The sequence below is a fragment of the Planctomycetota bacterium genome, assembly GCA_035574235.1.
Classification (GTDB): Bacteria; Planctomycetota; MHYJ01; order MHYJ01; family JACPRB01; genus DATLZA01.
On record DATLZA010000051.1, the window covers coordinates 1 to 46,702 of the forward strand.

Annotated in this window: 47 protein-coding genes; 13 read left to right on the forward strand and 34 right to left on the reverse strand. The window is 69.8% G+C overall.

Annotated features, from left to right (window positions below; genetic code table 11):
- The coding region (locus VNO22_03840) for a PVC-type heme-binding CxxCH protein (protein HXG60484.1) at positions 1–1,291 on the reverse strand (1,291 nt) is incomplete at its 3' end.
- Between the two features lie 74 nt (positions 1,292–1,365).
- Between VNO22_03840 and VNO22_03845 the strand changes: the two genes are divergently transcribed.
- On the forward strand, positions 1,366–2,343 hold the full coding sequence (locus VNO22_03845; protein HXG60485.1) for a DUF3500 domain-containing protein: 978 nt from the start codon (positions 1,366–1,368) through the stop codon (positions 2,341–2,343).
- Positions 2,344–2,350: 7 nt separating this feature from the next.
- Here VNO22_03845 and VNO22_03850 read toward each other — a convergent pair whose 3' ends face one another.
- The 7 genes from VNO22_03850 to VNO22_03880 are packed head-to-tail and all read right to left on the reverse strand — an operon-like array spanning position 2,351 to position 8,901.
- Positions 2,351–3,301 (reverse strand): aryldialkylphosphatase, encoded by a 951-nt coding sequence (locus VNO22_03850; protein ID HXG60486.1) that lies wholly within the window; start codon positions 3,299–3,301, stop codon positions 2,351–2,353.
- Positions 3,298–4,266 (reverse strand): ROK family protein, encoded by a 969-nt coding sequence (locus tag VNO22_03855; protein ID HXG60487.1) that lies wholly within the window; start codon positions 4,264–4,266, stop codon positions 3,298–3,300. The genes VNO22_03850 and VNO22_03855 overlap by 4 nt, the downstream gene beginning before the upstream one ends.
- Entirely contained in the window at positions 4,263–5,582 is a 1,320-nt protein-coding gene (locus tag VNO22_03860; GenBank protein HXG60488.1) for an FAD-dependent oxidoreductase, read from the reverse strand. Before VNO22_03860 ends, VNO22_03855 begins: the two co-directional genes overlap by 4 nt.
- Positions 5,579–6,367 (reverse strand): SDR family oxidoreductase, encoded by a 789-nt coding sequence (locus tag VNO22_03865; protein ID HXG60489.1) that lies wholly within the window; start codon positions 6,365–6,367, stop codon positions 5,579–5,581. The genes VNO22_03860 and VNO22_03865 overlap by 4 nt, the downstream gene beginning before the upstream one ends.
- Complete coding sequence (locus tag VNO22_03870; protein HXG60490.1) at positions 6,346–7,386, reverse strand: Gfo/Idh/MocA family oxidoreductase; 1,041 nt, start codon at positions 7,384–7,386, stop codon at positions 6,346–6,348. Before VNO22_03870 ends, VNO22_03865 begins: the two co-directional genes overlap by 22 nt.
- Positions 7,387–7,399: 13 nt before the next feature.
- Positions 7,400–8,173 carry an SIS domain-containing protein gene (locus tag VNO22_03875; protein HXG60491.1) on the reverse strand — a complete coding sequence of 258 codons (774 nt, stop codon included), beginning with the start codon at positions 8,171–8,173 and terminating at the stop codon, positions 7,400–7,402.
- Complete coding sequence (locus VNO22_03880; protein HXG60492.1) at positions 8,170–8,901, reverse strand: GntR family transcriptional regulator; 732 nt, start codon at positions 8,899–8,901, stop codon at positions 8,170–8,172. Before VNO22_03880 ends, VNO22_03875 begins: the two co-directional genes overlap by 4 nt.
- A gap of 127 nt (positions 8,902–9,028) precedes the next feature.
- On the opposite strand from VNO22_03880, the gene VNO22_03885 reads away from it, so the two are divergent.
- Positions 9,029–9,223 carry a hypothetical protein gene (locus VNO22_03885; protein HXG60493.1) on the forward strand — a complete coding sequence of 65 codons (195 nt, stop codon included), beginning with the start codon at positions 9,029–9,031 and terminating at the stop codon, positions 9,221–9,223.
- Positions 9,224–9,601: 378 nt separating this feature from the next.
- Here the strand turns inward: VNO22_03885 and VNO22_03890 are convergent, their stop codons facing one another.
- The 3 genes from VNO22_03890 to VNO22_03900 form a co-directional block, all read right to left on the reverse strand.
- Positions 9,602–11,734 (reverse strand): ATP-binding protein, encoded by a 2,133-nt coding sequence (locus tag VNO22_03890; GenBank protein HXG60494.1) that lies wholly within the window; start codon positions 11,732–11,734, stop codon positions 9,602–9,604.
- A gap of 102 nt (positions 11,735–11,836) precedes the next feature.
- Entirely contained in the window at positions 11,837–13,144 is a 1,308-nt protein-coding gene (locus tag VNO22_03895) for an L-fuconate dehydratase (GenBank protein HXG60495.1), read from the reverse strand.
- Between the two features lie 8 nt (positions 13,145–13,152).
- Complete coding sequence (locus tag VNO22_03900) at positions 13,153–14,499, reverse strand: Nramp family divalent metal transporter (protein ID HXG60496.1); 1,347 nt, start codon at positions 14,497–14,499, stop codon at positions 13,153–13,155.
- A 107-nt stretch (positions 14,500–14,606) separates the two neighbouring features.
- Between VNO22_03900 and VNO22_03905 the strand changes: the two genes are divergently transcribed.
- From VNO22_03905 to VNO22_03920, 4 genes are all read left to right on the forward strand, one after another.
- Positions 14,607–15,302 carry a carboxypeptidase regulatory-like domain-containing protein gene (locus tag VNO22_03905; GenBank protein ID HXG60497.1) on the forward strand — a complete coding sequence of 232 codons (696 nt, stop codon included), beginning with the start codon at positions 14,607–14,609 and terminating at the stop codon, positions 15,300–15,302.
- Positions 15,303–15,328: 26 nt separating this feature from the next.
- Positions 15,329–16,900, forward strand: a complete 1,572-nt coding sequence (locus tag VNO22_03910; protein ID HXG60498.1) for an adenylate/guanylate cyclase domain-containing protein — start codon at positions 15,329–15,331, stop codon at positions 16,898–16,900.
- A complete protein-coding gene (locus tag VNO22_03915; GenBank protein ID HXG60499.1) occupies positions 16,897–18,144 on the forward strand; it encodes a hypothetical protein in 1,248 nt (415 codons plus the stop codon). The genes VNO22_03910 and VNO22_03915 overlap by 4 nt, the downstream gene beginning before the upstream one ends.
- Positions 18,145–18,212: 68 nt before the next feature.
- A complete protein-coding gene (locus tag VNO22_03920; GenBank protein HXG60500.1) occupies positions 18,213–19,235 on the forward strand; it encodes an exopolyphosphatase in 1,023 nt (340 codons plus the stop codon).
- Here the strand turns inward: VNO22_03920 and VNO22_03925 are convergent.
- On the reverse strand, positions 19,226–20,422 hold the full coding sequence (locus tag VNO22_03925; GenBank protein ID HXG60501.1) for a DUF1343 domain-containing protein: 1,197 nt from the start codon (positions 20,420–20,422) through the stop codon (positions 19,226–19,228). The two genes, VNO22_03920 and VNO22_03925, sit on opposite strands and share 10 nt — an antisense overlap.
- An 8-nt stretch (positions 20,423–20,430) precedes the next feature.
- Positions 20,431–21,042, reverse strand: a complete 612-nt coding sequence (locus VNO22_03930; GenBank protein HXG60502.1) for a GNAT family N-acetyltransferase — start codon at positions 21,040–21,042, stop codon at positions 20,431–20,433.
- Between the two features lie 90 nt (positions 21,043–21,132).
- On the opposite strand from VNO22_03930, the gene proB reads away from it, so the two are divergent.
- The 3 genes from proB to hutI all read left to right on the forward strand — a co-directional run bounded on the left by proB (position 21,133) and on the right by hutI (position 24,944).
- Positions 21,133–22,227 carry a glutamate 5-kinase gene (gene proB, locus VNO22_03935; GenBank protein ID HXG60503.1) on the forward strand — a complete coding sequence of 365 codons (1,095 nt, stop codon included), beginning with the start codon at positions 21,133–21,135 and terminating at the stop codon, positions 22,225–22,227.
- A gap of 29 nt (positions 22,228–22,256) precedes the next feature.
- On the forward strand, positions 22,257–23,504 hold the full coding sequence (locus tag VNO22_03940; GenBank protein HXG60504.1) for a glutamate-5-semialdehyde dehydrogenase: 1,248 nt from the start codon (positions 22,257–22,259) through the stop codon (positions 23,502–23,504).
- 195 nt (positions 23,505–23,699) lie between these two features.
- On the forward strand, positions 23,700–24,944 hold the full coding sequence (gene hutI, locus VNO22_03945) for an imidazolonepropionase (protein HXG60505.1): 1,245 nt from the start codon (positions 23,700–23,702) through the stop codon (positions 24,942–24,944).
- A 31-nt stretch (positions 24,945–24,975) separates the two neighbouring features.
- On the opposite strand, the gene VNO22_03950 is transcribed toward hutI, so the two are convergent.
- From VNO22_03950 to VNO22_04010, 13 genes are all read right to left on the reverse strand, one after another.
- Entirely contained in the window at positions 24,976–25,209 is a 234-nt protein-coding gene (locus VNO22_03950) for a hypothetical protein (GenBank protein HXG60506.1), read from the reverse strand.
- A 95-nt stretch (positions 25,210–25,304) separates the two neighbouring features.
- Positions 25,305–25,709, reverse strand: coding sequence for an ATP synthase F1 subunit epsilon (gene atpC / locus VNO22_03955; protein ID HXG60507.1), 405 nt, complete (start codon positions 25,707–25,709; stop codon positions 25,305–25,307).
- Complete coding sequence (locus VNO22_03960; protein HXG60508.1) at positions 25,672–25,866, reverse strand: hypothetical protein; 195 nt, start codon at positions 25,864–25,866, stop codon at positions 25,672–25,674. Before VNO22_03960 ends, atpC begins: the two co-directional genes overlap by 38 nt.
- Positions 25,867–25,881: 15 nt before the next feature.
- The gene (gene atpD / locus VNO22_03965) at positions 25,882–27,312 is read right to left on the reverse strand and encodes a F0F1 ATP synthase subunit beta (protein ID HXG60509.1); all 1,431 of its coding nucleotides are present in this window, start codon (positions 27,310–27,312) and stop codon (positions 25,882–25,884) included.
- 9 nt (positions 27,313–27,321) lie between these two features.
- Positions 27,322–28,185: an ATP synthase F1 subunit gamma gene (gene atpG, locus VNO22_03970; GenBank protein HXG60510.1), complete on the reverse strand. Its 864-nt coding sequence runs from the start codon at positions 28,183–28,185 to the stop codon at positions 27,322–27,324.
- Between the two features lie 6 nt (positions 28,186–28,191).
- Complete coding sequence (gene atpA / locus VNO22_03975) at positions 28,192–29,715, reverse strand: F0F1 ATP synthase subunit alpha (protein ID HXG60511.1); 1,524 nt, start codon at positions 29,713–29,715, stop codon at positions 28,192–28,194.
- 6 nt (positions 29,716–29,721) lie between these two features.
- The gene (gene atpH / locus VNO22_03980) at positions 29,722–30,270 is read right to left on the reverse strand and encodes an ATP synthase F1 subunit delta (protein ID HXG60512.1); all 549 of its coding nucleotides are present in this window, start codon (positions 30,268–30,270) and stop codon (positions 29,722–29,724) included.
- Entirely contained in the window at positions 30,267–30,776 is a 510-nt protein-coding gene (locus VNO22_03985) for an ATP synthase F0 subunit B (GenBank protein ID HXG60513.1), read from the reverse strand. Before VNO22_03985 ends, atpH begins: the two co-directional genes overlap by 4 nt.
- Before the next feature lies 1 nt (position 30,777).
- Positions 30,778–31,305, reverse strand: coding sequence for an ATP synthase F0 subunit B (locus VNO22_03990; GenBank protein HXG60514.1), 528 nt, complete (start codon positions 31,303–31,305; stop codon positions 30,778–30,780).
- A 10-nt stretch (positions 31,306–31,315) separates the two neighbouring features.
- Positions 31,316–31,672 carry an ATP synthase F0 subunit C gene (locus VNO22_03995; GenBank protein HXG60515.1) on the reverse strand — a complete coding sequence of 119 codons (357 nt, stop codon included), beginning with the start codon at positions 31,670–31,672 and terminating at the stop codon, positions 31,316–31,318.
- Positions 31,673–32,512, reverse strand: a complete 840-nt coding sequence (gene atpB / locus VNO22_04000) for a F0F1 ATP synthase subunit A (protein HXG60516.1) — start codon at positions 32,510–32,512, stop codon at positions 31,673–31,675.
- A 1-nt stretch (position 32,513) separates the two neighbouring features.
- Positions 32,514–32,891 (reverse strand): hypothetical protein, encoded by a 378-nt coding sequence (locus VNO22_04005; protein ID HXG60517.1) that lies wholly within the window; start codon positions 32,889–32,891, stop codon positions 32,514–32,516.
- Positions 32,888–33,100, reverse strand: a complete 213-nt coding sequence (locus VNO22_04010) for an AtpZ/AtpI family protein (GenBank protein HXG60518.1) — start codon at positions 33,098–33,100, stop codon at positions 32,888–32,890. Before VNO22_04010 ends, VNO22_04005 begins: the two co-directional genes overlap by 4 nt.
- Before the next feature lie 150 nt (positions 33,101–33,250).
- Here VNO22_04010 and VNO22_04015 point away from each other — a divergent pair, with 150 nt between their 5' ends.
- Together VNO22_04015 and VNO22_04020 are read left to right on the forward strand one after the other, a co-directional pair.
- Entirely contained in the window at positions 33,251–33,862 is a 612-nt protein-coding gene (locus VNO22_04015) for an RNA polymerase sigma factor (protein ID HXG60519.1), read from the forward strand.
- Entirely contained in the window at positions 33,859–34,092 is a 234-nt protein-coding gene (locus tag VNO22_04020) for a hypothetical protein (protein HXG60520.1), read from the forward strand. Before VNO22_04015 ends, VNO22_04020 begins: the two co-directional genes overlap by 4 nt.
- Before the next feature lie 204 nt (positions 34,093–34,296).
- On the opposite strand, the gene argS is transcribed toward VNO22_04020, so the two are convergent.
- The 8 genes from argS to VNO22_04060 form a co-directional block, all read right to left on the reverse strand.
- A complete protein-coding gene (gene argS / locus VNO22_04025) occupies positions 34,297–36,009 on the reverse strand; it encodes an arginine--tRNA ligase (GenBank protein ID HXG60521.1) in 1,713 nt (570 codons plus the stop codon).
- 28 nt (positions 36,010–36,037) lie between these two features.
- Positions 36,038–36,382 (reverse strand): ribosome silencing factor, encoded by a 345-nt coding sequence (gene rsfS, locus VNO22_04030; GenBank protein ID HXG60522.1) that lies wholly within the window; start codon positions 36,380–36,382, stop codon positions 36,038–36,040.
- A gap of 87 nt (positions 36,383–36,469) precedes the next feature.
- Positions 36,470–37,819: a sodium:proton antiporter gene (locus VNO22_04035; GenBank protein HXG60523.1), complete on the reverse strand. Its 1,350-nt coding sequence runs from the start codon at positions 37,817–37,819 to the stop codon at positions 36,470–36,472.
- Positions 37,820–37,891: 72 nt separating this feature from the next.
- Entirely contained in the window at positions 37,892–39,349 is a 1,458-nt protein-coding gene (locus tag VNO22_04040) for a hypothetical protein (protein HXG60524.1), read from the reverse strand.
- A gap of 3 nt (positions 39,350–39,352) precedes the next feature.
- The gene (locus tag VNO22_04045; GenBank protein HXG60525.1) at positions 39,353–40,645 is read right to left on the reverse strand and encodes a hypothetical protein; all 1,293 of its coding nucleotides are present in this window, start codon (positions 40,643–40,645) and stop codon (positions 39,353–39,355) included.
- Positions 40,642–41,553, reverse strand: a complete 912-nt coding sequence (locus VNO22_04050; protein HXG60526.1) for an ABC transporter ATP-binding protein — start codon at positions 41,551–41,553, stop codon at positions 40,642–40,644. The genes VNO22_04045 and VNO22_04050 overlap by 4 nt, the downstream gene beginning before the upstream one ends.
- A gap of 73 nt (positions 41,554–41,626) precedes the next feature.
- A complete protein-coding gene (rpsU, locus tag VNO22_04055) occupies positions 41,627–41,809 on the reverse strand; it encodes a 30S ribosomal protein S21 (protein HXG60527.1) in 183 nt (60 codons plus the stop codon).
- A gap of 79 nt (positions 41,810–41,888) precedes the next feature.
- Positions 41,889–45,410: a hypothetical protein gene (locus VNO22_04060; protein HXG60528.1), complete on the reverse strand. Its 3,522-nt coding sequence runs from the start codon at positions 45,408–45,410 to the stop codon at positions 41,889–41,891.
- Between the two features lie 165 nt (positions 45,411–45,575).
- On the opposite strand from VNO22_04060, the gene VNO22_04065 reads away from it, so the two are divergent.
- Positions 45,576–46,433, forward strand: coding sequence for a hypothetical protein (locus VNO22_04065; protein ID HXG60529.1), 858 nt, complete (start codon positions 45,576–45,578; stop codon positions 46,431–46,433).
- A 49-nt stretch (positions 46,434–46,482) separates the two neighbouring features.
- Positions 46,483–46,702 (forward strand): small basic protein (locus VNO22_04070; GenBank protein ID HXG60530.1); only part of this gene is annotated, 220 nt, incomplete at its 3' end.

The window sequence follows — 46,702 nt, forward strand, 5'->3', positions numbered from 1 at the left end:
CGGGCGATTCGAGGATGGCCGCCAGGCGCGGCGCCGCCCGGCGTTCGCCCCGGCGGGCCAGCGCGCGGGCGGCCGCCGGATCGGGCAGGAGACGGAGCAAATCTTCGAGGGATCGATCCAGAGGCAGCGTCGCCGAGGGCGCCGGCCGTCCGCCCGGCGGAGGGCCCGTCCAGCGCACCCGGTAGAGGCCGCCGCGGGCGGCCGTGTCGCGGATGCTCCCCGTCGGGCAGTGGTGGACATACCAGCTTCCCGTGTCCACGACGAGGAGACTTCCGTCGGGGGCCTCCAGGACGTCCGAGGGGTGAAAGTCCGGATCCTCGGTGGTTACGAAGTCCGATTCGCTGGAGCGATAGGTCGAACCCTCGCGGCGGAGGGCGTGGGCCACGACCTTTCGAGCGTTGTGTTGGGCGGAGAAGAGCCGACCGCGGAATTCTTCGGGAAAGGCGGCGCCCTCGTAGCGGGCGAGTCCGCTCAGGGCCACCGCGGGAAAAAGGGCCAGCGCGGGAAGGGGATCTCCCGTCACGGGGTACGGGGTTCCGGTGTCCGGAGCGTAGGGGTAAAGGCCCCCTTCCACGATGTGGACGAGCGCGTCGCGCATGCCCCCGGCGGGTTCCTGAAACCAGTTGAGGGTGCCCACGACATCTCCGCCGGGAAGGAAGACGACTTCAATGAGGTTGACGAAGCCGCGGGCCACGACTTCGGGGTCCGATCCGTCGGGGCGGCAGCGGAAGAGAATGCCGCTCGTGCCGGTCAGCGTCGTTCCGTCCCGGCGGCGCAGCGCGTAGCCGTCGGGGGTGCCCATCGTTCCGTAAAGCCGGCCGTCCGGTCCGAAGACGAGTCCGTGGAGGCTTCCGTTGTCCTTGTGGCCGAATCCGGTTTGAAGGACGGTGCGGCGGTCGGCCCGGCCGTCGCCGTCGGTGTCCTCGAGCGCGACCAGATCCGGCGGGTCGGCGGCGTAGAGTCTTCCGTCCCGCCAGGCCAGACCCATCGAAGGGCTCAGCCCCTCCGCGAAGAGACGGGACGTTTCGTAGCGCCCGTCGCCGTCCCGGTCTTCGAGCACCCGGATGCGGCAGCGGCGCCGGAGTTCCTGGAGCTCGCGGTAGAGATCCTCGCCCGACGACTCGGTGACGTAGAGGCGCCCGCGGTCGTCGAAGCAGGCGAACATAGGAAAGGTCACGTCCGGAGGCGAGACCTTTTCGATCGAAAAACCCGGCGGGACCCGGGGCGGTTCCTGGGGAGACGCCCCGGCCAGGACCAGAGCCAGGAGAGCCGGAGGGACGCGCCGGATCATCGACTTCTTATACGGTTCCGAAACGTAGAATAGATACACGACGATTGCTCGGTCGAGAGACCAGGAGGAAGGAGATGGGTCCGAAGCCCCGCATCTGCCCGGACTGCGGACCGACGGTGACGCGGAGGGACTTTCTCCGGACCGCCGCCGGGGCGGCCGCGGCGGTGGCCGTTCCCGTGCCGCGCCCGGCGCCGTCGGACGCGTCGCCCGAGGAGCTCGTCAAGCGGCTCTATCAGAGCCTTTCGGCCAAGCAGCGCGAGGCGGTCTGCCTGCCCTGGGACCATCCGAACCGCACGCGCGTCGGCAACAACTGGGCGGTCGTGAAGCCCTCGATCGGCGGTTTCTTCACCGCCGAGCAGCAGCAGATTCTGCGGGATCTTTTCCGCGGGCTCGTGACCGAGGACGGATACGAGCGCTTCCGGAAACAGATGCAGGACGACTACGGCGGCTTCGAGAGCTACCACGTCGCGATCTTCGGCGATCCGACGTCCGGCCGCTTCAACTGGGTCATGACGGGGCGGCACCTGACGATCCGGTGCGACGGAAATTCCACGGAGGGGGCCGGCTTCGGCGGTCCGATCTTCTACGGCCACGCGGTCGAGTTCAACGAACGGCCGGACCATCCGGGCAACGTCTTCTGGCATCAGGCCCGGCTGGCCAACAAGGTGTTCGAGTCGTTCGACGGCCGCCAGAGGGAAAAGGCGCTCGTCCAGAAGTCGCCGCCGGACGACGCCAAGAGCATCGCGCTTCGCCCGCCGGGCCCGGAGGACGGAATCTGCGCGGCGGAGCTTTCGCGCGATCAAAAGGACCTGGTCGAGAAGGTCCTCAAGGAGCTTCTGGCGCCGTATCGTCCCTCGGACGTCGAGGAGGCGCTGGGCATCATCCGCGACGCCGGAGGCGTGGACAAGCTCCACCTGGCCTTCTACCGGGAGGGCAACCTCGGGGACGACGAGATCTGGGACCGCTGGATGCTCCGGGGACCCTCGATGGCCTGGTATTTCCGCGGCTCGCCCCACGTGCACACGTGGGTGAACATCGCGCGGACGGCCTGAGGGGCGGTCAGGTTCGGAACGCGAACGCGCGCGCGGGGTTGTCCACGAAGGCCTTTTGGAGGTGCTCTTCGGACGCCCCGAGCCTCCGCGCGCGCTCCCGGAATTCCCCGAGGAGATAGTCCAGCCCCGGCCGGCCGCCGTAGCTTCGCCAATAGGCCGGCCGGGCGGCGTCGGTGCCCAGAAGGATCCGGTCCGGGAATTCGCGGGCCATCGCGACGAACAGCCCGAGCGTGGGGTTCGTGTCATCGAGGGGACCGCGGAACACCCGATCGTATTCGAGGAAGACGCCCCGGCGAAGAAGACACCGGTGATACTCCGGGTCCGGATGCCGGTCGGTATGGGACAGAATGACGTGCGAGGGGTCCACGCCCCGCGATTCGAGGAAGTCGATCTGTTCCGGGCCGCGGCCGGCTTCGCAGTGGGTGAGGACGGGGACGCCGGTCCGCCGATGCGCCGCCGCGCCGGCTTCGAAGGCCGCGCGTTCCGCGTCCGAGAGCTCCGGCCCGTCGGAGGCGAGCTTCACGAGGCCCGCCCGATGAGAGGCGCGCCGCGGCGCGGGGCCGCCCGCGTCCAGGGCGTCGATTCCCTGTTCGATCTCCGCGACGAAGGTTTCCGCCAGCTCCTCGACCGTGAGGCGGTAGCGCCAGTGGCCCTCGGGGTAGTAGCGGGTGCGGTGGAGCCCCGTGGCGGCGACGACGTGAAGGCCGCTTCGCCGGGAGATCTCGGCGAGCTTGAGAACGTTGCGGCCGGCGTCGCAGGGCATGCAATCCACGACCGCACGGCCGCCGGCGGCCTTCACCCCGGCCAGTTCCCGAACGGCGTTCTCGACCGAGGGGAGCCGCAGGTCCGGCGAGAGCTGGGTCACATAGCTCGGATCGATGATGAGGTGCTCGTGGGAAAGGCACGCCCCGAGAGCCTCCGGGGGGATGTCCCCGAGGACGGTCCGGATGAAGCTCATGGCGCGACCTCCCAGGCCAGGGCGGCCGCGCCGAGGACGCCCGCGTGGTCGGGGAGGCGGGAGACGCGGAGGGGGACGGGTTCCCCGGGCGGCCAGCGGTAGACATGGCGGCGCAGGTGGGCCCGGAGGGGACCCAGGAAGGCGCGCGCCCCGCGGGCGGCGCCGCCGCCGAGGATGACGATTTCCGGCGCGTACACGTGAATCGCCGAGACGAGGAACCATCCGAGGTTGGCCGTCCAGACGGCCAGCTCGTCCCGGCAGAGCGGGTCTCCCTGCGCGGCGGCGCGGAGGACCGCCTCGAAATCCACCGCGTGCGGATCGCGGCGGTAGAGCTCGGAGAGCTTCGAGGGAATCCCGCGGGCCAGGCCGTCGCGCACCTGCTGGGCGAGCGCGGTGGCGGAGCAGAGCATCTCGGCGGTGCCGCGGGAGCCGGTCAGGCAGCGGCGGCCGCCGGCGGCCTGGATCGTGATGTGGGACATCTGGGTGCCGAACTGGAGGTGCGGGTCCCGCAGGATCCGGCCGTCGAGGAGGACGCCGCTTCCCACTCCGGTGCCGATCGTGACCGTGAGCGCCCAGCGGCGGCCGCGCGCCCATCCGTACTTCCATTCGGCGATCATGGCCGAGCGGGCGTCGTTGTCGGCGACGACGGGAACGTCCCCCGCGGCCCGCCGGAGCCGCGGGACGAGCGGGAAGCCCTCCAGATCCCGCAGGCGTCCCGGAAGAAGAACGACGCCCCGGTCCGGCCGGACGGCGCCCGGCAGAGCCAGGCCCACGGCGCGCGGGGGGGTTCCGAGGCGGCGGTGGAACGCGCGGACTTCGGCGGCCAGGCGCGCCAGCAGGAACCGCGGTCCGCGGTGGGCTTCGGAGGGGGCCACCCGGCGGGCCAGCCAGCGGCCGGAGCGGGAGACGGCGCCGGCCTTGAGCCGGGTTCCCCCGACGTCGAATCCGACGACGTAGTCGGTCATGGCGGTGTCTCCAGGACGGCGCCGAGGTCGCGCAATCGGTCGCGCAGGAGCGGGAAGGGCACGTCGCGCACGGCGCCACCGCGCGGGACGGCCAGGGCCGCGGCGGTTCCGGCCGCCTGGCCCATGGCCATGCACTGCGCCATGGACCGGACGCTCGCGTGCGCGTCGTGCGTGGCGGAGAAACAGCGGCCGGCGACGAGGAGGTTTTCGACGCTCCGGGGCAGAAGCGTGCGGAAGGGAATGCCCACGCAGCGGCCTTCGGGGAGGTACTGCCAGCGCGTGTCGGCCCCGCCGTGATGGTCCTCGATCGGGGCTCCGCAGAGGCCGATCTGGTCTTCGAAGGCGCGGGCGGAAAGAACGTCCTCCCGGGTGAGGCGGTATTCTCCGTACACGCGGCGGGTTTCGCGCACGCCGATCTGGACGCTCAGGGAGGCCAGGTGGGCGCGCTCGTAGCCGGGGACGCAGTCGCGCAGGAACCGGACGTATTCGAGGGCCTGCCGGCGCCCCTCGATTTCCGCGGCCGTGAGAAATTCGGGATCCGTGGCGTTGACGACGCGGTCGCCGCGGCGCTCGAAGGACTGCACGCGGGTCATGACGGTGGCGGTCATGCCGGGGACCGGCGTGGGATGGTCGCTTCCCTCGCGGCGGGGCAGATCGTAGCGGCCTCCGGCGGCGGCCTCGGCCATGAGGCGGTGGAATTCGGCCTTGGAAACCGTCTTGCGCCGTTCGAGGTCCACGTTGGCCATCTTGAAGGTGGTCGTGAGCGTCTGGGCGGGTTCGAACTCGCCGGCGGTTTCGAACGGCGCGCCCGCGAAGGCGCAGACGTCGGCGTCTCCGGAGGCGTCGACGACGACGCGCGCGGAGACGCGGACGAGCCCTTTTTTTGTGGCGACCAGGACTCCGGTCAGCCGGCCGCCGGAGGTTTCGACATCCTGGACCCACGCGTGAAGGAGGGGGCGCGCGCCGGCGCGGCGGGCCAGGGTTTCCCAGACGACTTTGAGGTATTCGGGATGGTAGGTGACGCCGGTTCCGGCTCCGTAGGTGTTGGGGCGCTCGAAGCAGGCGCCGAGGCGGCGGAGTTCGGAGACGACCTCGTCGGGGATGCCGCCGACGACTTTCTTGGCGCGGGCGCCGGGGGTGTAGAAGCCGTAGAACGTTTCCAGGACGGCGGTGCTCGTCCCTCCGAGGAAGCCGTAGCGTTCGAGGAGGAGCGTTCGAGCTCCGGCGCGGGCGGCGGCGATGGCGGCCGTGGCGCCCGCGGAGCCGGCGCCCACGACGAGGACGTCCGTTTCGGCGAGCGTTTCCAGCGGTCTCATCCGCTCACCCCCCAGCCGCCGTCGACGACGAGCGTGTCTCCGGTGACCGCGCGGGCGTCGGGTCCGAGGAGGAAGATCGCGGCGCGGGCGACGTCCGCGGCTTCGAGGAGGTCTTCGGAGAGCGGCTGTTTGGTCTTCATGAGGGCGAGGATCTGGGGGTCGGCCTGGGCGCGGGCGCTCATGGGGGTGCGCACGAGGCCGGGGGCGACGGCGTTGACGCGGATCTTGTGGGGCGCGTAGGTGGCGGCCATGGCGCGGGAGAGGGCGAGGATGGCGCCCTTGGAGGCGGCGTAGGCGTGGGTGGCGAAGTGGCGGCCCTGGGGGGAGAAGGCCAGGACGCTGGCCATGTTGAGGATGGATCCGCGCAGTCCGTCGGGCCCCGGGTCCTGAAGGAGCATCCGGCGCACGGCGGCGCGGCACATGAGAAAGACGCTTCGGGCGTTGGCCTGGAGGGTGGCGTCCCATCCCTCGTCGGTGCATTCGTGGACGGGGCCGTCGCCCCACGGGCGGCCGCTGACGCCGGCGACGTTGAAGAGGGCGTCCAGCCGTCCCCAGCGGGCGACGCACGCGTCGACGGCCCGCTCGGCGGAGTCGGCCCGGGTGAGGTCGGCGGCGAGGAAGGCCCCTCCGATCCGGCGGGCGAGGGACTCGGCGTGCTCGGGGGTGCGGCTGACGACGAAGACCCGTGCGCCTTCGGCGGCGGCGAGCTCCGCGGCGGCCGCGGCGATGCCGGTGGAGCCGGTGACGAGGAGGACCCGGTCTTTCAGTAGGTCACGCGAACCCATTTCTTCGTCCTCATCGAGCGGTATCCGGCGTCCAGGACGCAGTTGACGATATAGCCGTCCTCGTAGGTTTCGCGCGGGGTGCGGCCTTCGCGGACGCATTCGACGAAGTGCTTCATTTCGGCCTGATACCCGTAGGCGAAGGCTTCCTCGGGGAGGGGGCGGGTCCAGCCGAAGTCGATTTCCGCCTTTTCGATGACGTAGCCGGCGGGGCGGGAGGTGAAGGCGACGATCGGGGTGGAGCGGGTGACGTCGGTGAAGATGGAGCCTTCGGATCCGTGGATCTCGTTGCGCAGGTCGAGGCCGCCTTGGGTGGTCCAGGAAAGCTCGCAGTGGCCGATGCCGCCGGAGGAGAATTTGAGGACGAGGAGGGCGTTGTCCTCGCCACGGGTTTTGCCGTGATGGACGAGGCGGTCGCCCCAGGCCAGGACTTCGACGATCCGGTCTTCTTTCCCGAAGGCGTAGCGGGCCAGCTCGATGCAGTGGCAGGCCAGGTCGTTCATGGCGCCGCCGCCGGTGCGGGAAACGTCCCAGAAGTGGGGGCTGTGGGGGCCGCCGTGGGATTCGCGGGAGCGCACCCAGAGGACGCGCCCGATGCCGCCGGACTCGATGATCCGGCGGGCCTTGACGACGGCGGGGGAGAAGACTTCCGTTTCGGCGTAGCCGTGGAGGGCGCCGGAGGCGCGGGCGGCGCGGAACATGTCGCGGGCCTCCCGCGCGTTGCGGGCGAGGGGCTTGGTGCAGACCTGGTGGCGGCGGGCGCGGGAGAGCCGCAGGGAGACGGGCCGGTGGGCCTCGTTGGGGAGCGCGATGATGAAGAGATCGACGTCCTTCCGGGCGATCGCGGCGTCGAGATCGGTGGTGGAGGCGGGGATCTTCCACTTTTCGGCGAAGGCGCGGGCGCGCCGGGGGGAGCGGGAGTAGTTGAGGACGACGTCCTGGCCGTTCACGTCGGCCAGTCCCTGCATGTAGAAGTCGGCCACGAACCCGGAGCCGAGCATGCCGATGCGGACGGTTTTCATGGATCCCTCTCCTTCACGTGTACAGGTGCGCGAGGCTTCGGCGGTAGGCTTCGTAAAAGCGTTCGAGCTGTTCGGCGGCGCGGGCGTTGCCGGGGGTCTGGTGGCTGGGGAGAAGCACGGGGGGCTGTCCGCGTTCGACGAGGAGTTCGGCGACCCGGCAGCGGATCATGTTCATGATGACGGCGCCGGCGACGGTCGAGGCGGGGCCGGTTTTCCATTCGAGGCCCGGCAGGGCGAGCACGCAGTCGCCGGGGGGGCAGTGGTTGTCGATGACGACGTCGGCGAGATCGGCGAGCTTTTTTCCGGAGGAGTGGGCGGCGGGGGTCTGAGCCGAGTGGGCGGCGGAGAGGACCGCGATGACGGGGAGTCCGCGGCGGCGGGCGCCGAAGGCCGCCTCGACGACGACGGGGCGGATGCCGCTGGTGGAGACGATGATGAAGGCGTCGTCGGGTCCGAAGCGGAAGCTCTTGAGGATTTCCTCGGCGTAGCCTTCGACTTTTTCCAGGAAGAGGGGGCCGCGCAGGCCGTTGGCGCCGACGACGGCGGCGTGGTGGGAGAGGGCGAGTTCCACGAGGGCGACGAACCCGGGGAAGGCGCCCTGCCGGGGCATCATTTCCTCGCACATCATGCGCGAGTGGCCGGCGCCGAAGAGGAAGACGAGGCCGCCGCGGGCGATCCGGTCGGCGCAGATGCGGGCGGCCTTTTCGACGTGGGGCATTTCGGAGCGGCGGATGTCCTGAAGCAGGGCGAGGGTCGTCTCGAAGTAGGCGGAAGCGGCGTCGGTCACGGGGTCCTCCGGATGTCCACGCGGTAGCGGTATCGGTCGGCGGGGGCGATCATTTCGGCGGCCTCCAGGGGCCGCCCGTCGCGAAGGAACGTATGGCGGCGGACGACCAGGACGATGGGCACGCGGCCGCCGAGGGCGCGGGCCTCGTCGGGGGAAGGGCGCCGGGCCTCGACTTCCTCGTCGGCGCGGGAGGGAACCAGCCCGTAGCGGCGGCGAAGCCACGCGTAGAGCGATTCCTCGGGGAGTCCGGTGCGGGGCAGGTCCGGGACGAGGGCCAGGGGAAGCTCGTTGCGCATGAGGCAGAGGGGCTCGCCGTCGAGGGTCCGAAGGCGCTCCAGGAGCACGGTCCGCTCGCGGGCGCGCAATCCGAGGAGGCGGGCCACGTCGGGGGGAGGGACGCGCAGGGAGGTCCGGGCCCAGGCGGTGCGGGGCTGGCGGCCCAGTCCGGTCATGGTGTCGGTCCAGCTGGCCACGCCGCGGCGGTCGTCCTCGACGGGCGGGCGGACGACGACGGTTCCGCGTCCGCGGGTGGAGCGGAGGAATCCCCGGCGGGCGATTTCGGAGAGGGCGCGCTTGACGGTGATGAGGCTGGTGCCGAACTCCCGGGCGAGCTCCTGCTGGGTCGGCAGGAGCTGGCCGGGGCGGTAGTCGCGCCGGATCCGCTCCAGGAGCTCCCGCTCGATCTGGGCGTACAGGGGGCCCGCCTCCGGCCGGCTCGACAGGGTCATGCAGAAAAAGTATATCATTATGTCTTTTCCGAGTCAAGGGCGGCCGGCTCGATTTTTGGTCCGAAACGTCCGGGATCGGCATAGGGAGGGAGGAGGAGCGACGATCGGCGGGTGCCGGGAGGTGGAGATGAGAGCGTCGGGAGCGGGAGCCGTCGGAGCGGTTCTGGCGGTCTGGGCGGGCGCGGCCTGGGCTCAGGAAAAGGGCGTTCCTCCGGGCGTGGACGAGGAGCGGGTGGATCGGGCGATCCGCCGCGGAATCTCCTACCTGGAAGGGGCCGGTTCCCCGGGGACGGCGAGCGCGGCGAACCGTACGGCTCCATGACGGCGGGCGCCGTCGGAAGCCTCATCCTTTACGACTCCATGCTCGACCGGGACTGGAAGCGCAATCCCGCCGTCAAGGCCGGTATGAACTGGCTGACCGCCCACTTCTCGGTGACCCGGAATCCCGGTCGGGGCGGCACCTGGCACTACTCCTACCTTTATGCCCTCGAGCGGGCCGGAATCCTCTACGGTACGGACACGTTTGGGCCTCACGAGTGGTACCGCCAGGGCGCGCTCTATCTCCTCAAGGAGCGGAAGGACAACGGCCCGTGGGGCGGAGGCGAGTGGGACACGTGCTTTGCGATCCTGTTCCTCAAGAAGGCCACGCGCCCGCTGGTGGCGTCCGAGCCGGGACGCAGGAAGGGATCCGCCGGCCGGCTCACGGCTCGGCGGATTCCATTTCGATCCAGAAGCGGCTTCCCCGTCCGACCTCGGATTCCACGCCCACCCGGCCGCCCATCCGTTCGATCCCCCGGCGGACGATCGCCAGCCCGATGCCCGTGCCCGGGTAGTCTTCCGGCCGGTGGAGCCTCTCGAAGACGCGGAAGATCCGCTCCCGGTGCTCCGGCGGGATGCCGATGCCGTTATCCTCGACCCAGAGCCGGACCCGCCCGGCGCCGACGTCCGCCCTCAGGACCACCCGCGGATGCACTCCGGGGGCGACGAATTTGACCGCGTTGGAGAGAAGGTTGCGCACGACCTGGCTGAGAAGGACGGGGTCGGCCCGGACGCGGGGAAACGGCCCTTCCAGCCGGACATCCGCCCGGGCTTCCCCCAGTTCCGGCGCCATCTGCGCCAGCAGTCCCGAGAGAAACGTCCCGAGGGGGAGGTCCTGGAGACGGAGGTGCGCCCGGCCCATCCGCGTATATTCCAGCAGGTCCTGGATGAGGGCGTCGAGCTGGGCGGAGCCTTCGGTGATGCGGGCGAGGTAGTCGCGCCCCTCGGGGTCGAGCCGCTCCGCGTACTCTTCCCGAAGCACCTGTCCGAACCCGTGCATGGCGCGGAGCGGCGCCCGCAGATCATGGGCGACGCTGTAGGCGAAGGCCTCGAGCTCCGCCAGAGCCGTGCGCAGCTCGCCCGTCCGCTCCTCGACCTTCTTTTCGAGCTCGGCGTTCAGGCGCAGGAGGCGGTCTTCCGCCTCCCGCAGCCGCCGCGCCTCCTCGCGGGCCTCCCGGATGAGGGCCGCGTTCTCGAGGGCCAGAGCGATCCGGTAGGCGAGATCTTCCGCGAAGCGCACGTCGTCCGCGTCGTAGGCGGATTCGGCAGCCAGCAGCGCCACGACGCCCAGCACCCGGTCCTGAACGCGCAGCGGCGTCGCCAGGAGCGATCGGGGACGGAATTCCCGGAGGGCCTCCCGGTCGGCCGGAGAAACGCCGGCTTCCGCCGGAGTCCTTTCATCCGTGAAGAGCAGAAAAAGGCTTTGTCGGGTTCGGACGATCCGCTCGGGGAGGTCGCCCCGGAGCAGCCGTTCCGCCGCCGCCCGGCGGGAGACGTCCCGGCATCCCACCGCCGCGCGCTCCAGCGCCCCCGCGGCGTTCCGGACGTCGATCAGGCAGACTTCGGCCGCGTGCTCGGCGATCAGTCCGGCGACGTCTCCGAGGATCGAGCGCACGTCCGGGGACCGGGAAAGAATGAGGCTGGCTTTGGCCAGGAGGAGCGCGTGCTTCTCGCGTTCGGCGCGGCGGGCCGCCTCTTCCTCGAGAGCTCGACGCAGGCGCTTCTCCTCGTCCTTTTCCCCCGTGACGTCCTGGCAGATTCCGATCAGGCGCCGCAGGGCGTTCCCTTCCGAAAGAAGCTGACCTTTGCAGCGGACCCGCAGAACCGTTCCGTCGGGCCGCACGATCCGATGATAGAAATCGAACGCCCTCCCTTCCCGGAGGGCCCCCTCGATGGTCCGGCGGACCCGCAGCCGATCGTCGGGGTGAATGCGGGCGAGGTACGCCTCGTACGTCGCCTCGAACGTTCCGGGGCGCTCCCCGAAGATCTCGTACAGCGTCTCGGACCAGAACACCGCATCGTGCTCCACGTCCCATTCCCAGCTTCCCAGCCGGGCGACCTTTTCCGCCCGCACGAGGAGGTCAAGGCTCCGCCGGAGGCGGCTTTCGGTGCTTCGGATGGGAGTCACGTCCTGCGAGACGGCGCAGAGCCCCACCGGCCGGCCGGTTTCGTCGCGCACGGTGGACAGGAGGAGGGCCACCTCCAGGGCCTTTCCGTCCTTTCCGCGGAGAGTCCCCTCGAGGTAGGGGAGAGGCTCGCCCCGATGATAGCGGCTCAGGATCTCCTCCGGGTCGATGCCGAGGGAGGGCGAAAGCAGGCCGAAGGCCGGCTTCCCGACCGCTTCTTCTTTCGAGAAGCCGAAAAGGCGCTCGGCCGCCGAATTCCAAAGGGAGATGCGTCCGTCCGGGGCGATCCCGAAGATCGCCAGCGCGCAGGATTCGAGGACCGCTTCGGGACGCCAGGGCTCCGCCGGCCGCTCCTCTCCGGGGAACGGGGCTTTTCGGACGTCTTCCACGGATCCCCCTGTCCCCCGCCCCCCGCCGGCGGGATCTTCAAGACGGAACGTCCCCCTCCCGCGGCCGATCCCATCCCGTAGATCCGACGCGCCGGGGTTTCGTTATGCCGGGGAGGCCCACACGCGCCCGCCGGGGAACTCGTGGGCGTCGAGCGACTCGGACTTCATTTCGATCGAATATCCCGGCCGGAGCGGCGCCCGGTAGCGGCCCCGCTCCACGACGACGGGATCGACGAAGTGCTCGTGGAGGTGGTCCACGTACTCGAGGATCCGTCCCTCGAGGGATCCGGAGACGCAGATGTAGTCGATGAGGGCGAGGTGCTGGACGTACTCGCACAGTCCCACGCCGCCCGCGTGGGGGCAGACCGGCACTCCGAACTTGGCGGCCATGAGCAGGACCGCGAGGATCTCGTTGACTCCCCCGAGGCGGCAGCTGTCCACCTGGCAGAAGCGGATCGCGCCGGCCTGCAGAAGCTGCTTGAAGATCACGCGGTTCTGGCAGGCTTCGCCGGTGGCCACTCCGATGGGAGCGATCGCGCGGGCGATCGCCGCGTGGCCCAGGACGTCGTCGGGGCTCGTGGGCTCCTCGATCCAGAGCGGCTCGAAGCGCGCCAGCTCCTTCATCCACGCGATCGCCTCGGGGACGTCCCACTTCTGGTTGGCGTCCACCATGATCCGGCACTCCGGGCCCAGGACCTCCCGCGCGCGGGAGAGGCGGCGGACGTCGTCGGCCAGATGGGCGCCGACCTTGAATTTGAAATGGGTCCAGCCGGCCGCGCGACCTTCGCGGCAGAGCCGGACGACCTTCTCGTCGGAATATCCCAGCCAGCCCGCGGAGGTCGTGTAGGCCGGGTAGCCCTCGCGGAGCATCTGCGCCTCGCGCGCGGCGCGCGAAGGCGCCCGGCGGCGGAGGATCTCGAGCGCTTCCTCCGGCGTGAGCGCGTCCGTGATGTAGCGGAAGTCGATGAGCGAGACGATCTTCTCGGGGGGCAGGTCCGCCACGAGCTTCCAGACGGGCTTTCCTTCGACGCGCGCCCAGAGGTCCCAGAGCGCGTTGACGACGGCGGCCAGGGCCAGGTGCGCCACGCCCTTTTCGGGTCCCAGCCATCGAAGCTGGCTGTCCTGCGCCAGGCGGCGCCAGAACCCCGCGAAGTCGTTCGTGGCCTCTTCGAGCGTGCGTCCCACGACGAGCGGCTCGAGCGCCCGGACCATCGCCACGACCACTTCCGTGCCCCGACCGCAGGTGAAGGTCAGGCCGTGGCCCTGAAGTCCGCGCGGATGGTCCGTCCGCAGGACGACGTAGGCGCACGAGTAGTCGGGATCGACGTTGACCGCGTCGGAGCCGTCGAGGGTGCGGGACGTGGGAAAGCGGATGTCCCGCACGCGGAGTCCGGTGAGGCGCGTCGGCATGGTCGGGTTCACCTCCAGAAGGAAAGGGTCTTCCCGGCCTGGTAGACGCCCACCGCCGTCATGGCCAGGAAGGAGATCCACAGGAAAAGCGTCCACGTCCGGCCCGGGCGCAGCGCGGCCGGGATGAAGCGGTGACGGAAATACACCGCGGCCAGTCCGAGAAACGGCAGCATGATTCCCTGCGCCACGGCCCCCACGGTGACCAGGGAGACCGGGAGCCCCCCGCGCGCCTGCCCATAGAGGTAAAGGCCGAGGGCGATCAGCAGCACCGCCACGATCGCCCCGCGGATCGCCCGTCGCCTTCCGCGCTCGGCGTCCGGCGCGAGAAGTCCCAGGATCGCCAGGAGGTCCGCGAAAAGGCGGCCGTCGGAGGCCGTCGAGACGAAGAGGGTCGAATAAAGGACCATGAACGCCCCCGCCAGGAAGATCCACGGTCCCGCGCCTCCGAAGGCGCTTTCGTAGAGCCGCGAGAGCGTGGGGATCATCTGCTCGTCGGAGACGCGCAGGCCGTCCCGGTGGAGGACCGCCGCTCCGAGGAGGTAGAAGGCGGCGGTCGCCACGGTGTAGATCGCCATCGACGCCCACGCATCGACGGTCATGACCCGGATCCAGCCGCGCGCGCGGGCCTCCCAGGCGGGGGTTCCGTCGGGCGGCCCGGCGGCGCGGGCGTATCCCTTCTCGAGGAGCCAGATGGGGTAGAAGACGAGCTCCGCCGCTCCCACGCCCGTGATGGCGAACGCCCCGAAAGCGGTCAGGAAGTCGTCGCCGAACCGGAACGCGAATCCCGACGCCAGTTCCCCGGGCCGCACCGCCCAGCGCGTTCCCTGGATGAGCGCCAGCGCCAGGACGGTGGAAAGCGTGAAGCCGGCGACCATGAGGGTCGAAGCCCGCTCCACCAGACGGTAGCGTCCGAGAAGCAGGAGTCCCGCCACCGAGGCGGCGACGAGGAAGGCGCACGCGCGGTGCGCCCAGGGGCGCCCGTCCGGGGCCATGAGGCTTCCGAGCGCCGTCAGCATGCCCGAGAGCTGGAAGAACGTGCCCAGGTACATGCCGAACCAGAGCCAGACCGCCCACGAGACCCGCAGGCGCGGCCCCGGCAGATCGTTCAGGGCCTGGAGGCTCGAGCGGCCCGTCAGGATCGTGGTGCGTCCCCATTCGATCTGGACGAACACCTTGATGAAGCATCCGAGGAGGATGAACCAGAGGAGCGTGAAGCCCGCCTGGGCGCCCAGGCGCGTCGTCATGATGAGCTCGCCCGTGCCCACGATGTTGGCGGTGATGATGAGCCCGGGGCCGATCGAGCGGAGGATGGCCCCGAGCGTCCGGGGGGGATCGCGCGGCGCGCTCGTTTCCACGGACGCCCATGACACCACAAAGAGCCGGCCGGCACAAGGGAACCGCGCCGGGGTCCGAGGGCGCGCCCTTCTTGCGCCGAACGGAGGGCGGGGTATGATGATCGGTCATGCGGTTCCTGCCGGTCGTGCTCTTTCTTCTTCCGTGGAAGGCGCCGCAGGAAGGCGTCACGATCTCGGGCAAGATCGAAGCCGTCGAAGGGGAGACCCAGAGGAAACTCCGCGCCGACGTGCGGTACGTCGGTCCCGGCATCGAGAAGCGCAAGGATCCCGATCCTTCTCCCGCGGTGGTGTACCTCCTCAAGGCTCCGGGACCCGCCCCGGCTCCCGTGACGGTGGACCTGCGTCAGGACGGGCTGGAGTTCCGGCCGCGCGTCCTGGCGGTACCCGCGGGGAGCACCGTCCGGTTTCCGAACGAGGACGATCTTTTCCACAACGTTTTTTCCTATTCGCGGGCCAAGCGGTTCGATCTCGGCCGCTACCCGCGGGGACAGAGCCGCGAGGTGGTGTTCGACCAGAAGGGGCTGGTCGAAGTCCGCTGCGACATCCACAAGCACATGCGCGCCTACGTGCACGTCTTCGACCATCCGCATTTCGCGGTGGTCCGCCCGGACGGCTCGTACGAGCTTCGCGGCGTGCCGCCGGGGGCGTACACGCTGGCGGTCTGGAAGGAATTCTTCGAGCCGGTGCGGCGGGAGATCCGGGTGGGCCCCGAGGGGGCGCGGGTGGACGTGACCCTGGCGGCCCGCGCGCGGTCCGGGGATGAGGCGGGCCCGGGAGCCTCCTGCGGCGGCGGGGCGCGATGAGATTCCGGACGAAGATTTTTTTCTCCGTGCTCGCTCCGGCCGGTCTTCTCGTGAGCGCGGCGGCGGCCGCGGCCCTGGCGGCGCTCGCGCGCTCCTCGGAAGAGGCGGCCGGGCGCGCCCTCCGGCGCACGCGGAACGCGTTCGAGGGCGTCCTCCGGGAGCAGCTCGACCAGCTCAAGCGCCTGAGCGCCCCCTTCTCCGGAGCGCGGTTCGACGCGGCTCTCTCCGAAGCGGTCCTTTCCGGAGACCTCGACATCGTCCGCCAGCTCGTGGAGGACGATCTCGCGCTCCTTCAGTCGTCGGCCGCGGTGGACTTCCTGGAACTGCGTTCCCGCAAGGGAGACCTTCTTCTGCGCCGGTCGCTTCTCCCCGGGGCGGGGGAGGTCGGCGAGCTTCCCTTCCAGGCCTGGATCGCCCGCCGCGAGGAAGCGCTCACGGAGTTCCAGGGGGAACCCTTTCTGGCCGTGCGCATCGAACATGAGCGGGGGTATTTCGTATTCGGCCGGCACTTCCGGCCGGCGCTCGACCGGCTGGTGGCCGATTTCGGCGTCCAGGTCGTTCTGTTCCGGGAAGGGCGCGCCGTCTACGCCTCCCTGGCGGGAGCGGTTTCCCCCGAGGTCGCGGAAGGGTCCCTCTGGGTGGGAGGACGGCGCTACCTGGCTTCCGCGGGGCGGCCGCCCTCTTCGGAGCTTGAGCCCATGGTGCTGCTCTACTCCATGGAGGGGGTGGATCGGGAGAAGCGCGCCGTGATCCGGGCGGGAGCGGCCGGGCTGGCGGCGGCGCTGGCGCTCGCCGCGATGATCGCCGCCCGGCTTTCGCGCCGCGTGTCGGGTCCCGTCGAGACGCTCGTCGAGGCCGCCCGCCGGGTGGGCGCGGGGGACTACGAGGTCCGGGTGGACATCCGCGGCCGCGACGAGATGTCCCGCCTCGGCGGGGCTTTCAACGAAATGACCGAAGGGCTCCGCAAGCGGCGCGAAATCATGGACAAGACGCTTTCCCCCGACGTCGCCGAGGAGCTGATGCGGGATCTTTCCCCCGGCGGAGAGCGCCGCGAAGCCACGGTGCTTTTTCTCGACGTGCGCGGGTTCACGAGCGCGACCGAGGGGGTCGATCCCGCCCGGGTGGTCGCCGTTCTCAACGACATGATGGATTTTTTGGCGGAGGCGGTGGCCCGGCACGGCGGGAACGTGAACAAGTTTCTGGGGGACGGTCTGATGGCCATGTTCGGAGCGCCGCGCGACCTTCCGGACCATCCGCGCCGGGCGGTGGAGGCGGCGCGCGAGATGATGCGCGGGATGCGCGCCTGGAACGCGCGGCGGGCGGAGTCGGGCGGGGCGCCGTTTCAGATCGGAATCGGCATCAACACGGGCGTCGTCCTCGGCGGCCGCGTCGGGTCGCGCCGACGGCTGGAGTACACGCTCATCGGGGAAGAGGTGAACCTGGCGTCCCGGGTCTGCGCGAAGGCCTCGCCCGGCCAGATCCTGGTCACCCGGGCGACGTTCGAGCGCCTGGGAGGCGGCGTGCCCGCGCGGCCGCTGGAGCCCCTCGTGGTCAAGGGCCTGAGCTATCCGGTTCCCGTTTACGAGGTGGACGCGTGACGCTCTGGGTGATCGCCGTGCTTCTTCCGGGGGCGGTTCCGGCGCAGGACGAGGAGGACGAGCCGGCGGATCTCTTCGAATGGGCCCGGCGGCTGGAGGAGCTGGACCTCTCCTGGCGGTGGGGCGAATTCGCCTTCGAAGTCTCGGGCGAACTCGACCTGGAGGCGTACGTCTTCGGCGACGAATCTCCGGGGGCCACGGCGGAGGATCCCGCGGTCCGTTCGGGGGATTACCGGCGTTCGTCCCGGTCCGACAGTCCCGAGTTCGGAGGTCGCCTGCGGCTTTTCCTGGATGCGTCCTGGGGGGAGGCGCTCGAGGGGTCCGTGGAGCTGCGGGCCGACGGCACGACGGCGGCGGACGGCGAAGCCGGAGCCCGCTTCGAGCAGTACTGGCTGCGCGTCCGGGCGCTTTCCGGAGACGCGCCCGTTCGGGTGCAGGCCGGGAAATTCGCCGCTCCCGTCGGGAACTTCATTCCGCGCTCGTCGGCGCGCCGGAATCCGCTGGTGACCTGGCCGCTTCCGTACGACGCGCTGACCGCCTTGGCGAGCCTCGAGGATACCGTTCCGGTGGTCCTGGCCCGCCGGGACGTTCCGGATCGAAAGGACTGGTTCGTTCCGATCTGGCGCGAAGTCTACGGGACCGGCGTCGAGGGCGCGCTGGAGTGGGGCGACTGGAACGTGCGGGCGGCGCTTCTGAACTCGGCGCCCGCGACGCTTCCGGAGGACTGGGATCGGAAGGCGGGGGATCCCGGATTCTACAACGTCTACGGCCGGATCGTCTGGACGGCCCACGTGACGACGCGCCTGGGGGCGAGCGCCTCGCGGGGGGCCTACGCGAAGCGCGACGGGCGCGACGCGGAAGAGGAGCCGCAGACGCTCCTGGGCGTGGACGCCGAGTTTGCGCTGGGGCACCTGGAGATCTTCGCGGAGGCCTACTGGACCCGGTTCGAGGCGCCGCGGCTTCCGGATCTGGAGCTCTGGACGGCCTACGTGGAGGCGAAATATACGTTCCTGCCGGGGCTCTTCGGGGCGGTGCGGCTGGCCCAGATCCGGTTCGACGAGATTCGGGACCCGTCGGGAGGGCGGGCGCACTGGGATCGGGGCGTGCGGCGGCTGGAGCTGGGAGGCGGGTACTTCTTCACGCCGAACTTCTTCGTCAAGACGACGCTCCAGCTCAACGATCACCAGGGAGGTCCCGAGCCGGACGATAACCTTCTGGCGCTCCAGGTGGGGCTGACCTTCTGACCGGCCCCCCGCTTGCCGGAGTCGCTCCGATGGGCTACACTTCCCGGGGCTGATCGGGAGGGACCTTCATGCGGATTCTCACGCGCGGCGACCTCGACGGGCTGACGAGCTCGGTCCTTTTGACGCTGGCGGAAAAGATCACCGAGATCCGGTTCGCGCACCCCAAGGACGTACAGGACGGCAAGGTGCCCTGCGACGCCGAAGACATCGTGGTGAATCTTCCGTACGTCAAGGGATGCGGGATGTGGTTCGATCACCACGTCTCGGAGGAAGCCAAGCTCGACGACATCGGTCCGTTCAAGGGGCGATTCGCCGTGGCGCCGAGCGCCGCGCGCGTGGTGTACGACTACTACCGCAAGCCCGAATTCGACCGCTTCAAGGAGCTCCTCGAGGCCACGGACCGGCTGGACAGCGCTCAGCTCACGCGGGACGACGTGGCGAACCCGAAGGGCTGGATTCTTCTGGGCTATACGCTCGATCCGCGCACGGGGCTCGGTCCGGAGTTCCAGAAGTACTTCCGCTGGCTCGTCGAGTACGTCAAGGAAGTGCCGATCGAGAAGATTCTTCAGCATCCGGAGGTGAAGAAGCGCTGCGACCGGGTGCTCCGGGAGCAGGAGGAGTTCACGCAGCTTCTGCGGGCGAACTCCCGGCTGGACGGGAACGTGGTGATCACGGATTTCCGCAACGTCCAGAATCCGCCGGTCGGCAATCGGTTCCTGATCTACACGCTTTATCCGCAGGCCAACGTCGAGGTGCGGATCTTCTGGGGGAAGGAGCGCAGGACCGTCAACGTCGCCGTGGGACACAGCATCTTCAACCGCACCTGTTCGGTGAGCTGCGGAGAGCTGTGCGCGCGGTACGGAGGGGGCGGCCACTTCGGAGCGGGCACGTGCCAGCTCGATCCCGCGCGGGCGGAGGCCCAGATCGCCGAGATCGTTTCGGTGCTGAAGGCGGGGGGCGCTCCCCCGGCGGACGCCGCGCCCGTTCGGACGAAAAAGGCGGCGCCGCGGAAGAAGGCCGCGTCGAAGAAGAAGGCCGGCGCCCGCAAGGCGCCGAAGGCGAAGGTCCGCCGGCGGGCCCGTCAGCGGTAGAGAAGGAAGCGCCGCCGGATTTCGAGGAACCGCTGGAGCTCCTCCCGCCAGGAGCGCTCGATCTCGGCGGGGGCACGTCCGGCGCGGATCGCGTCCTCGATGTCCCGCCGCCCGATCATTTCGGCCGCCCGGCCGAAGGAGAACGCGCCCCGGTGGCGCCGGTGAAGCGCGTCGAGCGCGTGAAGCGCCGCCGTCACCGGCCGATAGGCCTTCCGGTCGGCGATCTCGACTTCGAAGCCGCGGCACTCTTCGTTCGTGTACGGGTAGCGCGGCAGGCCCGGCTGGGGCTCGGGCCGGAAGACGACCGGCTTGAAGCGCACCCCGGCGAGTCCGCGTCCGTTGAGCTCCTCGCAGAGTCCTCGTTCGTCGATCCACGGGGCTCCGTACCGCACGAAAGGGTTCGGGGTGCCGCGGCCGACGGAGAGGTTCGTTCCTTCCAGGGCGCCCAGGCCGGGATAGGAGAGGGCCGCCTCGAGCGAGCGCATGTTGGGCGAGGGGTTGACCCAGGGGAGGCCCGTTTCGTCGAAGAACATCGACCGCCGCCAGCCCTCCAGGGGGACGACGGTGAGGCGCGCGCCGATCTTGAATTCCTCGTTGTAGAGACGCGCCAGCTCCCCCACGGTCATGCCGTGCCGGGTGGGCAGGGGGAAGTATCCGATGAACCGGCCGCGGAGGGCTTCCTCGAGCACGGGTCCCTCCACGACGTCGCCCCCGATGGGATTGGGCCGGTCGAGGACGACGACGTCCTTGCCGTTCTCGCGGGCGGCCTCGAGGACGAGCGCAAGGGTGGTGATGTAGGTGTAGAAGCGCGCCCCGACGTCCTGCAGATCGAAGACGAGGACGTCGAGCTCCTGGAGCATGTCGGGAGTGGGCTTGCGGGTCTTGCCGTAAAGGCTGTGGATGGGGATTCCCGTGCGTTCGTCGCGGCCGCTTTCGATGGCCGGCTGGTCGAGGTTCGCGCGCAGCCCGTGCTCGGGGGCCAGGAGCGCGACGAGCCGGACTTCGGGCGCGGAGGCGATCAGGTCGATGGCCGACCGGCCGCGGGCGTCGATCCCGGTGGGGTTGGTGACGAGTCCCACGCGGCGGCCGCGCAGCGGGGCGAAGCCGTCGCGGACGAGCCCGTCGAGGCCGCTCCGGACGGGGGGGTCGGGCGCCTGGACGAGGGCGGCCAGGAGGATCGCGACCACGCCGGGCCTCAATCCGCGCCGCCCGTGTCGGCGTCCTCGTCCACGGGGGCGACCTCGGCGGCCACCCGCTCGGGGGGCGTGACGGCGAGGCAATAGACGAGGACGTCGTGCACGCGGCCGGCGAAGTCGATCGCGTGCTGAGGGAGCGTGGCCACGCACTCGAAATCGAGATCCTCGAAGAGCGCGCGGGCGCCCTTCTGGACGTCGAGCACCTCGGCGTGCAGGAGCGCCACGCGCAGGGCGGGCGCCAGGTCGATGAATTCCCGGATGAGGGCCCGCGCCAGGCCCCGGCGGCGGAACTCGGGGTCCAGGGTGATGCGGATCTTGGCGACGTGGCGCGACCAGCCGCGGCGGTCGCGGTGAAGCGTGGCGTCGGCGACCACGCGGCGGCCGTCGAAGGCGAGGAGGGGGAGGATGTTCTCGTAGTTGAGGTTGCGGATCCAGCCCTGGATGACGGCGGGCCGCGTCACGTCGTCCTTGAACAACCGGCGCTCGTCCACGGGAATGCGCCGGAAGAAGTCCACCAGCGCCGACTCGTCTTCGGGCCGCAGGGGGCGCACCGTGAGCCCGCCGGCCAGGGACTTCGGATAGCGCGAGAGGGCCGTCGTGGTTGTCGTCATGGTTCGGATTGTACCTTCGGGAGCGTAGGCGGTTCAACGGCGCCGTCGCGGTTGACTCCGGGAGGAAGACGCTGTTAAGATCCGCGCGGCATGAACCGGGACGCGCTGGGAAAGGCACGGCGGCTGGTGGTCAAGGCCGGGACGCGGACGATTCTGGACGAGGCGCAGCGGCCGGACCTGGGGACCCTGCGGCGGCTGCTCGGGGAAATGGTGGAGCTCAAGAAGTCCGGGCGCGGCGTAGTCTTCGTCTCCTCGGGAGCGATCGGGACGGGCCTGGGGCCGCTGGGGCTTTCGCGCCGTCCGGAATCGATCCCGGAGCTTCAGGCGGCGGCGGCGGTGGGGCAGTCGCTCCTCATGCAGGTCTATAATGGGATTCTGGAACCTCTGGGGTATTCGGTCGCGCAGATCCTGCTGACGCACGAGGACTTTCAGGACCGGCGGCGGTACCTGAACGTGCGGAACCTCCTGGCGGTGCTCGAGGGCAAGAGCGTGCTTCCGGTGATCAACGAGAACGACGCGGTGGGGGTGGAGGAGATCCGGTTCGGCGACAACGACATCCTGGCGGGGCTCGTGGCCAACGCGACGGACGCGGACGTGACGGTGCTTCTGTCGGACGTGGAGGGCTTCTACGTGGACGGAGCGCTTCAGGCGGAGGTGCGGGAGGTGACTCCGCAGATCGAGGCCGCGGCGGGGGGGACGTCGGGGCTCGGCAGCGGGGGGATGGCGTCCAAGGTCCGCTGCGCCAAGACGGTGACGGCGGCGGGGGGATGCCTGCTGCTGGTACACGGCAAGAAGGTGACGCTCCGGGAGGCGCTCGAGGGAAAGGCGGGGACGCTTTTTCTTCCGACGGGGACGCGTCTGGACCACCGCAAGCGGTGGATCGCGCACACGCTGAAGGCCGCGGGGGCGCTGACGGTGGACGAAGGGGGCGCGCGGGCGCTGGTGCGCCACGGCCGGAGTCTCCTGGCCGTGGGAATTACGGGATGCGAGGGGGATTTCGACGTGGGGGATTGCGTGATCGTGCGGGATCCGTCGGGAGCGGCGATCGCCAAGGGGCTGGTGAATTATCCGGCGGCGGACGTGCGCCGGATCCTGGGGCGGCGGACGGACGAGATCGAGCGGGTGCTCGGCTACCGGTCGTTCGACGAGATCATTCATCGCGACAACCTGGCGCTTGTGTCGTAGGGGGCGTCGGGGTCGACGAGGAGGCGCGTATGGGCAGCCTGTACGAAGACGTGGCCCGGCGGGCGAAGGAGGCGGCGGTGGAGCTTCGCCGCACGAGCGCGGCGCAGCGGACGGCGGCGATCCGGGCGATGGCGGCGCGGCTGCGGTCGCGCGCGGGGGAGGTTCTGGAAGCCAACCGGGCGGACGTTCAGGAGGCCAAACAGGCGGGGCTGGGGGAAGCCAAGCTGGATCGCCTGAAGCTGGACGAGAAGCGCCTCGAGGAGGTCGCGCGGGGTCTGGAGGCGGTGGCGGCGCTTCCGGACCCGGTGGGAAAGGTGGCGGACGAGCGGCGGGGGCCCACGGGGATCCGCGTCCAGCGGGTGCGGGCGCCGATCGGGGTGATTCTGATGATCTTCGAGGCGCGGCCGAACGTGACGGCGGAGGCGGCGGCGCTGTGCGTGCGCTCGGGGAACGCGGTGCTCCTGCGGGGGGGAAGCGAGGCGGCGCGGACGAACCGGATGATCGGGGCCTGCCTGCAGGGGGCGCTGGCGCAAGAGGGGGTGCCGACGGCGGCGGTCCAGACGGTGGAAGGCGGGCACGAGGGAGTGGACGAACTTCTGAAGCTTGACCGGTTCATCGACCTGGTGATTCCGCGGGGCGGGGAGGGGCTGATCCGGTCGGTGGCCGAGAAGTCGCGGATTCCGGTGATCAAGCATTACAAGGGCAACTGCCACGTTTACGTGGACGCGGACGCGAACCAGGCGATGGCGGTGAACCTGGTGTACAACGCCAAGGTTCAGCGTCCGGCCACCTGCAACGCGGCCGAGAAGCTGCTCATTCACGAGAAGGTCGCCCCGGCGCTCCTGCCCCTGATCGCCCGCAAGCTCCAGGAAGCGCGGGTGGAGCTTCGGGGGGACCCGGCGGCGTGCCGCCTGGTGCCGGGGATGAAGCCGGCGTCGGAGCAGGACTGGACGGAGGAGTATCTGGACCTGGTCCTGGCCGTGAAGGTGGTGCCGGATCTCGAGGCGGCGATCCGGCACATCAACACGTACGGATCGGCCCACACGGACGCGATCGTCACGCAGAACGAGGCGGCCGCCCGGAAGTTCCTGGCGGAGGTGGATTCCTCCTCGGTCATGTGGAACTGCTCGACGCGGCTGGCCGACGGCGGCCAGTACGGCCTGGGGGCGGAGATCGGCATTTCCACCGACAAGCTGCACGCCCGGGGGCCGATGGGGGCCGAGGAGCTGACCTGCCTCAAATGGGTGGTGACGGGGGAAGGCCAGATCCGGTCCTGACGGCGGTCCTGTTCGTTTTCTCGAAAATTTTCTTGACGGCCGGCGTATTATCTCTAGGATACCCATAAGCTCACCCATGAGCACGTGCTTATGGGTGGACGGCCTCTTACCCATATCGTCCGGGGCGGCCTCCTCACCCGCGGCCGCCCTTTCTTATTTTCCGGCCTCTTCCGCCCGGCGTATAATCCTCCGCCGATGAGGCGCGAGGAGGCGGATCTCCTGGTCGTCAACGCCGGGCGCCTTCTGACCCTGGCGGGTCCCGCCCGGCCGCGGCGCGGGGAGGAAATGTCCGATCTGGGGGTCCTGGAGCGGGGGGCCGTGGCGGTGCGCGGCGGGCGCATCCGGGCGGTCGGGCCCTCTTCGGAGCTTTCGCGCCGGTTCCGCGCGCGCCGGAGGATCGACGCGCGGGGCGCGCTGGTCACCCCGGGACTCGTGGATCCGCACACGCATCTCGTCTTCGCGGGTTCGCGGGAAGGGGAGTTCGAGGCCCGCGCCGCGGGACGCTCCTATGAGGAGATCGCCCGGGCGGGCGGAGGAATTCACGCGACGGTCGCCGCCGTCCGGGCCGCCTCCCGGCAGGAGCTTCTGGCCGCGGCGCGCGTCCGCCGGGCCGAGATGCTGGCCCGGGGCACGACGACCGTCGAGGCCAAAAGCGGGTACGGGCTGAGCCTGGCCCACGAGCTCAAGCAGCTCGAAGTCGCCCGGGCTCTGGGGTGCGTGCCCACGTTTCTCGGCGCCCATGAGGTGCCGCGGGAACGGTCGCGCCGGGAGTACCTCCGGGAGATCGTCGAGGTCATGATTCCGCGGGTGCGGACGGCGGCGCGCTTCTGCGACGTGTTCTGCGAGCCGGGGGTCTTTTCGGTGTCCGAGGCGCGGCGGGTGCTGGAGGCGGCGCGGAGGGCGGGGATGGGGCTCAAACTCCACGCGGAGGAGTTCCGGCGCTCGGGCGCGGCGGAGCTGGCGGCCGAGCTGGGCGCGGTGAGCGCGGACCATCTCGGGGCCGTGGGGCCGCGCGGCATCCGGGCGCTGGCGCGCGCGGGAACCGTGGCGGTGCTTCTCCCGGCGACGGCCTGTTTTCTGGGCCTTCCCGGCGGGGCGCCGGCGCGGCGCCTGATCGAAGAAGGGGTTCCGGTGGCGCTCGGCACGGATTTCAACCCCGGCACCTCGACGGCGCTGGGGCTTCCCCTCGTCATGACCCTGGCGGTGGCGCACCTGCGGATGTCGCCGGCGGAGGCGTGGTGCGCCGTCACCGCCAATGCGGCCTGGGCCTGCGGGGAAGGGGATCGCGCCGGGACGCTGGAGCCGGGAAAGCGCGCGGATCTGGTGATCTGGAACGCGCGCGATCCGCGGGAAGTGCCCTACTGGTTCGGCGCGAATCTCGCGCGGACGGTGATTCTCGGCGGCCGCGTCGCCGCCGGAGATTCCGCCGACGAAGGGTAGCCCCGAGGGGCCGGGTCCGGCCGCCGCCGTCCTACGCCGCCGGCGGAGGATCCCCGGGAGGTTTCCGGAGCCGCCGCATGTGCGCCAGGTGGGCCGCCAGGCCGGAGGACGATGTGAGAATCATGCCGACGACCATGGCGATGGCGCCGATCCAGGGGACGGGGTTCTTGGCGTCCTGGCCGAAGCCGCCGCTGAACACCAGAACGGCCGCTCCGGCGAGCGACACGATCCAGCCCGAGACGCGAAGCACGACGGGCGCGGACATGGCGGCTTCTCCGAAAAACGTCCGACGTCATGGACCGAATCGCGCGGCGCCGGCGGCGGGGTTTTCCCGCCCCCGTCGCGCGGGGTTCGATCCCGCTATTTTCTGGACGCGACGCGCAGCCGGTTCCGGGCGCGTTCCATCGCGGCCCGGGCCTCTTCGCGGGCGGTCTCGGTGCGGGCGGCCGCGAGCTCTTCACGGGCGCGCCGCAGCGCCGCCTCCGCGCGCGGGACGTCGATGGCGGAAGCTTCCTCCAGGCTGTCCACTAGAAGCGTCGCCTTGTTCCGGGCGACCTCGAGGAACCCGCCCCCCGTGGCGAAGAGGCGCTCCCCTCGGTCCGTTTTCAGGCGCACTTCCCCCGGCCGCAGCGTGCACAGAAGCGGAGCGTGACCCGCCAGGATCCCGAGGTAGCCCTTTTCGGCCGGGACCACGAGCGACTCGGCCTCTTCCGAAAGGACCACGCGCTCAGGCGTGACGATCTCGACCGCGAACTTTCTTGCCATAAATCTTGATCGCTTCGGAAGCCACCGTGACCAGGAAGTACAGCACCGTCAGGCCGAGCAGGATCAGGGGGCCCCAGAAGCCCTTCCGGAGGATCAGGAGCATCGCGGCGACGAGCACGCCGGTCCCGATCAGAACGCTCAGAAGGGACTTCTTCAAAGGGCCTCCGCCGCGTTAACCCGCGGCCATCTTCCTGGCCTTCTCCACCGCCTCGTCGATTCCTCCCACCATGTAGAACGCCTGCTCCGGCAGTTGGTCGTGCTTGCCCTCGATGATTTCCCGGAAAGAGCGGATCGTCTCCTTGAGGGGGACGAACTTGCCCGGCGTCCCCGTAAACTGTTCGGCCACGAAGAACGGCTGGGAAAGCATCCTCTGGATGCGCCGCGCGCGGGCCACGACGCGCTTGTCTTCGTCGGAAAGTTCCTCCATGCCCAGGATCGCGATGATGTCCTGCAGGTCCTGGTAGCGCTGGAGCAGACGCTGCGCCTCCCGGGCCACCTGGTAGTGCTCCTCGCCGACCACTTTGGGCTCCAGCAGCCGCGACGTGGACCGCAGCGGATCGACCGCGGGGTAGATTCCGAGCTCCGCGATGCGGCGCTCCAGGACGATGTTGGCGTCCAGGTGCGTGAAGGTCGTGGCCGGGGCGGGGTCGGTGATGTCGTCGGCGGGCACGTAGACCGCCTGGACCGACGTGATGGAGCCCCTCTTGGTCGAGGTGATCCGCTCCTGAAGCGCCGCCATCTCCTGCGCCAGGGTCGGCTGGTAGCCCACGGCGCTCGGCATGCGTCCCAGAAGGGCCGACACCTCGGATCCGGCCTGGACGAACCGGAAGATGTTGTCGATGAACAGAAGGACGTCCTGCCCTTCCTTGTCCCGGAAGTATTCGGCGAAGGTGACGCCGGAGAGCGCCACGCGCAGGCGCGCCCCGGGCGGCTCGTTCATCTGGCCGAAGACCATGACGGTCTTGTCGAGGACGCGGAGCTCCTTGCCGGAGGCGTCCTTGAACTTCGCATGCTGCATTTCGAGCCAGAGATCGTTCCCCTCGCGGGTCCGTTCCCCGACGCCCGCGAAGACCGACACGCCGCCCGCTTCGACGGCGATGTTGCGGATGAGTTCCTGGACGAGGACCGTTTTGCCCACGCCGGCGCCGCCGAAAAGCCCGATTTTCCCTCCCTTGGGGAAGGGGGCCAGCAGATCGATGACCTTGAGGCCGGTCTGGAACACCTTCGGGGTCGGTTCCTGCTCCTCCAGGGGCGGCGCCTCGCGGTGGATGGGATAATAGTCCTCCCCCCGGACCGGGCCGCCGTCGTCCACGGGATTGCCCAGAAGGTCCATGACGCGGCCGAGCGTGGGGCGGCCCACCGGAACCTTGATCGGGGCGCCCGTGTCGATCACGCTCATGCCCCGGACGAGCCCTTCCGTGGGCGCCAGGGCCACCGACCGGACGGTGTTGTTCCCCAGATGCTGGGCGACCTCGCAGGTGAGGTCGATGCCCCGCGCGGCGTCCTCGATCTTCAGCGCGGTGTAGATCGGAGGCAGCTTTTCTTCGAAGGTCACGTCCACGACGGGTCCGATGACCTGCGCGATTCTTCCCTGATTCGCCATGACGTTCTCCTACCCTTTGAGGGCCTCCGCCCCGCCGACGATGTCGAGGAGTTCCTTGGTGATTCCCGCCTGGCGGGCCTTGTTGTAGACGAGGGTCAGCGAGCTGATGAGGTCGGTGGCGCTGTCGGTCGCGTTGCGCATGGCGTTCATCCGCGCCGCGTGCTCGCTCGACATGGACTCCAGGAGCAGCCGGTGGAACGAGACCTCGACGTAGCGCGGGAGCAGCCGGTCCAGGATCCGCGCGGGCTCCGGCTCGAACTCGTACTCGGGCGCCGGCCCCCCGCGGGCGGCGGGCTCGACCGGGAGGAATTTCACGTGCCCCGGCCGGAAGGTGAGGGCGTTGACGTAGCGGGTGAAGAGCAGGTAGACCTCGTCCACCTCGCCCGACAGGAACGCCTCCCGGAGGTCGCGCGTCATCGCCTGAATCTGCGCGAAGGGCACCTCCGTGGGAAGGCCCGTGTGGGCCGCGCGCACCTCGAGCCCCATTTTCCGCAGCCCCTCGGCCGCCTTGCGGCCGATCGCCACGACGCGCGCCGGCTGGGGGTGCTCCTCCCGGAACCGCTGCACGTACCGCAGCATGTTCGAGTTGTAGCTTCCGCAGAGCCCCTTGTCGGCCATCATGACCACAAGCCCGATCGACCGCACCTGGGGCCGCGGCGTGAAGAGCGGATAGTCGAGGTCCCGGACCTGCGCCACCAGCCCTTCCAGAAGCTCGCGGATCTTGTCCGAGTAGGGCCGCAGTTCGAGAAGCCGCTCCTGAACCTTCTTGAGCTTGGCGGCCGAGACCATCTGCATCGCCCGCGTGATCTTGCGGATGTTTCCGACCGCGCGGATCTTGCGCTTGATCGCCCGGGCCGACTGGACGGCAGGCATGCGCGGCTATCCCTTCCGGCCCGTGAACTGGGCCTTGAACTCCTGGATGGCTTTCTTGAGCTGCGCCTCGGTGTCGGGCTCGAACTTCTTGGTCTGCCGGATCTTCTCGCCGATCGCGGGGTGATTCTTGGCCAGAAACTCCAGGAACCCCTTCTCGAACGCCTTCACCTGGTCGAGCGGCAGGTCGTCCAGCGCCCCCGACGTTCCGGCGTAAATCACCATCACCTGCTGCTCAAACGGCATGGGCACGAACTGACCCTGCTTGAGCAGTTCCACGAGCCGCTCGCCCCGCGTGAGCTGGTCGCGGGTGGCTTTGTCGAGGTCGCTGGCGAACTGCGCGAAGGCGGCCAGCTCCCGGTACTGCGCCAGGTCCAGCCGCAGCTTCCCGGCCACCTTCTTCATGGCCGGCGTCTGGGCGTTTCCGCCCACGCGCGAGACGCTGATGCCCACGTTGATGGCCGGCCGCACGCCGGCGTTGAAAAGGTCCGGCTCGAGATAGATCTGACCGTCCGTGATCGAGATGACGTTGGTCGGAATGTAGGCGGACACGTCCCCGAGCTGGGTCTCGATGATCGGGATCGAGGTCAGCGACCCGCCTCCGAGCTTGTCGTTGAGCTTGGCCGCCCGCTCCAGAAGCCGCGAATGCAGGTTGAAGATGTCTCCCGGATACGCCTCGCGGCCGGGCGGCCGGCGGAGGAGGAGCGAGATCTGCCGGTACGCCCACGCGTGCTTGGTCAGGTCGTCGTACACCACGAAGGCGTGGCCTCCCTGGTCCCGCACGTCCTCGCCGATCGCGGTCCCCGAATAGGGCGCCAGGAACTGGAGGGGCGCCGGGTCGTCCGCCGTGGCCGACACGACCACCGTGTACTCCATCGCCCCATACCGCCGGAGCGTATCGACCACGTTGGCCACGGTCGAGGCCTTCTGGCCGATGGCTACGTAGATGCAGACGACGTTCTGCCCCTTCTGGTTGATGATGGCGTCCAGGCAAAGCGCGGTCTTTCCGGTCTGCCGGTCTCCCAGCACGAGTTCCCGCTGTCCCCGGCCGATCGGGATCATCGAGTCGATGGCCTTCCAGCCCGTCTGGAGCGGCTCCTTGACCGGCTGGCGCTCCACGACGTTGCGGGCGCGGCCCTCGACCGGCCGGAATTTCTTGGCGGGGATGGGGCCCTTGCCGTCGAGGGGCTGTCCGAGGGCGTTGACCACGCGCCCCAGCATTTCCGGCCCCACGGGAACCTGGACGATCTTGCCCGTGCACCGGGCCAGGTCCCCCTCCTTGATGCCGCGGTCGGGCCCGAGGATGACGCACCCCACGGAGTCTTCTTCGAGGTTGAGCGCCATGCCGAAGACGCCCGCGGAGGGGAACTCCACGAGCTCCGCGGCCATGACGTTTTCCAGGCCGTACACGCGGGCGATGCCGTCGCCCACCTGCAGCACCACGCCGACCGACTCCATTTTGAGCTCGGCCTGGTACGCCTGGATTTCCTTCTGAAGGACGGAGCTGATTTCTTCGGGTCGGATCGCGGCCATGGCGCGCTATCTCCTTTGCAGCTCCCTGAAGCGTTCGGCGACCTCCCGCAGGCGGAACGCCGCCGTTCCGTCGATCACGGTGTCGCCGATGTGAACGAGGAGACCTCCCCCGACCGAGGGGTCGGCCTCCGCCTGAATCTCGATCTTCTTGCCCGTGAGCGCCGCCAGACGCCCCGACAGGCGCGCCCGCTGGTCCTCGGAGAGAGGCTTCCAGCTGCGCACCCGGACGCGGACGATGCCCTTGGAGGCGTCGGCCAGGCGGTCGAAAACGTCGGCCACCTCCGGAAGGATCTCCAGGCGTCCCTTGTCCACGAGGAGGTCGAGGAACCGGACGAAGAACGCCGGAGCGCGCCCTTCGAACGCGCGGCGCAGGAGCGCCTTCTTGGTCTTCCGGGGGATGCGCGGCTGGGCGAGCACCGCCCGGAAGGCCTTGTCGCGCCGGTAGACGTCCTTCAGCGCCAGAAGGAGCGTCTCCGTCTCCTCGGTGGCTCCTTCGGCGTCGGAGACGCGAAGGAGCGCCGCCGCGTACCTTTTGGCGAGCGTCTTTTCCGTCACGGCTTCCGGATCCCCTCGAGCCGGCTGAGGTACCGCTCCACGAGCCCCTCGTGGAGGGCGTCGTTCATCGAGGAGCGCACGAGGTGGTCCGCGGCCGCCAGAGTCAGGCGGGCCGCCTCCTCCCGCAGCTCCAGGATCGCCTTGTCGCGTTCGATGGCCGCCTCTCGACGGGCCCGCTCCAGGGCGGCCTGGACCTGCTCCCGGGCTTCGGCCAGGACGCGGTCGCGCGCCTGGCGCGCTTCCTCCAGGGCCCGTTCGAGGCGCCGGCGGGCTTCCTCGTCCACCCGGGCCAGCCGCTCGCGCGTCTCGGCCAGCTCGCGCGAGACGCGGGCGTTCTCTTCCTCCGCCTTCCGGAAGGTTTCCTCGAACGACCGGCTCCGCTCGCCCAGGAGGCGCGCCAGCACCGGCCGCACGAAAAGCCAGAGGATGACCAGGAGGCCCGCGAAGGCCAGAAGCTGGACCACGAACATCTGCAGGGGGCCGGCGGCGGCGACGACAGCCGTCACGTCACTTCTCCTCTCCGAGGAACGCCCGGACCCGCGGGCCGTGGACGGCCGGGTCGAGCGGCGCCTCGATCACCTTCTCGGCCAGCGCCAGGGAGAGCCGGACGGCCTCCTCCCGGATCTTCTCGAGGGCGCGGCGCTTTTCCGCGAGCACCTCGGCCCGGGCCTGGTCCACCTGGCGGCGCGCCTCCTCCTGAGCCTGGGCCACCGACGCCTGGGCCTGAAGGAGCGCTTCCTTGAGAAGCGCCTGGGTGCGGTCGTACCCTTCCTTGTCCGCGCGGGCGAGGCGCTCCTCGATCTCGGCGCGGCGCCGCGCCAGCTCGGCGCGGTCGCGCTCGAGGGCCTCCCGGGCGGCGCGGATTTCCTCCTCCCGGCGGGTCATCTGGTCGAGGACGCGGCGGAAGAGGATCCGGCTGAGCGCCAGGAACGTGACGACGAAGATCACGACCTGGGTGCCCAGGACCTTGAGGTTGATCCCGAGGTCCTCCAGGAGCCCGCCGCCCTGGAGGGAGGCCAGCGCGACGTCGATCATCGCGGAACGGCTAGTGCGCGGCCGCGGGAATCTTGCCGCCCCACATGAAGCAGATGAGCAGCATGTAGATCACCAGCGTTTCGATGAGCGCCAGGCCGATGATCATCATGCCCTGGATGCGGCCGCCCGCTTCCGGCTGCCGGGCCACGGCCTCCACCGCCGCGGAAATCGCGCGGCTCTGCCCGAAAGCGCCGCCCACGGACGCCAGGGCCAGTCCGAACCCGAGCGCCAGGCCGAGGTAGGAGTTCGCCCCGGCGGAGGCCGACGCGGAACCCGTCTGTTCCAAAGCCAGGGCGGGCGCCGCCATGAAACCGACGATCGCCAGTGCCGCAAGACCCGTCTTGAGCATTCCGAATCCTCCGTTCATCTATCCGTGAAACGCATCATGCGCATGGGAATCGACGCGGGAACCCTCGTGGTCCTCGTGGTGTCCTTCGTGCACGACTTTGGAGGCCACGTAGATGGTCGAAAGCGTCGTGAAGATGAAGGCCTGCAGAAAACTCGTGAAGATCGCGAAGGCCAGCATCGGCAGCTGGACGGGGATCCACCCGCCCAGGCTCATCAGCTGCTCGATGACGTTGTCCTCGCCGAAGATGTTGCCGTAGAGCCGCAGGGAGAGCGACATCGGTTTGGCCAGCTCGCCGATGAACTCCACGACGAGCATGAGCGGGGCCAGCCAGAGGACGTCCCCCAGGAAGTGCTTGAGGTATCCGACCACGCCGGTGGCGCGGAGGGCGTAGGACTGGACCATGATGAAGGTGGTGATTCCGAGCGCCGCCGTGGTCGAAAGCGTCATCGTGGGGGCGCGGAAGCCGGGGACGATCCCCAGGAGGTTCATGGTGAAAATGAAGACGAAGACCGTGCCGAGATAGGGCACGTAACGGTCTCCCTGCGGCGGGGGGATGAAGCCGTGGACGAGATTGCGCAAAAGCTGGACGGCCCATTCGAAGACGTTCTGAAGGCCCCGGGGCACGCGGGCGTACCGGCGCGTCGCCAGCGAGGCCAGCGTGATCAGGAGGATCGACGCCAGAAGGGAAAAACAGATCGCGTCGAACCAGAACATGCCCAGAAACTCGTGCCGGGCGGGATCGTAGCGGTCGAAGCCGTACCAGCGGCCGATCGAGGTGTCCTTGACGAGCCTCCAAAGCGGGGTGAAGAAGGTGTAGGGAGGCTCGTGGGCGGCCTGCGCGGCTTCAGGGGTGAGCATGTCAGGCGGCCTCCCGGGGCCGGACGGCGGACGCCCGGATCGAACCCACGCTGAAGACGGCCACGACGAGGGTGATTCCGGCCAGGACGGCCGCCGGATGGACGAGGTTGCGCGTCACGAAGAGATAAAGCGATCCGGCGTAGAGAAGGAGCTTCCCCGCCAGGAGGGCCACCGCCAGGGCGCGGGCTCTGGCGCTGCGGAGTCCCCGGGAGAGGACCCATCCCCAGGAGAGGAAAGGCGCCGCCCCGAGGGCGAATCCCAACGCCAACCCTCCGGGGACCGCCCACGTTTTCCACAGCACCCCTGAGACGGCCGCCGCCGCCGCCAGGACGGCCGCCGCGACCGCCAGAAGCCGCCGCAGGAGGGCCCGATCGATCATTTGAGGCTGCGCGACACGGTTCGAAAGAGTTCCAGGATTCCCGCCACCGTTCCGAGCAGAACGCCCGCCACGACGAGCCACGGGCCGGTGCCGAACTTCCGGTCGAGCCAGCTTCCGAGGAGGTAGCCGGTGACGACACAGGCGACGATGACGAGGCCGACGCCCCAGAGCTCGAGAAGCCCACGGTCGCCGCGCCGGTCTACCGCCATGGCGGGCCCGCCTCTGCCGAAACCTCCTTCCGCGGGGAAGGAGTGCCGGTATTCTAGTGACCTCGGGGACGGTGTCAAGCAAATGTGCCGCGCGGCGGCTCTTCGGGTTATACTGGAGCCGTCGGGTCTTTTTCGGGAGGGCGGCGGCGCGTGGAGGACACGGCGCTCATTCGAAGGTGCCTGAACGGCGGCGCGGAGGCGTACGGCACGCTGGTGAACCGCTACAGCGCGCGGATCCTCAGCCTCGCCTTCGCGATGACGGGCGACCGCCACGAGGCCGAAGACATCGCCCAGGACACTTTCGTTCGCGCCTACAAGGGGCTGGCGCGTTTCCGCCACAAGGCGAAGTTTTCGAGCTGGCTGTATCAGATCGCGCTCAATCTTTGCCGCGACCGCCTGAAGTCCCGCGGGCGCCAGGCACGCCGGGTCGAGGACGATGAGCTGGCGGTTCTGAGTCCCGACCCCGCCCGGCCGGCCCCGCGGGTGCTCGTGGAGGAGGAATTCTCCCGGCGCACGCAGGAGGCGATCGCGGCGCTTCCGGTCCTGTACCGGGAGGCCTTCGTGCTGCGCCACCTGGCGGGAAAGGACTATTCCGAGATCGCCCGGATCCTCGGCGTGCCGGCCCAGACGGCGCGGGTGCGGGCCTACCGGGCGCGGGAGATGCTGCGCGAGAGTCTGGCTCCGAACGTGGACACCTTCTGGCGCGAAAAGGCGGCCCGGGAGAAAGCCAAAGCCGGGACCGTCCGGGAGGCGACACCATGAAGAAGGACGACAAGAGGCTCCTTCACCGGGCGCTCGACGGCGAGGTCAGCCGTTCCGAGACCCGCCGGCTGCGCCGGGCGCTCCGCGAGGACGACCGGGCGCGGGTCGAGTTCGAACAGCTCCGCAAGGTCGTCAAGGACACGGAACGGATCAAAATCCTGCCCCCGCAGGATTTCACCCGCCGGGTGCTCGAAGAGACCCGCAAGATCCGGTCGCCGCGCCCGCGGTAGACCCGGTCGCCGCGCGCTTCTTTTTCGCGAAACATTCGCCCGGGGGGATCGTCTAACCAGCAGAGTCGATTGAAAAACGGAATGCGGCGCGGCGGGAGGGCCGGGGCCCGAAAGTTTCCCAACCCATAAACCCCCAGTTCTCCCCAGACAGATGCCCGGGATCGTCGCACGGCGAGCCCCGGGCATTTTTTTTCGGCCGCCCGGCTACATCCGCTCCGGGGCCGAAAGGCCCAGAAGGCCGAATCCGTTTCGGAGCACCTGCTGGACCGCGGCGCTGGCGGCCAGGCGGGCCCGGCGCACCTCCTCGTCGTCGTGGAGCACCCGCCGGGAGGCGTCCCGGTTGCCGTACTCGTAGTAGCGCTGGAAGGCGCCCGAGAGTTCGCGCAGAAAGTCCGCGATCACCGCCGGATCCAGATCCCGCGCCGCCAGCTCCACCCGGCGCCGGAAGGCGCGCGCCGTCTTGAGAAGCTCGATCTCGTCCGGCCCGATCCGCGCGGGGTCGAACCGCCCCGCCCACAGGCCGTCCCGGAGATCGGCCGGGTCCACTTTTCCTTCCTCGATCCCCTTCCGGTAGATCGAACCGATCCGCGCGTGGGCGTACTGGGCGTAGTAGACCGGGTTGTCCAGCGACTGCCGGCGGGCCACGTCGAGGTCGAAGTCGAGCGGGCTGGAGGCCTTGCGCATGACGAAGAAAAAGCGCGCCGCGTCCACCCCCACCTCGTCCAGGAGCTCCCGGAGCGTCACGTAGCTGGCCGCCCGCTTGGACATCTTGATTTCCCGGCCGCCCTCCAGGAGCCGGCAGTGCTGCACGATCAGGACCTCGAACGCCACCGGCCGCGTCTCCGGCGTGTCCGAGGGCGAAGGGCGCACCTGGTCGGGCGCGACCAGGTTGAAGTTGAGCATCTTGAGCCCGGCGCGCATCGTGGCGATGTGCGCGTGGTGGTCCGGTCCCCAGAGATCCACCAGGATGTCGAACCCGCGCTGGAACTTGTCCCGGTGATAGGCCATGTCCGGAAGCCGGTAGACGTAGGACCCGTCCGTCTTGACGATCGGGCGGTCCTCCGTGTCCCCGTACTCCGAGGTCTTCAGGTAGACGGCGCCGTCCTTGCGGTAGGTGAGGCCCCAGCTTTCGAAGAAGTTGAGCACCTCCTCGACCTTGCCGCTCTTGTGGAGGGCTTCCTCGCTCGTCCAGACGTCGTAGCGGACCCGGAAGGCTTCGAGGTCCCGGCGGATTTCCTCGAGCAGCCGATCCTTGCCGAAGCGTTTGGCCCGTTCGAGGTCGACGGGGCCTCCCTGGGCGGCGAGCTCCCGCGCGAGCGCCTTCACGTAATCGCCCCGGTAGCAGTTCGGATCGGGCGGCTCGGGCGCGTCCGTCAGGCGCCAGAGGAGGGAGCGTCCGAGCATCTCGATCTGGTTGCCGGTGTCGTTGACGTAGAACTCGCGCGTGACGCGGAAGCCGGCGAAGTCGAGGATGTTGGCCAGGGAATCCCCGACCGCGGCCTGGCGTCCGTGGGCGATGTGGAGGGGCCCCGTGGGGTTGGCCGAGCAGTGCTCGACGAGCACGCGGCGCCCGCCGCCGAGGGCGGAGCGGCCGTAGCGGGGGCCTTCCTCGAGGATCCGCCGGAGCTCTCCGTGGTAAAACTCGGCGGACGCGGCAAGGTTGACGAAGCCGGCGCCGGCCGCCTCCACGCGGGCCAGGCCCGGCAGTCCGCGGCGGCGCAGCTCCGCCGCCAGCGCCTCCGCCAGCTCCCGCGGCGGGCGCTTGAGGGAACGCGCGAGGCGCAAGGGAACGCTCGTGGCCGCGTCCCCGAAGCGCGGGTCGGAAGGCGGCTCGAGGGCGGGACCGGGGATCTCCGCTCCCCACAGCGCCCGGGCGGCGTCGCGGACGGCGTCCGACCAGAGCTCTTCGACGTTCACGGGCGGTCCTCCCCGCTTCGCGGGCCGCTCACGGGCGGGCCGCGGCGCGCTTCCATCGGACGCGCGGCGCGTCCGCCCACAACCCCTCGAGGTCGTAGAAGCCCCGGTGATCTTCGTGGAAGATGTGCACCACGAAATCCCCGAAGTCCTGGACGATCCACCGGGCGTCCCGGACCCCTTCGATCCCGCGCTCGCGCACCCCCTTCTCCTTCATGGTCGCACGGAGCTCTTCGGTCATCGCGCGGGCCTGCCGTTCGTTGGACGCGGAGCAGACGACGAAATAGTCCGCGATGAAGGTGAGCTTGCGGAGGTCGAGGATCACGACGTCGGTGGCCTTCTTGTCCTCGCAGACCTTCGCGCAGGCGACGGCCAACTGCCGGGGCGTGGCGATATCTTCCTCCGAAAAGCGCGTCCGCGTTATTGACTATCAAAACCGGGCGGGGGCGTCAAGGCGGGGCTCTCACGAGCGGAAGAAAAGCAGCGTCACGAGCCCGAAGAGGGGCAGGAGGATTCCGCAGGACCAGAGCATGTAGCCGAAGAAGCTGGGCATCCGGACCCCGTTTTCCTCGGCGATGGCCTTGACCATGAAGTTGGGGCCGTTCCCGATGTAGGTGTTGGCGCCCATGAAGACGGCCCCGCAGGAGACCGCCTTGAGAAAGGAGGCCCCCAGGGGATGGGCGGCCAGCGCGCCGAGGTTTTCCGCCGAGAGCGCGGCGCCCGTCAGCTTGTTGACGACGCCGGTGGCCAGCGTCGCAAAGGTGAGGTACGTGGGGGCGTTGTCGAGGAAGCTCGAAAGCGCCCCCGTCATCCAGAAGAACTGCCAGGGCCGGGTGAGCTGGATTTCGCCCGAAGCTCCCTTGGCCTCCAGGAACTTGAGGGCCGGCACCATCGTGATGAAGATGCCGATGAAGAGCGCGGCCACCTCGATGATCGGGTGCCAGCCGAAGCGGTTGGCCTCGCGGACCGGTCGGGGCGTAAGCGCCAGCGACAGCGCCGCCATGGCGAGCATGCCTCCCACCTGGACGGCCGCCTGAACGTCGTGGTGGGGGCTGATCGCGTGGCCGTACTTGCCCATGACGTAGATGACGCCGATCACGCCCAGGAGCCACAGGAAGTTGAGCCCGCCTTCCACGCGCAGGGGTTCGCGAATCTCTCCTGCTGAGGAGTTCGGGATCCCCTCCTTGCTCCGCAGGACGCTGTCCAGGACGTAGAAAAGAGCCAGGAGGATCCCGTTGACGAGGAGCCAGGGGAGGAGAAGCTGAAGGGTCCAGAAGAAGGGAACCCCCCGCAGAAAGCCCAGGAAAAGCGGCGGGTCGCCGAGGGGGGTGAGCATTCCCGCCCCGTTGGACACGATGAAGATGAAAAAGATGACCAGGTGGACGCGCCGCGCGCGCTTTTCGTTGGCCCGAAGAAGCGGGCGGATCAGGAGCATCGAGGCGCCCGTCGTGCCGATGAAGCTGGCCAGGATCGCGCCGACGCCGAGGAGCGAGGTATTGACCGCGGGCGTGCCGGCCAGCGATCCCCGCAGGTACACTCCGCCGGAGATGATGAAAAGCGAGGCGAGCAGCGCGATGAAAGCCACGTATTCGCGAAGGCTGTGGTGAAGCCACTCGCCTCCGTGTTCGGCGCGGAAAAGGAGATATCCCAGGACCGGCAGGCTGGCCAGCACCGCCAGCAGCAGCTTGTTCCGGTTCTTCTCCCAGAAGTGGCCGAAGAAGAGGGGGGTGATCGCGATGACGAGCAGGAAGGCGGCAAAGGGGAAAACCGTCCAGGTCGGAGGCGCCTGCTCCGAGGCCAGAGCCGTGATCATCGAAGTTCCTCCCGCTGCCCGGCGCCTCATGATAGGTCGTCCGGAAGGGACGTCAACGCTTTCTTGGCGGCGTTACGGCTCGATCGCGTACTGGATCGCGTAGCGCGTGTTGGAGGGCCAGGGTTCCGCCGCGTCGGCCGGTTCCACGGAGACCACGTACGTTCCGTGGGCCGGAAGCGCCCAGGCGATTTCCTGGCGGCCTCGAACGGAGGCGGTCTGGAGGATCTCCTGGCGTGAGTCCCGCAGGCGGACCTTGAGGGTGAGCGGCGGCGCGGCGATGCCCTCGTTGAGGCGCAGGCGCAGTTTCGGAGGGGGCGGAGCGGGCGCTCGGCCTTCCCCGGCGGGCGCCTCGATCCGGTAATAGTCCGCGTCGAGCCCGGGGGGATCGAGCGTCGCCAGCGCGTATTCGCCCGGCCGCAGGGGAGTCGCCTGGATCCACGAGTCGTTGCACTCGTACGGATCCTTGCCGCCGGTCAGCCTGAGCTTGAGGGCGTTCAGAGGCGCTTCCGGATCCCCGGCGCGCCAGAGATATCCCTGGTTGAGGAGCCCGAATTCCCCCACGACCGCCTGAAGCTCCTTCAGGAGCGCGCGGTCCCGTTCGGGCGCCGGGCGTTCGCGCGCCTCACGGTCCAGATCCACCAGGTGCGGGAGCCGCGCGTAGAACGCCTCCCAATCCTTGTAGATGGGGGAAACGGGGAAGGGGTAGGGCTTCTCCTGCATCGCTCGCACATGGGCCGCCCCGCGGCGGAAGATCTCCTTGGCTTCATCCCAGCGCCCCCGTCGCCACGCGTAGATCCCCTGAAGGTAAAGGCAGTGGTTGATGAAGCCGTCCATCGTGTCCGGATAAAGCATCAGGCCGACGAAGGTCCGGTACTGCTTGTCGGGGCGGGCGAACAGCTCGTCCCGAGCCCGCTCCAGCCAGAGGATCGCCAGCTCGAAGGCGCTGCGCGGGCGCTCCGGGCGGCGCCGGTCGGGCGGCAGGTCGGCCTGAAGTTCCTCGTCGGTCTCGATCCGCCGCAGCAGATCGAGGTCGAGAAATCCGTCCCGCCAGGCCGGCTTGTGAAAGAGGATCCAGGCCTGTTCCAGCTTGAGGTGCGGATTGTCCGGAAGGCGGGCGTTGCCCTGCCGGATCCACTGTAGCCCGAACCGGATCCATTCCCACGCCTTCTCGCGGTCGGTGAATCCGTTGGCGACGTTGTAGGCCGCGTCCCAGGCCAGGTACGACCACACTTCCGGGTTGCGGGGCTGGAAGTAGGAGATGAACGTGAAGATCTCCTTCTCCTCGTACCAGCGTCTTTCCTCCCGGACGGACTTGAGCCGGATCCAGAGCACGTCGATCGCCACGGCGCGGAAGGCGCCGAAGAAAAGCGACGCGACGTACGTGGGCAGCATGTCCCCGGGCGGCACGTCGGCCAGGTTCCGGTACCGGTCCTCCTCGATCTTCTCGGGCTGCCGGTCCAGGCCCGCCGACTGCACCAGGACCAGCGCGGCCAGAAGGGCCGCCAGGACCGCCCATCGGCGCGGAGTCATGGTCTATCCGAAGTCCCGGAAATAAAGAAGCGCCGTTCCGAGGATCGCCAGAACGAGGACGGGCGGCGCGGCCCGCCCGGCCGCCTCCGCCAGCTCGCCGCCGGAAACGGCGTGGTCTTTGAGGAGCCACCGCGAAAAATCGAAATGGGAAAAATCGGGGACGAGCGCCAGCACCGTCCGCGAGATGCGGGTCGAAGCCTTGAGAACCCAGGGGGGCAGATCCTCGGCGGGTCGGACGCGCTCCTCGCGGCCCGGAGCCTCCCGAAGGGTGAACTCGACGTCCCTCGCGGCCTCCCGGATGAACCCGTGGGCCGATCCCACGAGATAGACGAGGATGCCGAGCAGGATGCTGACCGGAGCGGAGACCCACGTTGAAGCCGCCAGAGTCACCGAAAGGACGATCAGGGATTGCAGGAGCACGAGGGCCATCCCTCGCGCGAAGTTCAGCTCGAAGCTCGACGGCTTGCGGTAGAGAACGACCGACCGGGCGTCCCCGGCGATCATGCCGTCGGCGTCGGCGGACCGGAAGGTCAGCTCCAGCGTTCCCGCGGGCTCGACGAGATCCGCGGGCACTTCGAAGAGGCGTTCCTCGTTCGTGTTGGCCGGGATTCGAAGCTCCTCGGCCCGGCCCGACGCGGCCCGGGCGCGGACGTGAAGGAGTCCCGCCGAGCGATACGGGTCCGTGGGCGAGCCGATCGTCAGGCGCGCTTCGACCCGGAGGCGTTCGGGGAAGTCGGCGCGGTTCAAGCCGCGGAAGGTCCAGACGAGGACGGCCTCGTCCGCCGCCGCGGCCGCCAGGCGGCCCGGTTCGTCGGGGTGGGGGACGCCCCGCGCGTGGGTGAAGGAGGCGGCCCGTTCCCGCGGGTAGGCCACCAGGGGCGGGAAGTCCTTCCCCGAGGTCCAGGACACGACCCGAAGGAAGAACACCGTGACGGCGCCCAACGTCGCCACGAAGATCGCCAGGAGGAGCGCGAATCCCGCGAAGCGGCCGAGAAAGACGAGCCCTTTGGGGACGGGCTTGGTGACGACGAGAAAGATCCGCTTCTGTTCGAAGTCCCCGGGAAGCGAAAACCCCGCCAGAAAGAGGGCTACGATGGCGGTGAAGACCGCGGCCGCGCGGAGCGCCCAGATTTCCACGAGCCTCAAGCGCCCTTCCGGCGCCACGGAGGGGAAGAAGGCCACCGCGCTCAGGAGCGCCAAGGCGAAGAGGATGAGGACCGCGAACACCTTGCGGCGCCGCGCCTCCAGCAGGGTCATCGTCGCGATGGCCCAGAGCTGCGCCGCCCGGACGATCATGGCCGCGTTCCTTCCGGCGCGCCTCCGGACGGCTCCGCCTCCGGCCGCCGGTAGACCAGGCCGTCGCCGCTTTCCTGGACGGTGCGCAGGAAGACTTCCTCGAGGGTCTCCAGAAGCGGCTCGGCCCGGATCAGGGAGGCGCCTTCGGCGCGCGCGATCTCCTCGATCTTGCGCCGCGTCTCCTCCGACAGGTTCCGAAACGTCAGGCGCGTCAGGTCGCGCTGGACGAGGATGTCCCGGACCGCTCCGTAGACCTTGGTCTGTCCCTGATGGAGGATGGCGATGCGGTCGCAGATGTCCTGCACGTCGGCCAGGAGGTGGCTCGAAAGAAGCACGGTGGTGCCGCGCTTCTTGAGGTCCAGGATCAGGTCCTTCATCTGGCGGGACGAAATGGGGTCCAGGCCGCTGGTGGGCTCGTCCAGAATCACGACCTCCGGCTCGTTGATGAGGGCCTGGGCGAAGGACACGCGGCGGACCATGCCTTTGGAATACTCGCGCAGGGGCCGCCGGCGGGCGTGCTCGAGCCCGAACCGCCGGATGAGCTCGTCGGCGCGCCGGCGTCGCGTGGCGCGGTCCAGGTGAAAGAGCCGTCCGAAGAAATCCAGCGTCTCGTCCGCGTCGAGCCAGCGGTAGAGGTAGGATTCCTCGGGCAGGAACCCGAGGCGCGCCTTGACGGAGACGTCGTGGGGAGGCTTGCCGAGGATCCGCGCGGAGCCGGAGGTGGGGAAAATGAGACCGAGCAGCAGCTTGAAGGTGGTGGTCTTGCCGGAACCGTTGGGGCCGATCAGGCCGAAGACCTCTCCGCGCTCGATCGAGATCGAGAGCGAGTCCAGGCCCTTGTGCTTGGGACGGCCCCAGAAATCCTTGTAGACCTTGGTGAGCCGGTCGGTCTCGATGACGGCGGTCATGGCCCCCGTTCGCCCGACGAAAAAGGCCGCGAGGGGGGATTCCCCCGGCGGCCCGGCGCGCCGCGGCGCGACGTTAACGCAGGTTGGCTTCCTTCTGCAGCTTGCGCAGGAGCTGCCGCTCCTGGCGGCGGCGCTTCTCGCTGGGCTTCTCGTAGGAGGCCTTGCGCTTGATATCCCGGGTCAACCCTTCCTTCTCGCACGCCTTCTTGAAGCGTTTGAGGAGCTGGTCCAGGGACTCGTTCAACCGGGCCTTCACGCGGATCAAGTCTGCACCTCGCTTTTCAGGAACCGACCGGCGTCATTATAGCGGCCTCCGAAGCGCGGGCGCAACACTTTCACGACCGGACCCGGTCCCAGAGATGCCGGGCGAAGGACATCCGCTGCCGGATCTCCGCTTCCAGCGACGCGGGCGACGCGTATCCCATCGCGCGCACGAGCGTCCGGAACTCCCTTTCGGTGGCCGGGGGGATTCGGGCGTCCCCGGCATGGCCCCGGGCGGCCCGCAGGGCGTCGATCAGCCGGCGGAGGAAGAGATACGTTTCCGAAAGCCCGCGGGCTTCTTCCGCGCGCAGGTGTCCTCCCCGGGCCAGCCGCGCGATCGCCTCGAGCGTCCCGGGAACCCGCACGGAAGGATCGGCCGCGCCCGCCTCGATCTGGCGGGCCTGGACGAAGTACTCGACATCCACGAGCCCTCCGGGGCTGTACTTGGCGTCCGCGACCCCCGCGGGCACGAGCTCGGCCGCCTGCCGCCGCCGGAGGTGCAGGAGGTTGGCGTAGTCGAGCGGCCGGCCCGAGTAGACGAAGGCGTCGCGGGCTTCGACGAGCGCGCGGGTCAGGGCGGGAGGGCCGGTCACCGGGCGCAGCTTCACGAGCGCCAGGCGTTCGAACGGCCGGGCCGGGCCGTCCGGCGCGTAGTACGCCCGGAAGCCCGAAAGCGACGTCGCCCGCGAGCCCGCGTCTCCGTACGGCCGCAGGCGAAGATCGATCTGAAAGCTTCCTTCGCGCCGGGCGCGGATCGAAGCCACCAGCGTTCGGACGAGCTCCTGGAACCACGCGTCCGCCCCCTCCACGGAATCGTCGTAGACGAACACGAGATCGAGATCCGACGTCAGGCCGAGCTCGCGGCCGCCGAACTTTCCGAGCGCCGCCACGCTCCCGGCGGCCCCCCGCGGAGGGCGCATCCGCGCGCGCAGTTTCCTCGCCGCTTCCGCGAGCGCGCGCTCCACGACCGCGTCCGCGAGGTCGGAGAGCGACTCCATGAACTCCGGGAATCCGCACCGGCCGGTGATGTGGCGCACGTCCAGGCGGAACATCTCGCGGTCCTTGAAGTCGTTGAGACGCTCCAGCGCCTCGTCGGGGTCCCGGGCCCCGGCGAGCGCCCGGGCGAGGTCCCGCCTCAGGCGCGCGCGCGACGTCCTGCGCTCCAGCGCGGGGACGTTGCGCACCACGGGGAAGAGATTCTCGTGCTGGACGAGGAGAAAGTCCTCCCAGAGAAACCGGCTCACGCCGAGGAGCGCGGCGATGGTGGAGAGGACCGACGGAGATTCGAGATCGCGGACCTCGCGGACCCAGTCCGGCCGGGCGAAGATCTGGTGGAGGAGCGCGGTGAACTGGCGCAGCGCCTGGGCGGGATCCGGCGAGCGCGGCAGGAGCTGCATGAACTGCTGGACGAGCGCGGCGGCCACGCCGAGCGCGTCCGACGCCCGAGGGCCTTCGATCCGCCGTCCCTCAAGGTCGGTGACCCAGAAGGTGTCGTAGACCTCGTCTTCGAGCGTGCGGATGACGGCGCGCTCGACGCGCAGGCGCAGGGCCGAAAGGGCCGTGGCGAACTCGAAGAGGAATCCGAGGGTATCGGGGGCGCGAAGCTGGAGTTCCGTCTCGCGCGCGGAGGGATCGTTTCGCAGCTCGATCCGCAGGCCGCCGGAGGGACGTTCGGGACCGGCCTGCGCGCGCGCCGTCTCGCCCACCCGGTCGATCACCCGGTCGAGGGCGCCCTGGGCGTCGCCCGCCAGGGCCTGGCCGACCCGCTCGGCCAGGTCGCGGCGGAACGCGTCCCAGAAGTCGGGCGGCGCGTCGTCGGGAAGGGCGACCTCGAAGAGGGCCAGGGTTTTCCGGCCCACGTCGCGGGGCCGCCGGGTTTGCGGAGAGGTTTCCAGGCGGGCGAAGTCGCCGCTTTCGATGTTGGCCCGGCGGGCGGCCAGGAGGCCCGAGACGAGCGCGAGCAGTCCGGGCGGATCGGCGGCGGCCGCCGCCACCGTCCAGCGCCTCCCGGCTCCCTTCCAGGCGCGCACCTCCAGGTCTTCGGGGCGTTTCACGGCGGCCAGGGCGTCCGCCGCGCGGGCGAGCGTGGCGTCGTCGAGGCGTTCTCCGGCGGGACGCAGGCGGGACCGCAGATCTTCGACCGGCGCGGAAGGAGGGGCGCTCGAAAGGACTCCTCCGAGAAGGCGCTCGAAGAGCGCGCGCACGCGGCGCGCCCGCGCCTCGTAGGCGTCGAGCAGGCGCTGGGCCGCTCCGGGGCCGCGGAACCCGAGCGTGCGCGCCAGGCGCGCCAGATCCTCCTCCCGCTTGGGGAGCCGGTGAACCTGGCGGTTCTCCATGAGCTGCAGGCGGTGCTCGACGGTTCTCAGGAACACGTAGGCTTCCCGCAGCGCCTGGGCGTCCACCGGGGCCACGCGGCCGGCCGCCTCGAGACGCTCGAGGGCCTCGAGCGTATGGCCTCCCAGCACGTCCGGACGTTCGAGGCCGGCTTCGAGCTGGAGGGCCTGGACGATGAACTCGACGTCCCGGATGCCTCCCGGCGCCAGCTTCACGTGGCCTTCGGAGTGTCCGCGCTCGTCGAGCTGTTTTTCGATGCGCAGCTTCAGCCGCCGGACTTCCTGGCGCGCCGCGGGGCCGTCGCGCAGGAGGAGGGGCGCGATCCGCCGGAGGAACCGGCGGCCGGCGGCCGTGTCTCCGGCGACGGCGCGGGCCTTGAGCATCGCCTGGCGCTCGGCCGGCCGGGCCTTCGCGGCCAGATATTCCTCCGCCCGGGCCGCCGCGGGCGCCAGTTCCCCTTCGCTCCCGTACGGCCGCAGCCGGAGGTCCACGCGGTAGACGACCCCTTCGACGGTGCGCTCCCCGAGCGCGCGCACGAGCGCGCGGGCCGCCCGGGCGGCCGCGGGCGCGTCGGCGGCGCGGCGCGCCAGAAAAAGGAGATCGATGTCCGAGCTGTAATTGAGCTCGCGCCCGCCCCACTTGCCCAGAGCGACGACCACGAGCCCCGCCGCGTCTTCCGAGGCCGCGGCGAGAGCCAGGCAGCGTGCGACGAAGGCGTCGGCCAGATCCGAGATCCCGCGCACGATCGCGGAAAAGTCCGCCAGGCCCAGGAGATCCGCCGCGCCGATGCGGAAGATCTCCCGCCGGTGGACGCGCCGCGCCGCCTCGAGCTTTTCCTCCACGGACTCGTAAAGCGCGCCCACGCGTTCGAATTCCGCCAGAAGTTCCGGGGCCGCGCGGAAGCGGACGAGCATTTCGGGATCGCTGAGGAAAGCCAGGTGGTCCGGCTGGCGCACGAGGATGTCGGCCAGGTAGCGGCTGGAGGCCACGACGTGGACGAATCGGTCCAGAAGCGCCGGGTGGTCCTGGAAGGAGCGGTAGAGCGGAAGACGCGCTCCGCGGGCCTCGACGAAGCGCGCCAAGTGAAAAAGCGCGGCGTCGGGATCCGGGCTTTCGGCCAGAGCGTCGCGCAGGATGCCCGAGAGGCGGGCGAGGGCGAGCATCTCGGCCGTGTCCGTGAAGAGCTCTTCCAGGCGCTTCCGCGCGGTCTGCGGGTCGCGGAATCCGGAGGAGGTCAGGAGTTCCTCCAGGTCGGGCGGCATGGGGACGCGCATCGGGACCGGACAGCATAACACAAGGCGGGATCTGGACAAATGCGGGAGGCTGGGGTATAGTCCCTTTGACGGAGAGAGGGAGATGGACCTGCCCGCCGACGTTTTCTCCATCGCCTAAACTCTCCGCGCGTTCGTTCCCGGGAGAGAGGGACCATGAAGAGCAAGGGCAGCCCCAGTCTCTACGAAGTTCTCAAGTCCGCGTCCCGGCCCTCCGGCGAGGGTGCGCCCGCCGCCTCGGCCCCGGCGGGAGGCGCTCCCTCCCCGGGCGGAGGCGAGTCCGGGCCCACGCTTCAGGAGCGTCTGGCCGCCTACAAGGCGGCCAAGCTGGCGGAGGCGCAGGCCGCGGCGGTGGCCACGGAGGCTTCGCCGCCGCCGCCGACTCCGGCGCCCGAGCCGGCGGCCGCGACGGTGGTCGTATCTCCGCCGGCTGTCCGTTCGGAGCCGGTTGCGCCGCCCGCGGCGCAGGTGGGAGCTTCCGAGGAGAAAACTTCGGAGCGGGGTCCGGCGCCCGAGGCCGGGCCCGGGCTGGGGGAGCGCGTCGTCACCTTGACCTATAACACTCTCGCGTTTGCGGCGCTCGTCGGGGTGGGGCTTCTCTTCGTGGCATATGCCCTGGGAGTGAAGGTCGGTCGCGCGCGCGCCGCGGAGGCCGCCGCGACGGAAACGGTTCGTCCCGCGCCGCCGCCGCGCCCGCCGGCGCCTCCCCCCGCGCCGCCCAAGCAGTACACGATTCGGCTGGCCGAATGGCGCTATGCGACTCCGCGCGACCGGGTCACCGCGGAGGCGGAGGCCGAGGATCTGCGCAAAGCCCTCGAGCGGGCCGGCTACCGGGGCGTGGAGAAGGTGAAAATCGAGCGGGCGGGAGAACCGCGGCTGGCGCTCTACATCGACCGCCTGACCGATTATGCGAGTCCCGCGGCCCGCGAGCGCCTGGCGGCGCTTCAGAAGTTCCGCCTGCGCAACGGGACGGCGCCCTTCGCGGCCGCCGCCTTCGAGGAGGTGCCGAAGTAGCGTTTTTCCTTGATTCCGCCGGGGGGATCGCGTATCTTCCGCGCTCGCCATGTCGATTCACAAAAGCCTGAGGACCGCCGGTAAGCTTCGCCGCCACCGCAACGTGCTGACGCGCGCTGAGCGTCTCGAACTCCTGAAGAAGGACGGGCGCTGGAAGGAAGAGCAGTCCATTTTCGGCCTTCCGAAGGTGCGCAACATCATGATGAAGGCCAAGAAGAAGAAGGAAGAGGCGGCCGAGGCGGCGGCGGCTCCGGCGGCGGCCGGGGCGG

Bases quoted from the DNA above. Each gene is read 5' to 3' on its own strand.
- VNO22_03845 (HXG60485.1), top strand. From the start codon at position 1,366: ATGGGTCCGAAGCCCCGCATCTGCCCGGACTGCGGACCGACGGTGACG.
- VNO22_04065 (HXG60529.1), top strand. From the start codon at position 45,576: ATGAAGAGCAAGGGCAGCCCCAGTCTCTACGAAGTTCTCAAGTCCGCG.
- hutI (HXG60505.1), top strand. From the start codon at position 23,700: ATGAGGCGCGAGGAGGCGGATCTCCTGGTCGTCAACGCCGGGCGCCTT.
- VNO22_03950 (HXG60506.1), bottom strand. From the start codon at position 25,209: ATGTCCGCGCCCGTCGTGCTTCGCGTCTCGGGCTGGATCGTGTCGCTC.
- VNO22_03930 (HXG60502.1), bottom strand. From the start codon at position 21,042: ATGACGACAACCACGACGGCCCTCTCGCGCTATCCGAAGTCCCTGGCC.
- VNO22_03855 (HXG60487.1), bottom strand. From the start codon at position 4,266: ATGACCGACTACGTCGTCGGATTCGACGTCGGGGGAACCCGGCTCAAG.
- VNO22_03850 (HXG60486.1), bottom strand. From the start codon at position 3,301: ATGAGCTTCATCCGGACCGTCCTCGGGGACATCCCCCCGGAGGCTCTC.
- VNO22_03940 (HXG60504.1), top strand. From the start codon at position 22,257: ATGGGCAGCCTGTACGAAGACGTGGCCCGGCGGGCGAAGGAGGCGGCG.
- VNO22_04035 (HXG60523.1), bottom strand. From the start codon at position 37,819: ATGATCACGGCTCTGGCCTCGGAGCAGGCGCCTCCGACCTGGACGGTT.
- VNO22_03880 (HXG60492.1), bottom strand. From the start codon at position 8,901: ATGACCCTGTCGAGCCGGCCGGAGGCGGGCCCCCTGTACGCCCAGATC.
- VNO22_03905 (HXG60497.1), top strand. From the start codon at position 14,607: ATGCGGTTCCTGCCGGTCGTGCTCTTTCTTCTTCCGTGGAAGGCGCCG.
- VNO22_04045 (HXG60525.1), bottom strand. From the start codon at position 40,645: ATGATCGTCCGGGCGGCGCAGCTCTGGGCCATCGCGACGATGACCCTG.
- VNO22_03860 (HXG60488.1), bottom strand. From the start codon at position 5,582: ATGAGACCGCTGGAAACGCTCGCCGAAACGGACGTCCTCGTCGTGGGC.
- proB (HXG60503.1), top strand. From the start codon at position 21,133: ATGAACCGGGACGCGCTGGGAAAGGCACGGCGGCTGGTGGTCAAGGCC.
- atpG (HXG60510.1), bottom strand. From the start codon at position 28,185: ATGCCTGCCGTCCAGTCGGCCCGGGCGATCAAGCGCAAGATCCGCGCG.
- VNO22_03865 (HXG60489.1), bottom strand. From the start codon at position 6,367: ATGGGTTCGCGTGACCTACTGAAAGACCGGGTCCTCCTCGTCACCGGC.
- VNO22_03885 (HXG60493.1), top strand. From the start codon at position 9,029: ATGAGAGCGTCGGGAGCGGGAGCCGTCGGAGCGGTTCTGGCGGTCTGG.
- VNO22_04040 (HXG60524.1), bottom strand. From the start codon at position 39,349: ATGACTCCGCGCCGATGGGCGGTCCTGGCGGCCCTTCTGGCCGCGCTG.
- atpB (HXG60516.1), bottom strand. From the start codon at position 32,512: ATGCTCACCCCTGAAGCCGCGCAGGCCGCCCACGAGCCTCCCTACACC.
- VNO22_04060 (HXG60528.1), bottom strand. From the start codon at position 45,410: ATGCCGCCCGACCTGGAGGAACTCCTGACCTCCTCCGGATTCCGCGAC.
- VNO22_03990 (HXG60514.1), bottom strand. From the start codon at position 31,305: ATGATCGACGTCGCGCTGGCCTCCCTCCAGGGCGGCGGGCTCCTGGAG.
- VNO22_04050 (HXG60526.1), bottom strand. From the start codon at position 41,553: ATGACCGCCGTCATCGAGACCGACCGGCTCACCAAGGTCTACAAGGAT.
- VNO22_03870 (HXG60490.1), bottom strand. From the start codon at position 7,386: ATGAAAACCGTCCGCATCGGCATGCTCGGCTCCGGGTTCGTGGCCGAC.
- VNO22_03895 (HXG60495.1), bottom strand. From the start codon at position 13,144: ATGCCGACGCGCCTCACCGGACTCCGCGTGCGGGACATCCGCTTTCCC.
- atpC (HXG60507.1), bottom strand. From the start codon at position 25,709: ATGGCAAGAAAGTTCGCGGTCGAGATCGTCACGCCTGAGCGCGTGGTC.
- VNO22_04020 (HXG60520.1), top strand. From the start codon at position 33,859: ATGAAGAAGGACGACAAGAGGCTCCTTCACCGGGCGCTCGACGGCGAG.
- VNO22_03920 (HXG60500.1), top strand. From the start codon at position 18,213: ATGCGGATTCTCACGCGCGGCGACCTCGACGGGCTGACGAGCTCGGTC.
- VNO22_03995 (HXG60515.1), bottom strand. From the start codon at position 31,672: ATGAACGGAGGATTCGGAATGCTCAAGACGGGTCTTGCGGCACTGGCG.
- VNO22_04010 (HXG60518.1), bottom strand. From the start codon at position 33,100: ATGGCGGTAGACCGGCGCGGCGACCGTGGGCTTCTCGAGCTCTGGGGC.
- atpD (HXG60509.1), bottom strand. From the start codon at position 27,312: ATGGCGAATCAGGGAAGAATCGCGCAGGTCATCGGACCCGTCGTGGAC.
- atpA (HXG60511.1), bottom strand. From the start codon at position 29,715: ATGGCCGCGATCCGACCCGAAGAAATCAGCTCCGTCCTTCAGAAGGAA.
- VNO22_04005 (HXG60517.1), bottom strand. From the start codon at position 32,891: ATGATCGATCGGGCCCTCCTGCGGCGGCTTCTGGCGGTCGCGGCGGCC.